This window comes from Myroides sp. 1354 (assembly GCF_030324495.1).
GTDB lineage: Bacteria > Bacteroidota > Bacteroidia > Flavobacteriales > Flavobacteriaceae > Flavobacterium.
This window is the reverse complement of the sequence record NZ_JACAGN010000017.1, coordinates 1-44465: the sequence shown is the minus strand read 5'-3', so window position 1 is coordinate 44465 and position 44465 is coordinate 1. Positions and strand designations below refer to the sequence as shown.

The 44465-nt window shown below is 34.3% G+C and carries 32 protein-coding genes, 2 tRNA genes and 1 other RNA gene; 8 read left to right on the top strand and 27 right to left on the bottom strand.

Annotated features, from left to right (window positions below):
* Position 1: 1 nt before the first annotated feature.
* The 4 genes from HX004_RS14985 to HX004_RS14970 form a co-directional block, all read right to left on the bottom strand.
* A tRNA-Val gene (locus HX004_RS14985) sits at positions 2-76 on the bottom strand.
* A 48-nt stretch (positions 77-124) separates the two neighbouring features.
* Positions 125-202 (bottom strand) — tRNA-Val (locus HX004_RS14980).
* A gap of 87 nt (positions 203-289) precedes the next feature.
* Positions 290-1507, bottom strand: coding sequence for a bifunctional folylpolyglutamate synthase/dihydrofolate synthase (locus HX004_RS14975; RefSeq protein ID WP_286443410.1), 1218 nt, complete (start codon positions 1505-1507; stop codon positions 290-292).
* A 173-nt stretch (positions 1508-1680) separates the two neighbouring features.
* Complete coding sequence (locus HX004_RS14970) at positions 1681-2769, bottom strand: anhydro-N-acetylmuramic acid kinase (RefSeq protein WP_286443409.1); 1089 nt, start codon at positions 2767-2769, stop codon at positions 1681-1683.
* Between the two features lie 98 nt (positions 2770-2867).
* Between HX004_RS14970 and HX004_RS14965 the strand changes: the two genes are divergently transcribed.
* A complete protein-coding gene (locus HX004_RS14965; protein WP_286443408.1) occupies positions 2868-4010 on the top strand; it encodes an acyl-CoA dehydrogenase family protein in 1143 nt (380 codons plus the stop codon).
* 79 nt (positions 4011-4089) lie between these two features.
* Here the strand turns inward: HX004_RS14965 and HX004_RS14960 are convergent, their stop codons facing one another.
* Positions 4090-4965: an energy transducer TonB gene (locus tag HX004_RS14960; RefSeq protein ID WP_286443407.1), complete on the bottom strand. Its 876-nt coding sequence runs from the start codon at positions 4963-4965 to the stop codon at positions 4090-4092.
* A 290-nt stretch (positions 4966-5255) separates the two neighbouring features.
* Between HX004_RS14960 and HX004_RS14955 the strand changes: the two genes are divergently transcribed.
* Complete coding sequence (locus HX004_RS14955) at positions 5256-7697, top strand: ATP-binding protein (RefSeq protein WP_286443406.1); 2442 nt, start codon at positions 5256-5258, stop codon at positions 7695-7697.
* Between the two features lie 173 nt (positions 7698-7870).
* Here the strand turns inward: HX004_RS14955 and fabV are convergent, their stop codons facing one another.
* The 6 genes from fabV to HX004_RS14925 form a co-directional block, all read right to left on the bottom strand.
* Complete coding sequence (fabV, locus tag HX004_RS14950) at positions 7871-9067, bottom strand: enoyl-ACP reductase FabV (protein ID WP_286443405.1); 1197 nt, start codon at positions 9065-9067, stop codon at positions 7871-7873.
* Positions 9068-9361: 294 nt separating this feature from the next.
* Positions 9362-10468 carry a helix-turn-helix transcriptional regulator gene (locus HX004_RS14945; RefSeq protein WP_286443404.1) on the bottom strand — a complete coding sequence of 369 codons (1107 nt, stop codon included), beginning with the start codon at positions 10466-10468 and terminating at the stop codon, positions 9362-9364.
* Positions 10469-10478: 10 nt separating this feature from the next.
* Positions 10479-11429, bottom strand: coding sequence for a helix-turn-helix domain-containing protein (locus HX004_RS14940; protein WP_286443403.1), 951 nt, complete (start codon positions 11427-11429; stop codon positions 10479-10481).
* A gap of 954 nt (positions 11430-12383) precedes the next feature.
* On the bottom strand, positions 12384-13166 hold the full coding sequence (locus HX004_RS14935; protein ID WP_286443402.1) for a hypothetical protein: 783 nt from the start codon (positions 13164-13166) through the stop codon (positions 12384-12386).
* 57 nt (positions 13167-13223) lie between these two features.
* On the bottom strand, positions 13224-15740 hold the full coding sequence (locus tag HX004_RS14930; RefSeq protein ID WP_286443401.1) for a TonB-dependent receptor plug domain-containing protein: 2517 nt from the start codon (positions 15738-15740) through the stop codon (positions 13224-13226).
* A gap of 3 nt (positions 15741-15743) precedes the next feature.
* Positions 15744-17450, bottom strand: coding sequence for a M23 family metallopeptidase (locus HX004_RS14925; protein WP_286443400.1), 1707 nt, complete (start codon positions 17448-17450; stop codon positions 15744-15746).
* Positions 17451-17898: 448 nt separating this feature from the next.
* Here HX004_RS14925 and HX004_RS14920 point away from each other — a divergent pair, with 448 nt between their 5' ends.
* The 4 genes from HX004_RS14920 to rny all read left to right on the top strand — a co-directional run bounded on the left by HX004_RS14920 (position 17899) and on the right by rny (position 20282).
* A complete protein-coding gene (locus tag HX004_RS14920; protein WP_286443399.1) occupies positions 17899-18189 on the top strand; it encodes a coiled-coil domain-containing protein in 291 nt (96 codons plus the stop codon).
* 8 nt (positions 18190-18197) lie between these two features.
* Positions 18198-18497 carry a cell division protein ZapA gene (locus HX004_RS14915; RefSeq protein ID WP_182628602.1) on the top strand — a complete coding sequence of 100 codons (300 nt, stop codon included), beginning with the start codon at positions 18198-18200 and terminating at the stop codon, positions 18495-18497.
* Positions 18498-18561: 64 nt separating this feature from the next.
* A non-coding RNA gene (ssrS, locus tag HX004_RS14910) (6S RNA) lies at positions 18562-18670 on the top strand.
* Between the two features lie 49 nt (positions 18671-18719).
* Complete coding sequence (rny, locus tag HX004_RS14905; protein WP_286443398.1) at positions 18720-20282, top strand: ribonuclease Y; 1563 nt, start codon at positions 18720-18722, stop codon at positions 20280-20282.
* A 54-nt stretch (positions 20283-20336) separates the two neighbouring features.
* Here the strand turns inward: rny and xerD are convergent, their stop codons facing one another.
* Positions 20337-21254: a site-specific tyrosine recombinase XerD gene (gene xerD, locus HX004_RS14900; protein ID WP_286443397.1), complete on the bottom strand. Its 918-nt coding sequence runs from the start codon at positions 21252-21254 to the stop codon at positions 20337-20339.
* Positions 21255-21343: 89 nt separating this feature from the next.
* Entirely contained in the window at positions 21344-21976 is a 633-nt protein-coding gene (locus tag HX004_RS14895; protein ID WP_286443396.1) for an outer membrane beta-barrel protein, read from the bottom strand.
* A gap of 328 nt (positions 21977-22304) precedes the next feature.
* Here HX004_RS14895 and aroQ point away from each other — a divergent pair, with 328 nt between their 5' ends.
* Both aroQ and HX004_RS14885 read left to right on the top strand, forming a co-directional pair.
* The gene (aroQ, locus tag HX004_RS14890; protein ID WP_286443395.1) at positions 22305-22721 is read left to right on the top strand and encodes a type II 3-dehydroquinate dehydratase; all 417 of its coding nucleotides are present in this window, start codon (positions 22305-22307) and stop codon (positions 22719-22721) included.
* Complete coding sequence (locus HX004_RS14885; protein ID WP_286443394.1) at positions 22721-25201, top strand: DUF5686 family protein; 2481 nt, start codon at positions 22721-22723, stop codon at positions 25199-25201. Before aroQ ends, HX004_RS14885 begins: the two co-directional genes overlap by 1 nt.
* A 60-nt stretch (positions 25202-25261) precedes the next feature.
* Here the strand turns inward: HX004_RS14885 and HX004_RS14880 are convergent, their stop codons facing one another.
* The 14 genes from HX004_RS14880 to HX004_RS14815 form a co-directional block, all read right to left on the bottom strand.
* Positions 25262-26224 carry an ABC transporter ATP-binding protein gene (locus HX004_RS14880; protein WP_286443393.1) on the bottom strand — a complete coding sequence of 321 codons (963 nt, stop codon included), beginning with the start codon at positions 26222-26224 and terminating at the stop codon, positions 25262-25264.
* 185 nt (positions 26225-26409) lie between these two features.
* Entirely contained in the window at positions 26410-27354 is a 945-nt protein-coding gene (trxB, locus tag HX004_RS14875; RefSeq protein ID WP_286443392.1) for a thioredoxin-disulfide reductase, read from the bottom strand.
* A 264-nt stretch (positions 27355-27618) separates the two neighbouring features.
* Positions 27619-28896, bottom strand: coding sequence for a T9SS type B sorting domain-containing protein (locus HX004_RS14870; RefSeq protein ID WP_286443391.1), 1278 nt, complete (start codon positions 28894-28896; stop codon positions 27619-27621).
* Between the two features lie 115 nt (positions 28897-29011).
* Entirely contained in the window at positions 29012-29311 is a 300-nt protein-coding gene (locus tag HX004_RS14865; RefSeq protein WP_286443390.1) for a hypothetical protein, read from the bottom strand.
* Positions 29312-29426: 115 nt separating this feature from the next.
* Complete coding sequence (locus HX004_RS14860; protein WP_286443389.1) at positions 29427-30569, bottom strand: hypothetical protein; 1143 nt, start codon at positions 30567-30569, stop codon at positions 29427-29429.
* A 10-nt stretch (positions 30570-30579) separates the two neighbouring features.
* Positions 30580-31701: a helix-turn-helix domain-containing protein gene (locus HX004_RS14855; RefSeq protein ID WP_286443388.1), complete on the bottom strand. Its 1122-nt coding sequence runs from the start codon at positions 31699-31701 to the stop codon at positions 30580-30582.
* Between the two features lie 106 nt (positions 31702-31807).
* The gene (locus HX004_RS14850) at positions 31808-32449 is read right to left on the bottom strand and encodes a helix-turn-helix domain-containing protein (RefSeq protein WP_286443387.1); all 642 of its coding nucleotides are present in this window, start codon (positions 32447-32449) and stop codon (positions 31808-31810) included.
* 105 nt (positions 32450-32554) lie between these two features.
* Positions 32555-33799: a phage tail-like protein gene (locus HX004_RS14845; protein WP_286443386.1), complete on the bottom strand. Its 1245-nt coding sequence runs from the start codon at positions 33797-33799 to the stop codon at positions 32555-32557.
* An 896-nt stretch (positions 33800-34695) separates the two neighbouring features.
* Positions 34696-35337 (bottom strand): helix-turn-helix domain-containing protein, encoded by a 642-nt coding sequence (locus tag HX004_RS14840; protein ID WP_286443385.1) that lies wholly within the window; start codon positions 35335-35337, stop codon positions 34696-34698.
* Positions 35338-35697: 360 nt separating this feature from the next.
* The gene (locus tag HX004_RS14835; RefSeq protein ID WP_286443427.1) at positions 35698-36630 is read right to left on the bottom strand and encodes a PorP/SprF family type IX secretion system membrane protein; all 933 of its coding nucleotides are present in this window, start codon (positions 36628-36630) and stop codon (positions 35698-35700) included.
* 980 nt (positions 36631-37610) lie between these two features.
* Positions 37611-39572, bottom strand: coding sequence for an OmpA family protein (locus tag HX004_RS14830; protein WP_286443384.1), 1962 nt, complete (start codon positions 39570-39572; stop codon positions 37611-37613).
* Positions 39573-39581: 9 nt separating this feature from the next.
* Complete coding sequence (locus HX004_RS14825; RefSeq protein WP_502888484.1) at positions 39582-40484, bottom strand: PorP/SprF family type IX secretion system membrane protein; 903 nt, start codon at positions 40482-40484, stop codon at positions 39582-39584.
* Between the two features lie 39 nt (positions 40485-40523).
* On the bottom strand, positions 40524-41798 hold the full coding sequence (locus tag HX004_RS14820) for a T9SS type B sorting domain-containing protein (RefSeq protein ID WP_286443382.1): 1275 nt from the start codon (positions 41796-41798) through the stop codon (positions 40524-40526).
* A 3-nt stretch (positions 41799-41801) separates the two neighbouring features.
* Positions 41802-44465 (bottom strand): hypothetical protein (locus HX004_RS14815; RefSeq protein ID WP_286443381.1); only part of this gene is annotated, 2664 nt, incomplete at its 5' end.

The following is a 44465-nucleotide window of genomic DNA, read 5'->3' as shown; positions in this document are numbered from 1 at the left end:
GTGGGCGATGAGGGATTCGAACCCCCGACCCTCTCGGTGTAAACGAGATGCTCTGAACCAACTGAGCTAATCGCCCTAATAAATATTTCTATAAATTCGGAATATTTTCAATATGTGTAAGAAATGGTGGGCGATGAGGGATTCGAACCCCCGACCCTCTCGGTGTAAACGAGATGCTCTGAACCAACTGAGCTAATCGCCCTTTCTTAATGAACGTGTAATCGTGTGTTGATTACGGGTGCAAATATACGACGGGATTTTATGTTTGCAAGCTTTTTGCAACTTTTTTTTATAAAATTTCTGCTACTACAAAAGTACTCCCTCCTATATAAATCAAGTCCTCAGCCTTCGCCTCAGCCTTTGCTTTTGCATAAGCTTCTGGTATTGAATTACAAACAATCCCTTCCAATCCAAATTCCTTTGCTTTCTCCGCTAAAATATTTCCATCTAATCCACGAAAAATATCTGGCTTCGCAAAAAAATATTTTGCCTCTTTAGGCAAAAATGGCAATACACTTTCTAGATCTTTGTCATTGACAACCCCAAAAACCAGATATAATTGCTCGTATTTTTCTGTTTTTAACTGTTCCATTACGATAGAAATCCCATGTTCGTTATGTGCAGTATCTGCAATAATCTTTGGATTTTCTTGTAATACCTGCCAACGACCTTGTAATTTTGTATTTTCCACTACACGATTGAGGCCTTTTTTCTCATTTTCTTCGGTAATCACCAAGTCTTTGCGCAACAATTCTACCACCTGACGGACCGTGCGTATATTTTTTTGTTGGTACACTCCCTTTAAATCGGAAGTCCATGTATTTGACGCGTAGGTTTCCGAAGCAAAATAAATCGGGCTCTCCATTTCTTTCGCCTTAGCGATAAAAACAGGTTTTGTTTCGGCTGTATATTCTCCAACAACGACAGGAATATGTCGTTTAATGATACCTGCCTTTTCTCCTGCAATAGCCGCTAGTGTATTTCCAAGAAAGGCAACGTGATCTTTTCCTATATTGGTAATCACAGAGACTAAAGGTGTAATAATATTAGTTGCATCGAGTCTTCCTCCCATACCTACTTCAATCACCGCAATATCAACTTGCTCTTCTTTAAAGTATTGAAAGGCCATTCCCACTGTCATTTCAAAAAAACTCAAGGACTCTTGTTCAAAAAACGGTTTATTCGCTTCAATAAAGTCAACCACAAAAGCTTCTGTTATCTCTTCTCCATTTATTTTAATGCGCTCTCGAAAATCTTTTAAGTGAGGAGAAGTATACAATCCTACCTTATACCCTGCTTCTTGAAGAATGGATGCTAACATAGAGGAAGTGGACCCCTTTCCATTGGTACCAGCAATATGCAACGTTTTAATCTCTTTTTCAGGATGATGTAAATGTGCAGCTAATTTTTCGATATTCGATAAATCTGCTTTATAAGCAATCGCTCCTTGCTGTTGATACATTGGAAGTTGTTCAAACATCCATAAGACAGTTTCTTGATAAGTCATAAGTCAAAATATAGGACTGCTTCCTATAGGATTAATTAATTCGTGTAAATCATTTACGTTCCATTCCTTTTACACAACATCCAATTGGACATTGCCTTGAATAAAAGTAGATCAAAGATAAGTTGTTTTCTAGGTGTTACACAAGCAGATTAACGTTTTAAGCCTTCCCTTCCCTACCAAACAGGATCAAAAATATCGTAGATTACACCAGCGCTATGATCATATTGCGCTCCTGTAACACTAGCTAGCGTATTAACTTCATCTCTCACTTTAAGCACACCTAACAAGGCAAAAATTAACGCTTCCTTATAGTTAACCAATAAGGATGAAGGAATATCAAATTGGTAGGCTATTGCGTGATGTTGAATGCGTTCCATCAGGTAACTATTAAAAGCTCCTCCACCTGTTACTAAGATTTTCGCTTGCTCAGGCAACTGAATTCCTTGTGTTATTTGCTGTGCAATATGTTCAACAAAGGTTGCTAAATAGTCTTGTGGAGACAGTGGATACATCGCCAACAAGGGTTGAATATGGCTTGACACAAACTCCACGCCTAAAGATTTGGGCGGTGTTTTTCCGTAATAGTCCAATCCATTTAAAGCCTCTAATAGCGGGTAGGAAATAGTACCTTGTCGGGCTAACTTTCCTTCGTCATCATATAAAAGACCGCACCTTTGCGCTTGTTCATTGAGTAAGACATTCACTGGACATAAGTCGTAAGCAATGCGGTAATTCAATTTATTTTCATAGGATACATTTGCAAAACCACCGAGGTTTAGACAGGCATCGTATGCACCAAATAGCAAGCGATCTCCAATTGGAACCAGAGGAGCTCCTTGTCCTCCGAGTAAAACATCTTGTACGCGAAAATCACATACTACTTTATGTTGAATCAGATCTGCTAAAATGGATAAGTTGCCAATTTGAACGGTATACCCCAAATCAGGACGATGTAAAACTGTATGTCCATGAGAACAAACGAAATCAACAGATTCTAAGGCGTGTTCTTGAATAAAAGCAGTAATTACCTCAGCCAAATACACCGTATACTGTTCATCTAGTATATCCAATTCCTCTTTATTCAGAGTAATAGCTGTCTTCAGTTTTTTTCTCCATACTTCCGTATAGGGCACGGTCTGTCCTTGTTCAATTTCAAAGGTCCATTTTCCTTGAGTAACAGACAAGGTTACATACACTACATCGACTCCATCGAGAGAAGTCCCTGACATGATTCCGATAACGCGGTATTGACTATTTTTCATAGGTATAAATTTACGTATACTAATTGAATATTTGATATTATTCCGCTATATTTGAACTTCTAAATTTTACAGATTACAAAGCATAAAATAAACAATCAATGGATTTTAAATTAACAGAAGAACAACTAATGATTCAACAAGCTGCGCGTGATTTCGCACAGACTGAATTATTACCAGGTGTTATTGAAAGAGATGAACATCAAATTTTCCCAACAGAGCAAATCAAAAAATTAGGAGAGCTTGGATTTTTAGGGATGATGGTTGATCCAAAGTATGGAGGAAGTGGATTAGATAGCGTATCTTATGTATTGGCAATGGAGGAAATTGCAAAGGTTGACGCATCTACAGCTGTAGTTTTATCTGTTAATAACTCTTTAGTTTGTGCAGGTTTAGAAAAATATGCAAATGAAGAGCAAAAAGAAAAATACTTAACTCAGGTAGCTTCAGGAGAAGGAATCGGAGCTTTTTGTTTATCTGAACCAGAAGCAGGTTCGGATGCTACTTCTCAAAAAACGACTGCTGTTGACATGGGGGATTACTACCTATTAAACGGAACAAAAAACTGGATTACCAACGGTAGTACAGCTTCCTTTTACATTGTAATTGCACAAACAAATCCAGAGAAGAAACACAAAGGGATTAATGCATTTATCGTAGAAAAAGGATTACCTGGATTTGAAATTGGAGCGAAAGAGCAAAAAATGGGAATCCGCGGATCTGATACTCATACTTTATTGTTCACAGATGTTAAAGTACCAAAAGCAAACCGAATTGGAGAAGACGGATTTGGTTTTGCCTTTGCGATGAACGTATTAAACGGAGGACGTATTGGTATTGCTTCTCAAGCCTTAGGAATTGCACAAGGTGCTTATGAATTATCTTTAAAATATGCCAAAGAGCGCAAAGCATTTGGAACTGAGATTATCAATCACCAAGCAATTGCATTTAAATTAGCAGATATGGCAACTCAAATTTCAGCAGCACGTATGCTTTGTTTAAAGGCAGCAGCAGAAAAAGATGCTGGTCAAGATATCTCTGTATCTGGAGCTATGGCTAAATTATTTGCTTCTAAAACAGCAATGGACACCACTGTAGAAGCAGTGCAAATTCACGGTGGAAATGGATATGTAAGAGAATATCATGTTGAGCGTATGATGCGTGATGCGAAAATCACTCAAATTTATGAAGGAACATCTGAAATTCAGAAAATTGTAATTTCAAGAGGAATTTCAAGAGACTAATCTCACTTTATAGCATACAATAAAAGCGATCCAATGGATCGCTTTTATTTTTTAAACCTATCTATCAATTTATCTCTCTTTACTGTACCTGAATCGTTATTGGTAAAGTGAATTGAGATCGAACTGTACGATTATCCTGACGAGCAGGTTTCCATTTCGGCATATTTTTTAATACGCGAACTGCTTCCTTACCTGCACCATAACCTGGGTCGCGAAGCACTTTAATAGCCGTGATACTTCCATCTTTCTCTACAACAAAAGACAAAATAACCTGTACTTTACTTACGTTATTATCTACTTGTAACTCGCGAAATTTAGAAATAAAGGTTTGACTAAAATGGGCCATCCCTCCTATGGGTTCTGCTTTTTCAGTAGTAAAGCGAAAAATTTCATTTCCTTTTTCTTCCTCATCGTCTGTGATAGCCGTTCCTAAACCACCTACTTTTACACCTGGCGTTTCATCAATTAAAATACTTCCGGCTTCATTTCCTTTGATGCTTTCACTTCCAATTAATACATCTACTAAATTTTCTTGTTTCGCTGGCTCCTCTGTTACTTCAGTGGCGGCAGCTACTTCTAGCGTTGTAAATCGCGTCACATCCATACTAGAAGCCGGTGCACTACTTTCTTCTGTTTTAGGCTCTTCTACAAGAGGTTTCACTTCTTCTACTTCTTCCTTTGGAAAATCAAAATCTTCCAATTCAATGGGTTGGTCCAACTCTCCAAAATCACAATAGGTAATTTCACCTTTTGCCAATCCATTTTCCTCTTCAAAGAAAGAAGAAATAGCCGTTGGAGCAACAAATACAAAAGCGAATAAACACAAACCACTGCCCAAAGCAACAAGTGTGGTTCTAGGGCTTTCTAGACGTAATTTGTAGGCACCATATTGCTTGTTTCTACCTGCAAACACAATATCTAACCAATCTTTCTTAAATAAATCATTCTTTGCCATAACATACTGTTTTAATTGATTAAACCTAACACTTCATTCAATGTCTTTCCACCTTTAACACCCATACCATTACATTTTTTCTACTAAAGTTAATCAATTTCAATAAACTTCCAAACAAAATAAACATAAAAACAGAAATTTAACAAATTAAACAACACAAATCAAAACATATCGCAACACTAAAAACTTATCTATTTAACATTTTTACATTCCACAATCATTGCCCCATAAAATCCAAAAATGAGACTCAACATTTTGTACCTTTGTGGTTCAATTCTAACGAAATCAAAATGAAACCCTCAAAATCAATCAAAATAAAAATCATATTCTTGTATGTTATACTACTTGGAGCTGTTTTCTTTTCGGGTTTTTACATATATAAAGAAGCTAAAAAATTCACCTTACCTGAAGAGCAAGTAGTCAAGGAAAACAATAAGATATTTCTTGTCAGCAGTACATTAAACAACCTATATTCATCAGAGATATACAGCAGAAATGCCATTGTAACAGGCAATAAAAAAGACATTCAAAGTTATTATTCGCATTTGGATACTTTAGTCAATCAAATTGATCGCATTAAACTGACGACAACAGACCAAGCTATTCATCAAAAAATCGACTTAGTACAAGATTTACTAAAAAAGAAAAAAGTCAGCTTCAACAATATAATCAAGGCTCGAAAAGAGATTAATGAAGACCGAAATTACAGTGAGGCCATTGACAAGATTTACGATATACGCGATGAGATAGAAAAGAAAATCCAACCTATTGTCATTCAATCCAAAGAAAAAGAAAAGCGCAGTGCTTGGGCTCGATTATTCAAAGGAGATCACACCGATACAATTACCAAAACCATCAACTATCCCAGCGTTACAGATTCGCTAATTAACGCCATGGAAAGCATTATTCTCAAGGCGCAAGAAAAGGTCAATCAACAACAGGCCAATTTATTAAAAGAAGAGCAAAAACTCATCATAGAGAACAAGAACATTACCAACGAATTGCGCAAGATCCTTGAAAGTATTGAGCAAAATTTATTGACACTTTCCTACCAAAACATCAACGAATCAAAGGCTCGTATTAGTACAGCGTCTACAAACATTGCTTATATTGGAGGTTCTGCCCTATTTGTCATTATTATTTTAGGCTGGATTATCATTAAAGACATCAACCAAACACAAGAATATCGTTTAAAATTAGAGCAACTCAACAAAGAGAGAGAGGTTCTATTGCGCAGTAAAACTATGTTATTCGCTACTGTTACTCACGATTTACAAACACCATTAGGCAGTTTAATTGGTTTTTCTAATTTATTAGAATCGACAGAATTAAACACTAAGCAAAGACAATACCTCAACAACATACAGAGCTCAACTCAATACATTGCTAATTTAATTAACGACTTAACGGATTTCTCTAAATTAGAAAACAACAAAATTAGTATTCAAGAAAAAGCTTTCAATCCGAAAGATCTATTAGAAAGTATATGCGCTCCATTGGTTCCCAATGCAGACAACAAGAAGATTAAATTAAAATGGACCGTTGACCAAGCGTTAAACAACACCTTTATTTCAGACCCTTATCGCTTAAAGCAAATTGTCACCAATTTAATTACCAATGCAGTTAAATTCACTCAAAAAGGAGGTGTATTTGTAGAGGCGATAAAACTAGGAGATCAATTGCAAATTAAGGTGATTGATACAGGAATTGGCATTGAGCAAAATCAGATAGAAAACATTTTCAAAGAATTCAGTCAAGCAAATGAAGGCATTGAAAAGCGCTTTGGAGGTACAGGATTAGGACTCAACATATCCAAACGTTTAATTGGTTTATTAGGAGGGGATATAAACGTAGAGAGTATCTTAGGTGAAGGTTCAATTTTCACCCTGACAATTCCATTAGAAGAAGCAGATGTTCAAGTAAACACCCATACATCCGTACATCAATACAAAGAATTATTTACAGTTTTAAATCAGAATAAAATTCTGGTTGTAGATGACGATAAGATTCAACTGCAATTGATGGAAGAACTACTTTCTCCTATCTTTAAGCATATTGAAATTCTAAACGATTCCTCTGAGATTGAGTCTGTATTAGAACAAAATACGTATGATGTCATTTTAAGTGATATTCAAATGCCTAAAATGGATGGTTTTGAAATGATACAACTCTTGCGTACCAATCCAAAGTACAGCGAGATTCCCGTTATTGCTCTATCAGGTAAACGAGATCTTACCCTGGAAGATTTCACCAATGCTGGATTTACTTCAGCCCATCAAAAACCCATTCAGTTACAAGAGCTATTGGTTCTTATCACACAGTTATTACACCCTGAGCACCAAATTGAATTTGAATCAGTACCCAATACTTCTTTATCTAATGAAAAACCAACTACTTTATACGATATCAATCAAATTAAACAATTTATTGGAGAAGACAGCACAGCCCTGCGTAAGTTTGTGGTTATTTTTGTCGATAGTACCCAAGAGAACATTCTAGATTTAAACTACGCCAAGGATGATTTTGATTGGGATACCATTAGCAATATTGCACATAAGATGCTGCCCATGTTTAAACAACTTCAAATAAACCACCTCGTACCAGCTCTGGAAAAATTAGAAGATAAAACCCTTCAATTTCAAACAAAAGAGGATTTAGCTCAATATATTGCAACACTAACACAGCAAATACAAGAAGTTATTACGGACTTACAAGAGAAGTATTTGGATTAAATGTTTTTTTTGCTTTTTTGTTTTTTTGTAAAGTTGCTCTTTGTGAAGTTGCTTTTTTGCTTTTTTGTGAAGTTGTAAATTCCATACAAAGAGCAAACCTCACAAAGTGCAAACCTCACAAAGAGCAAACCTCACAAAAAAAGCACCCTTTCTGAGAGTGCTTTTGTTTTGTTTTATTTTATACTAGCTACATCCACTAGTTCATTTGTTTCAGCATTGTAATCAATTCCGTCGAATTCGAATCCGAATAGATTGAAGAAATCTTTTCTGTATCCTTCTAAATCTGAGATTTCATTGATATTCTCTGAGTTGATTTCTTCCCAAAGCTTAGCTACTTCAGCTTGAACATCCTCTCTCATTTCCCAATCGTCTACTCTGATTCTTCCTTCAGCATCTAAAACCACTGGTTTATCTGCATACAAACGATCATTAAATAAGCGATACATTTGCTCAATACAACCTTCGTGAATATTTTTCTCTTTCATTACTTTGTACAACAAAGAGATATATAATGGCACTACTGGAATTGCAGAACTTGATTGAGTTACTAAAGCTTTATTTACAGAAACATAAGAAATTCCATGTAAATCAGCTAACAAATTATTGATTGTTGGAACCGTTGCTTCTAAATCATTTTTTGCCATACCAATTGTACCATTGCGGTAGATTGGGTACGTTAATTCAGGTCCGATATAAGAATATGCTACCGTTTTAACTCCATCAGCTAAAACACCTGCCGCTTTTAAATCTTCTATCCAGAATTTCCAATCCTCACCTCCCATTACGGCGATTGTATTATCGATATCGCTTTGTTCAGTAACAGGGTCAATGGTGATATTCGATACTACTCCTGTGTGGAAATCAACTGTTTTATTAGAGAAAGGTTCATTGATTGGCTTTAAAACAGAAGCATAAGCCACCCCTGTTTTTGGGTGAGTACGTCTAGGTGAAGCTAAACTATATACAACTAAATCCACTTGACCTAAGTCTTGTTTAATCAATTCAATTGTTTGTTTTTTAATCTCGTCAGAATAAGCGTCTCCATTGATGCTTTTTGCATATAGACCTGCTTTAGCTGCTTCTTGTTCAAAAGCTGCTGAATTATACCAACCTGCAGTTGCTGGACGACCTTCTGTTGCTGACTTTTCAAAGAATACACCAATAGTAGCTGCGTCAGAACCGAAAGCTGCAGAAATACGAGATGCTAATCCGAAACCAGTAGAAGCACCTATTACAAGTACTTTTTTAGGTCCATTTGCTATCTTTCCATTAGATTGAACATAGGCTATTTGTTGTTTAACATGCGCTGCACATCCTTCTGGATGAGAAGTTAAGCAGATAAATCCACGAGTTCTAGGTTGTATAATCATTATTTCTATTTTTTACTTTACTATATGTAAATTATTTTTCTGTTTTTTTATTGAAATCTTCAATGCAAATACAAATATAAACAACTCTTTTTATATGCAAATGAAATAGTGTGGAGAAAATAGAAATGGATGAAATTCGTTTGCGTTTTATGACTTACAGCTTAGTATACATTCCGAAATAAAGTTGTTCGTGTATTAAACAAAAATCTTGAACTTCACAAAAAATCAAATCGCAACAAAGTGGAGATTCATTGGACAGCAAAATCACATTCACCCTCACTCCGTTAACACGATCTATTTTTGAAGAACATTCGCAATATATTCAGAAGGAGATACACCTTCATATTTTTTAAATGCTCTAAAAAAAGAGGTACGAGAATTAAATCCACACTCATCTCCTAGTTCAGAAATAGAAATATCGAAATTTCGTTTTTCAAGAAGTTCTTTGGCATATTCCACGCGTAACTTATTGATATAAGCATTGAAATTCATCCCATAGGTAGTGGAGAAAAACTGGGATAAATGGTGTTTGGCGATTTTGCTTTCGCGTTCCAAATCGTCTAGGGTAAAACTAATTTTAAGGTAAGACTTTTTATCTTGTAAAACCTGTTCTACCTTTACTTTATAAGCAATTAAAACCTCCTCGGCTAATTTTGATTTTTCGTATTTCAGTAGCGCCTGATCATCGATTAAAGGTTCCGTTTGCACTGTAGATTCTGACACGGGCACTACTTTCACATACTTCAATCGCGTCATATAATAATTGAATATCACAACAGAAAAACACAACAAAGCAAGATAAGTAACTGAAAGATCATAATACAGCACATTATTATAAAAAATAACCCCCAGGGAAATGAGTGCCATAAAGATCATGATCCACATCACGCGTAAAATCAAAAGACGAATATTGTTATTCAGCATCAATTTATTAATCTTAAAATACCCCGTAAAAGCGTAGCCAATATATTGCAATACTTCCACCGAATACAGTAGGATTAAATAGCCATAGGCTTCACTTTCATTAATATCAATTTGCTTACTCACAAAAAAACCATAAAAGGCGAGTAAAATAATCGTAGGGATAAAATGTAAAACAAAAAGAGAATGCCTCTGGGTATATGCTGTATTTTTCACTTCTTCCGAAAGCAAAACCAAACAACAATAAAACGTAGGGGCATAAGCTGTATTTAACGGCAATCCAAGGCTCAAAAACTTATAATCCGGCATCATCAACCTCAAACACAGGATAATAAAAATATGCAGAACAAAAAACAGCAAAAAAGCATGTAGCATTTTTTGCGTTTTTGTGGTTGTGGTCAATGTTCGATTAACAATAAATGAAATACTGCCAAAAATAATCGATGCTGTTAATACAATTAAGTTGAAATAAAATTCCATACTAATGATATTAAGCTATTTGACTGCGATATACTGATGGGGTTTTTCCTACAAAAAGTTTGAAGTATTTATTAAAAGTTGACTTTGAACTAAAACCACATTCTTCTACGATGGCTTCAATAGTCAAATTATTGCGTTCTTGCAAAAGTTCCTTTGCATGCAAAATACGATATTGTGCAACCATGTGATAGAACGAAGAATTTAACTGATGATTAATCACAGTAGAAACCTCTTGTTTACTCAATCCAACTGCTTCAGCTAAATCATCCAAAGAGAATGAATTAGTTAAAAACTCATCGCTTGTTTCAAAGAAATCAACAATCGTTCTTTCCTTATCCTCAACCACATAGCTATAAGATTGAATATCCGCTTTATTAACCATAAAGGTAGGTACTTGGTTGAGAATTGCTTTATTTCCTCCATTGATATTTACTAAACTCAATAAGCTAAACAATAAAACCAAAACGGATAAACCAGTTTGAAAGAACACATATTCAACGCCAAAATCAGCATAGATATAAGTGACTAAAAAGAAAATAGTTTTAGCGATTAGACAAGCAATCATATAATTGCAGAAAAAACCGATAAATCCTAAGATACTCTGATTTGCAGAAGAAGGTTTTATCGTTTTCACTTCCTTATAAATCAACATTAAATACGTCAATACATAAGCAAAGATTAGCGATCCAATGTATTTAAATGGAAACAAACTCGGCAATAAAATCACGAGAATAACTACGCTAAAATGCAGTATAAACTCACCAATAGAAGGTTCTACATGACTTGCTGTTTTCCTTGTAAAGAAATACAATAAAGGAATAGCTAAATGAATGAAGTTTAGATTTACACCTAAGCAAATCACTACAAGCTGAATAAGAGATATTGCTAAAATACTTTTAACAATGCTCTCGAAGTTAAAATGGCCTCTTAAAAAACCATCAAATGTTTTAATTAGTTTCATAATGTTAGTGGTGATGATGTATTAATATTAATACCTCTACCCTCACATATTGCGTCGTGACAATACTGCATAGCAATACAGGCACGATTCTCTATTAAGTGGGGACTTAAGATAATAGATGTTCGCCTATTACTACTTTTTTTACTTTCGTTTAAAGCGTGACAAAATTATTATTTATTTTTTAGATTAACATATTATTTAACATTACAAAATGAGAATTACACATTATTCACCTATTCTCATTTTACCTTTTATAATAATTAATTTCTCAAGATAAAACACTCAAAGTCACTAAACAAATTCATCAAATAATTCATATTATCCTATTAATTTATCTCCATTTAATACAATAAACACAACTGATTATCCATTTAACTGTTTATTTTCCTCGAGCTAACTCTTACATCTCAATTTTTTTTTATCCTTCTTTCCTAAAAAAAGACACTTAAAAACAACCTTAACATAAAAATCTCATTTCATCTATTTCTTAGACCACAAACTCCAAATAAAGTCACATCGTTTTTATTTTTCACCCCAAAAAACCAACAAAATCAACAAAAAATTACACAACAAAAAACACAATAAAAACAGAATGCATTAAATTTATTTTTAAAATAAAACCCATAACACAGAAAAAAAGTTAAAAATAATACAGATTAAATAATTTTAGATTTATTGTAATTTTAAATCTATTGAGCGGCTTTAATCCCATGCGTTAGTTCATTGAATCAAAACTTTCACTAAATGCGAATAATTAAAAAGAGGAGTCACGCCTGTCTTCTCCCCTCACTTTCTCTTGGTTCGTTAAAAAAATCCGCGTTTAACACTTTTATCTTTGACTCGACAACTTGGATGCCTTAACAAGATTTCAACAAATTTGCCCCTCCCCCTTTCTTAACAGCAAAAAAAAATGCTCCAAATTAATTGGAGCATTTTTTTTATGGTATTTTATTTTTACACCACTTCTTCTACAGGTGGAGTTTCCGTACTTTCCTCTGTGCTTAATACATTCAATGGGTCGTAGCTTTTAACCTCCCAATTCGGATCAGTCAAGTCAATATAAAAATAGTTGACATTGTCGTTCTTATCAAAAGCGCCATTTTTATTGATATCTTCAATCGTTCTAAAATACAATCGATTTTGTACATCAATCACCGTCCAATCTAGTAATTCTTGTAGATAAGGACTTAATTTTTTAAACTCTTTTCCACTACTTCTACTGATATATAATGTTTTAATATCATTGGAATCGATTTTACCATCTCGGTTGGTATCTGCATCAAAAACACTATAAACTAAGATATTTTTCTTTAATTTTTCTGCTATGGTATTCAAATATACCACAGATTGAATTTGAATTTTTTTAGTTGTCAAAGGTCTAATCTCCAAAGAATCTTTATGTTGAAACATCAGATTTTCTAGATACCCCGTAATTTCAAATGGCACATAGTTGGAAACCGTATAAGAAAACTGACTCACTTTACTTGTTCCATATTTACTTGGACTGTTGTATACTCTTACTTCACCGATAGGGTGAATTAAATAGGATGAACTACCGACAACCAAAGGCAAATCAGCAATTCTGATATCTTCTGTTTTTTCTTTAACGGCTTCTTGTTGTTCTGGTGTTTCTACTTCATCTTTATAGATTACTTTTGGTTTCTCCTCTTGTCCTTTACAAGAGAAAAACAACACAGCGGAAAAAACACTTACGAATAAACCTAATTTTGTTTTCATTCTTTTCACTATTGATGACTCAAAGATACGTTTTTTTACAAATGCTGTACGAAAAAATTAAAACGTTAGTGCGACTTTAATATTGAAGGTTCTTTGGGTCATATAATTTGGTATAGCATACGCTTTATTGCTATTAAGGTCTTTAATCCACGTGTTTGTAATGGCGTTGTCAAAATCAAATACATTATAAATCTCTACCCCTATTTGCAAGTAGTCAATTCCCTGTAACCAGCTGCTATTTTGTCCTACAGTCTCGTCTTTAAATACGTAGTTAAATCCAATATCTGCTCGTTTGTAATCGCGTAATCTTCCTTGATATAAATACGGATCAACATAAGAAGGAGACCCTCCTGGTAATCCTGTATTATACACTGCATTCAAGTACAATTTCAGATTGGGAATAGAAGGAACATAGTCTTGAAACAACAACCCAAATTTCAATCGTTGATCTGTTGGTCTTGCGATATAACCTTTACCTTGGTAATTCTCTTCCGTTTTCATATAACCAAAACTCACCCAAGATTCCGTCCCTGTGATAAATTCACCATACAAACGAACATCTGCACCATATACATACGCTTTTGCGTCATTATTAGCCACGTAACGCATGCGAACATTATCTAGGGTATAAATATTAGCGTCTTGGATGTTTTTATAATAAACTTCCGATTGCATTCGGAAATTCTTTTCCCACATTTTGAATCGATAGTTATGTCCTAAAACAGCCACCCAAGCTTTTTGTGCTTTTAGATTGGGATTTAATTCTCCATCTAACCCTCTATATTCCCGATAAGATGGTGGTTGTTGATAAAGTCCCAAAGCTAAAGTAAACAACATCTCTTTCTCCCAATTACTCGGTTCAAAAGCAAGTTGTGCTCTTGGGCTTACCACTACTTTCCCCTGATTACTTTCAGACATCTTCCACCATTGCATGCGAACACCGGCATTAACCGTAATTTTTGCATTGGTCACATACATCGCTTTACTCCATTCACCATAGGCCATGAATCGATTAATATCTACTGTATGTTGGGTATGAAGCGCGGAATAAGGATGTGTATCAGGTAGTACATATCCTAACGAATCAGTCAACTGCCATTCAGACAAGCGGTCTTTGATATTCTCTTTGGTGTATTTCACTCCCCAATGAAGTGAAGCATCAGCTTCTTGTAAAAAAAACTTCCCTTTTAGTTCTGCGTTCAAAGCTAAAGCATCGTAATTGTTTCGGGCATGTATCAATTGAGAAGCGACTCCTTTTTTTATCGGAGCAGGTCGCTCAATATCCTTTCCAAAAAGCGGATCAGCATCATATTCCGCTTGATCCACTAATAAATACGAAGCTTCTATATCATAATATTCTTTTTCTTGCGTATGATAAGCTGAAAGAATAGCCTCGATTCTATTGTTACTATCCCATTTATATGTTGATGTAAAAGCACCAAATAAGGAACTGTATTTATCTTCTTCTTTTCCGTCGTACAACACGGTTACATTAGACGGCTTATTGTAAGCCCCGAAGCTTACATCTGCACGATTGGGTTCATATTTATAGTGATTTCCAGTAATATTTCCCAAAAAACTAAAATTCCATTGCTCGTCTAATTTATAGTTAACAAGGGTTTGGGCATCCATAAACGAAGGCCTATAATATCCGTCGTCGTCTTTTCGATTCATCAATAAGCGATTGTTTTGATAACGCATGCCTAAAATAGCAGTTAAGGCCTTGTCTTTCGACACCAAATCAACCGTAGCACCAGCGCCTAAAAAACTCGCTTGCAAATACGCCTTATTTTTAGTTGGCTTTCGATAGGTGACATCCAAAACCGATGACATCTTATCGCCATATTGCGCTTTAAATCCTCCTGCAGAAAAAGAAACTTCTTCTACCATTGTTGGATTGATAAAGCTTAAACCTTCTTGTTTACCCGAACGCACTAAAAAAGGACGATACATTTCAACCCCATTTACATAGATGAGATTCTCGTCAAAACTCCCCCCTCTTACTGTAAACTGACTACTTAGCTCATTATTGGAATTTACTCCTGCCAATGTAGTTAATACTGTTTCTAATTTACTACTTTCAGCTATAGCGGGCATAACATCCGATAGATTCACGCTAGAGAGATCTCGTTCAAAACCTCCTTTAGGTGTTACAATCGTAATATTATCCAACACTTGCTCTTGTTTCTTAGATTCTTCTTTCAGTACTTGGCTTGTTTTTTCTTTGTTTTCACTTGGCAGTTGTAAACAATCAAAACGAACGAATTGAAAGGAACCATTTGTAAAATAGATGGCTCCTGGATTCAAACAACGAAGTGAATTTGGCACCGTTACATACACCTTTTCTACTTTTGGAATTTCCAATTGAAAACCGCCTTCCTCATCAGTTACAGTCTTTCCAATTACCTCCTGTTTTGCTTCGAGTGTTCCTTGATAAACCACGATATCTACATTGGGAATTCCCTTTTGATTTTCGCTATTCACAACCTTACCTCTCACTACAGCAAGCTCTTGAGCACATAAACCTATGCTCAATAAAAAAATAAATAAGGTAATTACCAATCGATTTATCATCTGTTATTTTCTAAAAAAATGGGTCGTATACGTTGCTTCGTTATTCATGTTGTCTGTCACTTTAATAATCACGTCATTGCGTCCTGAAACCACTACTCCATCGCGGAATAAATGTACTATTTTTTTTGTTTTATAATCGTAATCCAGCAACATCCATTTTCCATTGATACTGCCTTCTATTTTATCAATTCCCGACTCAGCATCTTGAACTAAAAAAGAGATTTCATTAGCATTGCTCAACCAATCACCTTCTTTAAAACTAGGTTGATATATCTTAGGTGGAGTATTATCGATTCCGTAAGAGTAATTGCCTAATTTTTTGGTGTAAATCGTGAATAATTTTCCTTTTTTATGTGTTTTCACATAAGATTTACTTCCATTAGGCTCAACTTGCGCCAAATAGGCTTTCTCTAATTCGGCATCTGTCAATCCAAATCCACTTACATCCACAGTCAACGTCATATTCTTGAATCCAGCCACAACATCTTTGTGTAGGGTGACTACTTTATCCTTAGCATTAAAGATAAATGTAAAATCCTTGTAAAATGTATTAGCAGGAATCTTTACGCTAGCAAAATCTTTTTCTAAGACAAATTCTCTCGTTGATATCATATCGTATCGATCGCCTTCTGTCACATCCATGCTATCCACACGAGCAACAAAATCATTGGCATACGTAATAGGAATCTCAACTGTGGTTTGGTTGCCGTGATAATCAGAAGCTACAATCCTATAAATATAGCTTTCTCCTGGTTTTACAGTTAAAATTCCTTGGTTGCCTTTATCCACTTTTAATACAGAAAGCGGATAAGGAATCTCTACAAACATTTTTTGAACTTTGGCTTTGGTTCGTTTTACGCGTTCATAGTCCACCAGGGCATTGACAAATCCTGTTTCACTAAAGGAGAAAGTATCAAACTGATAGCTAAAGCTTGGCGAACCATTAATAAACGTTTCAAGCTTATAAACGCCATTTTTATTAGAATTATTATTTGCTGTATCGTACATATCAATACCAAAACTAATTTTCCCTTTGGCTGTAATGGGATCTGCTGCAAGTACGCCATTTCGCATTTTGTAAGCCAATTGAATGGGATTGATATTCGTATTGATTGTTGCATCTGCAGAAATTGGATACGCATAAACAGCAGTAATTGTTGGTGCTTCCGTATCCACCAACATATCTTTCATTCCCTTACTCAATGGATTGATAATGTTTTGGGTATTGGTATCTCGAAATTCATAGTGCAAATGCGGACCACCAGAACCACCGGTATTCCCCGTATAGGCGATAATTTCTCCCTTTTTCACTGGAATTTCATTGCGCTTTGGAAAAATTTCAATTTCAAACACACGTTGTTTATAGTGCGTATCAAAAACGCGTTTTGCGATTTCACCTTCATAGGCATTCAAATGCCCATATACTGTAGTCATGCCATTTGGATGATCAATATACAAGGCTTTTCCGTACCCCCAAGTAGACACTTTAATTCGAGAAACATACCCATCTGCAGGAGCATAAACGGGTAAACCAATGCGTTGTTGTGTTTTGATATCCAATCCAGAATGAAAATGACTTCCTCTCAATTCGCCAAAATTACCTGAGGCATGAATGGGAATATTTAAGGGGTTAGCAAATTCTATCGATGGAGATTGTCCAAAAGCAAACAAGGCAGAGCAAACAAAAAAACCAGTTAAACTCTTTTTCATATTTTATAATTTAGTGCTAAAATAAAGAATAATCCAAAATTTGCACCTTCTTTTCTACAAATCCTTGCCTTTCTTTTGGTGTTTTTCATCACTAATGTACAAGGAAATTAGAGGTCTTATGCGTTGCAGTAGGTTAGAATTAAGCTTAAAAAAGTTTTTTTAAAAAAAAGGACATATAGCGTTGAATCGACATGGAACAAAAGAATCGTAAACTTAGACAACTGCTAAAAAAGAGGGGTAAAGCGATAAAAGTACCCAATGACACATCAGGATACTAAAATAAAACTGTGATTCTTACCTATTTCCATTCAAAAAACAGATAATACATTCATTAGTTAGTTATTAAACAATTTCCTATTCATTCGGGCGAACTTTTCACAGAAAATATTTTAAAATCTAAATACTAATTGTAACTTTGTAAAAGAATAGTGAATATTTATTTTGTGACATGAGTGAACTAACGGACATAATTAATGCATTGGAAGTAAAGTTTGCAAAACTTGTACAGCGATTAGATCAATTGGAAGCGGAGAACAACAAGCTGAAACAACATTTAATCGAAGCACAGCAAGAAATTCAGCAAAATGAGCATCAATTAGACGATATTTATAAAAAATATGAATCGCTCCAATTAGCTAATTCACTATTGGGCAGTGACGAAGGAAGAAAAGATACGAAACTCAAGATAAATTCATTGATAAGAGAGATAGACAATTGCATCGCTCAACTCAGTAAATAAAGCTAGCTATGAGTCAAAATGAACAATTAAAAATCAAGATATCGATAGCTGATCGTGTATATCCATTAACGGTTACATACGCACAAGAAGAGGCATTGCGTTCAGCATCAAAGAAGATAGATATCATGATTACTCAGTTTGAGGAGAGCTATGCGGTACGAGATAAGCAAGATGTTTTGGCGATGTGTGCTTTACAATTGGCCTCACAGACAGAACAGAAGACAATTGACAAATCAGAGAATTACAACAAGGCTGTTGATCGATTAGTTCGATTAGATGAAGCTTTGGATCGTATCCTTTCGAAATAAAACGTTCTTATTTAAAGGAAAAACTAAAAAAGATACTGCTCACATTAGTAAACCGTTTTGATAAACTCAACACTAACAAATTAAAATGGGTGAATCATTGCTACTAAAGCATGCTGCATTTATGCAGATCCTTGAACAGCAAGCTAACCCAAAACTTGTTTAAATCAGAGTTTATGCAACTCTACTGATGTGGGCTTTTTTTTATATAATTATAAAACACATATGGATATACTATTTATTGTTGGAGGAGTTTTGGTAGGTGCAAGCATAGGTTTTGCTATCGCAAAATACCTAGAAAAAAACCATGCTTCATCTGTTTTACAAAACGCTAATAATGAAGCTAAAACAATTATACGCGACGCAAAAACTGAAGGAGAATCGATTAAAAAAGAAAAAATTCTTCAAGCAAAAGAGAAATTTATTGAGCTAAAATCGGAGCATGAGCAAGTTATTTTAGCACGTGACAAGAAGATGGCTGAGGCTGAAAAGCGCACAAGAGATAAGGAATCTCAGATTTCTAATGAGTTATCTAAAGCGAAGAAGGCGGCTGAAGAGAGTGAAAAAATCATCAAGGATTACGATGTTAAACTTGAACATATAGAGAAAAAACAAGAAGAGGTTGAACGCTTACACCGTACACAGGTAGAGCAATTAGAAATCATCTCTGGTTTAACTGCTGAAGAGGCGAAGAATCAAATCATTGAAAGCTTAAAAACAGAAGCGAAAGCGGATGCGATGTCGTACATTCAAGATACGATTGAAGAGGCAAAATTAACAGCTCAACAAGAGGCGAAAAAGATTATCATCAACACGATTCAACGTGTAGGAACGGAAGAAGCAGTAGAAAACTGTGTATCCGTATTCAACATTGAGTCAGATGACGTAAAAGGTAGAATCATTGGTCGTGAAGGGCGAAACATTAGAGCGATTGAAGCCGCTACAGGTGTTGAAATTATTGTAGATGATACACCCGAGGCTATTATTCTTTCTTGTTTTGATCCGGTAAGACGTGAAATTGCGAGATTATCTCTACACCGTTTAGTAACAGACGGACGTATTCACCCTGCTAGAATTGAAGAGGTTGTTGCTAAAACAACGAAGCAAATTGAGGAAGAAATCATTGAAATTGGAAAGAGAACCGTTATCGATTTAGGAATTCACGGGTTACACCCAGAATTGATTAAAATCGTTGGACGTATGAAATACAGATCGTCTTACGGTCAAAACTTATTACAACACTCGCGTGAAGTTGCTAAATTATGTGGTTTAATGGCTGCAGAATTAGGGTTAAACGTAAAATTAGCAAAACGCGCAGGATTACTTCACGATATTGGTAAGGTCCCTGAAACAGAAAGCGAATTGCCACACGCAATTTTAGGTATGCAATGGGCAGAGAAATTTGGGGAGAAACCAGAAGTTTGCAACGCTATTGGAGCTCACCACGACGAAATTGAAATGACGACTTTAATTGCACCAATTATTCAAGTTTGTGATGCTATTTCTGGAGCGAGACCTGGAGCAAGAAGACAAGTATTAGATTCTTACATTCAGCGTTTAAAAGACTTAGAAGGTATTGCGAATGAATTTGGTGGAGTAAAAAACTCGTATGCAATTCAAGCTGGTAGAGAACTACGTGTTATTGTAGAGAGTGAAAAGGTATCAGATGAAATGGCAGCTACGTTATCTTTTGATATTTCACAAAAAATTCAAACGGAGATGACTTATCCAGGTCAAGTAAAAATTACAGTAATCAGAGAAACTAGAGCGATTAATATCGCAAAATAGTACACTGGAAACAACAATACAAAAAAAGCGTTATAGTGAACTATAACGCTTTTTTTATACCTTCTTTATACTTCTTGGGTGGTATTGATCCATCACACCTTTTAATTTCTCTCTACTGATATGGGTATAGATTTCTGTAGTTAAAATGGACTCATGTCCCAGCATCAATTGAATCATGCGAATATCAGCTCCATTCTCCAATAAATAGGTTGCAAAAGAATGTCTAAAACTATGAGGGCTAATATTCTTCTGAATGCTAGCATCCTGAGCGGCTCGTTTGACAATGGTAAAAATCATTGCTCGAGTTAAGCGTCCTCCTCTTCGATTTAGAAATACAATATCTGTATCCTCTTTCTTCACCTGCATATGATTGCGAATGGTCTGTTTGTACATCATAATCAATTGCATCGTATCAGGATCAATGGGCACAAATCGATGTTTGCTTCCCTTCCCTATTACACGAATAAAGCCTTCCTCAAAAAAGAGATCGCTCAAACGCAAATTAACTAATTCACTTACACGTAATCCACAGCTGTACAACAGCTCTAACATCACCTTATTTCGATACCCTTCGTTAGTCGAAAGATCCAAGGTTTCAATCATAGCATCGATCTCTTCCATGGCTAATACCTCAGGGAGTTTGCGTCCTAGTTTGGGAATTTCCAACAAATCCGTAGGTGCTTTTTCAATTTGCCCGTCGACAATTAAAAAAGTAAAAAAACTCTTTAAACCCGAAATAATACGCGCTTGTGAAGTTGGCGCTAATAAAGTAGAAATTTGATAAACAAACTCATTGATGTGTTCTGGCGTAACATTTTGAGGAGTTACTGTTATCTCATTATGACTCAAAAACTGAACGAACTTCATCAAATCCAACTCATAGCTTTCAATGGAATTCTCTGCTAGCCCACGTTCTAATTTCAAATAATGGATATAGGATTGCAAAGTAAGCTGCCAATTTTTAGTACTCATTTTCTCTGGATTCGTTTCCCTTCAAAGATAAAAAAAAGAGCTTCAGTTTTGAAGCTCTTTTCTGTAATCTATTATTTACCGTATTGTGATTAGAATTTGTACACTAATCCGAATGTAGCGTTGTCAAAGAAGTTATTGAAAACGTTTAAGTTTGCTTCTGTTTCAGAAATAGTTCCTTGTTTGTTACCATCAATTTTGTGATCGTGGTTTCCATAAGAAAATACATTACCTAATGTGAAAGCAACTGCTAATTTTTCAGTCAAGAAATAGTTAAACCCTAAATCAATACCTGCTTGAATACCTGTCATTTTGTTTTTAGCTGCAGATATTTCTTTTTGATCGTATCCAACACCAACTTCAGCGAAAGTTTTGAAACGGTTACCTAATTCTAAGAAGTAGTAACGTGCGTATACTCCAGCGTATAAATTTGTAGCTACTCTATCACCGAAAACTTCTTGCTCTCCTTTACCAAAAGCTAAAGACGCTCCAACAGCAACCTTATCAGATAAGAAGTATCCTACTTTCGGGTTGAATTTATACGTAGTGATTTTGTCTTTGTTTCCTGAGTCAGAATCTTTATTCACTTTGTCAGAAATTTGAAAACTTCCTTCAATCATGATGTTTCCTTCTTGGAATCCAAATGTTGGTTTTTCTTTTTCTTGAGCGTTAGCTGTAAATCCAAACGCAGCAACAGCTGCTAACGATAGTACTAATTTTTTCATATTCATTAATTTTTTTCTATTAACTAAGTACGAAATTAGGGCATCTTCACCCAACAAGGCGTTTATTTAATAAAAATATAACATTAAAGAAACATTGTAAATTTAAAATTTTAACATGACATTGTAAATCAATTAGTTATTATAGTATTACGAATAGTTAATATTTAGTTAATTCCAAGGAATAATGTATTTTATTTATGCTATTAAAACTAAAAGGCTGAAAATGAATGGAAACTAATTATTGTATGAGGGGAAATATTACATCCGCTTTGTTTAATCAACCCGAATATTAAATATCTTTGTTCTACTGTTCCACTAAATTGAAAGCATGAAAATTCTAATACTCAACGGCCCCAATCTTAATTTATTAGGTAAAAGAGAGCCTACTATTTATGGAAACACGAGTTTTGAAGCTTATTTTGAGCAATTACAGCTTGAGTTTCCGACTATTGAACTGGAATATTTTCAATCAAATACAGAGGGGGTTTTGATTGACAAATTACACGAAGTTGGTTTCAGCTATTCAGGTATTATTTTCAATGCGGGAGCTTATACTCATACCTCAATTGCTTTAGGTGATGCTATTGCCGCTATTCAAACCCCTGTTATTGAAGTACATATTTCCAATACACATGCGCGCGAAGATTTCCGCAAAACATCTAAATTAGCAGCTCATTGCCAGGGTGTTATCTTGGGATTTGGTTTAAAGAGTTATGCGCTAGCGCTTCATGCTTTTGAGAATTAATGTATAAAAACGCACCCTCACTTACTTTATCTCTTGCTGTCCTTTTAGTTTTACTATTGGGCAATTGGTGCTATGGACAACCGATTACTGGAAGAATAATCAACGACAAACAACTGCCCGTTGCACATTGTTTGGTTTTTATACCAGGAACGGTTCAACATACCCGTACGGATGAAATGGGTAATTTTACTTTAAACTGGGATTCTAAGCTTCCCATTTTCATTCAAAGGGAGGGTTATGAAAACGAACGAATTAAATACAAATCTCCTGTAGACTCCTTATCTATAACGTTAACTCCTTTAGATAAACGCCATATTCTATATACAGATCAACAGGATTTATATGCCTCTTATTTACTGTCTTTGGTTTATGAGCATTTTAAACAGCGAACCAATAACTACCAAGTTGCTTATTATGCCAAGGGAGATTTACAACTCAATACGCAACGAGCATCTTATTTAGGTCAAAAGCGCAAGGATTTAGATCCTGCCTTGGATATCAATAGTGAAGAATCGGGTAGTTTTATTTATCTCAGTGAAATTAGTTCGGATTTAGATTACCGCAATAAAGCAATTAGTAAAGAAACGGTTCACGTACTTCAAGAGAGAGGAAATGCCAAGGATCTTTTATTTTTAACGGGAACCGATAATGATTTCAACATTTTTAGTGCGGAGGTTTCCAAGCAAATCAATGTTGTTTCTCCCCTTTTACCTTATGCGACTACCTATTATATCTTTGATATTATTATGGAAGAACGAGTTGGTGATGATACCATATATCGCGTATACTTCACGCCTAAACGCGACAGAGAACCGATTATGGAGGGTTATATTGAATTTACAAGTAAGAATTGGCAAGTTTTGTCTTTTTACGCCAAAATGCAGGGTAATAACGTCAATGCAAAAAATATCAATAATTTACAGATCAAGCAAACTTATACGTATGATCCTACCATAAATGCCCATGTTAAAGCGGCACAAACCTTGGTTTTTGATGGGCGATTCATTGTTTTTGACTTCATTGGCAAATTTGAAAGTAGTTTTTCTAATTATACAGAAAAGCCTGCATATCAAATGGAAAATAACACGAATGAGTACTTGACCTTTACCAAAAATTACAACGTTAATGAAGAAGAAAAACTAGCTGTTATACGCCCATTTCACTTGTTAGAAAGTGAAAAGCGTTACTTTGATCAAAAGTCGATTTTCTTAACGGACAACACCAAAGTCATCTTGGATTCTATTGATAAACGCACCAACAACTTCACTATTTTTAAGTTAATCAAAGGATATAAATACGTAAACTCGTATAAAAACAGCACCTATAGCTATCATGGATTGCTTTCTACTTTTGCATTTAACGCCGTTCAGGGATTCAATATTACTTCGGGTATTGATTATACAAAATTTCGGGAGAATAATGCGGCCACTTCCTATGGGGTCAATGTCAGTTATGGTTTTAGTGAAAATAAGTTTCGCTTTTCAGGTTATGCATCCCATGTTTTCAATCAGCAAGATTATCTTACCCTCCGATTAGAGGCGGGTGAGTCTATTGAACAGTTTAATCAAGATGATCCGATAAAAAAACCAATCAACTCCTTTGCTTCTGCGTGGTTTGGAAAAAACTATGCCAAATATTTTCAAAAGAAGTTTATTGCATTGAATTACAGTCAGTATATATGGACCAATTTTAAATTTGATGGAAGATTAGAATATGCGTATCGAGATAATTTGTACAACAACATTCAAAATCCTCCATTTGTCCCTACCTTAGACTTCACCTCCAATAATCCATTGGATCCTTCAGACTTTGAAAGTCCTACTTTTAAACCCAATGGCGTTGCTAAATTTCAGCTTAATGTACAAGTGGTATTTGATCAAAAGACTATCAGTTACCCCAATAAAAAACAGTATATACAACAGTCTAAATACCCCATTTTAGAAATTCACTTAGAGAAAGCTCTGAATACAACAGATCGAAATTTTAGTTATACGTTTGGCTCCCTTGCAACAAAATATCAAAATAATATTGGCAATATTGGAGAATTGTATACAGGGATTTCTATTGGTCAATTCTTTGAGCAAAACAAGATTCCGTTTACTGATTACAAGCACTTTAATGGCAATCAGACCTTTATTGGGTCAACGCCTATATACAACAAGCAATTTAACTTACTTCCTTACTATCAATATAGTACAAATAAGTCCTATGTAGAATTCCATTTAGAACACGATTTCCGTGGTTATATTCTCAACAAAGTACCACTTTTGAATAAAACGAGATATTCGTTGATTGTTGGCTTTCACCTTTTACAAACACCAGACCAACCGACCTACAAAGAGTTTAGTGTTGGTTTAAACAACTTTGGTTTTAAAAAATTTAGACCTTTTCGGATTGACTATATTACTTCTTTCTCCAATCGTAAAACCAGTCATGGGGTTGTATTGGGTGTGAAAATTTTAGATCTAATTCAGAAATAAACGCAACATTGCTTTTGTTGAATTTGTGCATGTAATGGGAGTACTTCTTCCAACTGCAACCTATTGGTATTTCTTCAATGCTAATTTGACCTTTGTTCCTACTTGTACGTCTACGGGGTGGTTAAAATAAATGGCTCTATTATTTTTAAAATTAGCACAAACGAGGTAACCATCTCCATTAAAATACGATTGTACTACTTCGACATCTAGCATTCCTTTTTGTTTGGAAATCATCAATTGATGTGGATAGATAAGCAAGACTTCATCTTCTTTTGTATCTGGGGTAAAATCAGAGATATACAATTCATTTACTTCACCGAATAGTGTAGCGACATATTTATCCGAAGGATATTCATATAAATCTTGTGTATCGCCATAATCGACAACACGTCCTTCTTTGAGTACGATAGTTTCATCTGCAAAGCTCAATACATCCATACTATCATGGGTAGCGACAATACAAGTGATGTTATTTTCTTTTAGATAGGCAAAAATTTTGCGGCGCAATACACTTCGTCTAGCATAATCAATATGGCTAAAAGGTTCGTCTAGCAACAATACTTCTGGAGCGACAGCTAAGGCTCTAGCAATTGCTACGCGTTGTTGTTGTCCACCACTCAAGAGCTTAACTTTGACGTCAGCAAAGGCTGTCATTTCAATTAGTTCTAGCAATTCAGCTATTTTTGCTTTCTTTTTTTCCAAGTTAAAATTTGAAAGATACTTCCCAATATTTTCAGCCACACTAGTATGGGGCATTAAGTCAAAATCTTGGGCTAAATAACGCATATTATCCATACCTGGGACTAGATTATAAGCAGGTCCTAGTACTTGGTTGTCCTTCCAAAATATTTCCCCTTGATCTAAATCGTGTAAACCGTATATTAGTTTTAATAGTGTACTTTTTCCACATCCACTTTCTCCAAGTAGAGCTACGTGTTTTCCTTTTTCAATCACTAAATCAATGGCGTCAATAACGGTATAATTGGCAGTATAACTAAACGATATATTTTTTAATAAAAGCATGTCGAAATTTTAAAGTACAAAGATAAAAATATCTTAGGATGGACTCTATAAAATTCTAATAAAGGAACAAAAATAATAAACTAAAAAAAGGGATAAAACGCAACTGTCTTATCCCTAATTTATTAAGTAAGTTTCCTATTGAGTCGAAGAATCAAAAAGTGCTCTTTTTCTATTCGACTTTATTGTTATTCTTGAGAAGCTAAATAACGCTCAGCGTCTAATGCTGCAATACATCCAGATCCTGCAGCAGTAATTGCTTGTCTATAATCTTTATCTTGTACATCACCGCAAGCAAAAACACCTTCTATATTAGTTTTACTTGTTTTTCCGGTTGTGATGAGATATCCTGTTTCATCCATGGTCAATTGACCTTTGAAAATATCTGTATTGGGTTTATGTCCAATAGCCACGAAGAATCCAGTTGCAGGCACATCTGTTTCTACACCTGTTTCATTGTTTTTCACTTTGATTCCCGTTACTACATTTCCATCTCCAAGTACCTCAACGGTACTCGTATTCATCAAGATTTCAATATTTTCAGTGTTGCGCACGCGATCTTCCATAATTTTAGAAGCTCTAAATTTTTCACTGCGCACTAACATGGTTACTTTCTTACAAAGTTTAGATAAGTAATGAGCTTCTTCACAAGCTGAATCTCCAGCCCCTACAATGACAACCTCTTGATTTCTGTAGAAAAATCCATCACAAACTGCACAAGCAGAAACTCCACCCCCTAGATTTAGATAGTGTTGTTCTGATGGTAATCCTAAATATTTTGCTGTTGCACCAGTCGAAATAATTACAGTATCAGCGTGTACTTCTGTTGTTTCGTTTACCCAAACTTTTTTTACGGTACCACTTAAATCAACCTTTGTTACCCATCCATCTCGTACATCTGTTCCAAAGCGTTTAGCTTGAGCTTCTAATTGCAACATCATTTCAGGTCCTGTTACACCTTCAGGATATCCAGGGAAGTTTTCTACATCATTTGTTGTTGTTAATTGTCCTCCTGGTTGTAATCCTTGGTATAGAACAGGTGCCATATTCGCTCTTGCCGCGTAAATTGCAGCAGTATATCCTGCCGGTCCTGATCCAATAATTAAACACTTTGTTCTTTCTATCGTTGACATAATACTCTTTTTAATAATTGTAGAAACAAAAATACCCTTTTTCCGTGCTTTTCAAAGTACTTTTCCAAAGAAATAACTTATTCCAACATAAAGAAATTTTATTCTATTGCAAATAACTCCTGATTCAATATTTAAATTTTCCCTGCTCTCTCCCCTTGATTTATCTTATCTTTTTCCATAAATATTTACAAAAATAGGCGCCCCATAAGGGCGCCTTAGCAATTTTTTTTTTCATAGCAAAGTTCCAACATCTCCAACACGAAACTATTTGGCATCTATGTGCAAATACCCCGTTTTCTTTACAGTATAACTGTTATTTTTTGTTTCTTTTTTATAAGTGATAAGGTAATAGTATGTCCCCGCAGGTAACTTACCTCCTTTGGTCTGATAGCCTCTAAACACGTTTCCTTGACTATCATAGTTTTTTGTCTCATATACTTTAGCTCCCCATCGGTTGTATATTTGAACTGAATTTTGTGGATATTTATTGATGTTTTTAATAACAAAATAATCGTTATTATCTCCACCATTTGCATTGACATAATTGTAAATAACTACCTCATCATCCATTGGATCTACTTCTTGTACGCGCCCTAGAGTAAAGTAACCAAAGTTCGACACCTGTGCTGGAGTAGTTATTGTTTTATTTTCCATATCAACAATACCACCGAGATCCTCCCATTGTTTATTTGTTTCATTCCAATATATAATGTGTAAATCATTTGCTGGATCTTGCAATAAATCAGGTGGAGTTGTTTCTTCGTCCCAACTCAACGTCAATATTAAACTTGTTTGTTTGTTTTTCGATTTTTCAATCTTCCAATATTCTTTGGTATTTACTTGCCTGATTTCACGTACATGCTCCTGATGTGCTTCAAAAAAGGTTGAATCATTCCTCCTATAATTACACAATACAATATCTTTATCATCCTTTAGTGTGCTGATAGAAGCTGGTCGATAATATTGTTGGTTTCCCACGGGGAACACAAAAGGTTCTCCTCCTACTTTTTCCACTGTCCCATCAACAAAACTAATTGCACTACTGTTAGTAGATTTAGCTTTGGGCATAAAGCTGACCAATCCTGTAACTGCTTTAGAGGTGGTATTGATAACTGAATCTACCTTGACAATCCCCTTTTTAAAATAAGCTTCTCCCCAAATATCGAGATTTGCTTTGAGGTCAAAGTAATACTGCTCTTTATTAAGATCAAAAGTAACCTTATTGAGGTCGACTGTTTTGTTACCTGAAATCACCGTATTTTGTTGTTTCATGCTTACAAATTTTACTTCGCCTGTAGTTAAGGTTTTTGTATAAGTAAAGTCTCCATCATTAGAGAAATCTCCAAAATAATACGTTAATCCATCGTTGATTAAACGTCCTTGTGTATGATTGGCAAAGTCAGAATAAGAACTTAAAATAGTTTTACTCTTCACCTGGAGTATTCCTTTATTATAAAAAACATTATTTTGAGCGATTATCATACTAGTACTAAGGAATAAAGCACCAACAGTCATATGAAGTAAACGTATTTTTTTTATCATATTGCTATAGATTAATCTTGCTACTGATTTGATTATAAATCAATAACAAGGAATAAGAAAAATTATCTTTTGTATTTCCATGGATTAAATCCACAGTTAAGTATCCACTAATTTTTTATTGGGTTACCGTATTTTGTTGTTTCATGCTTACAAATTTTACTTCGCCTGTAGTTAAGGTTTTTGTATAAGTAAAGTCTCCATCATTAGAGAAATCTCCAAAATAATACGTTAATCCATCGTTGATTAAACGTCCTTGTGTATGATTGGCAAAGTCAGAATAAGAACTTAAAATAGTTTTACTCTTCACCTGGAGTATTCCTTTATTATAAAAAACATTATTTTGAGCGATTATCATACTAGTACTAAGGAATAAAGCACCAACAGTCATATGAAGTAAACGTATTTTTTTTATCATATTGCTATAGATTAATCTTGCTACTGATTTGATTATAAATCAATAACAAGGAATAAGAAAAATTATCTTTTGTATTTCCATGGATTAAATCCACAGTTAAGTATCCACTAATTTTTTATTGGGTTACCGTATTTTGAGGTTTGTTTTTCGTTCTATAAACTGCATCTTCCGTCCGTTTAAAACTTTCGTAACTTCTAAATCCACTAATTAATATCAGGTCTTCTTCTGCATTTTGTTCGAGATTTGAATTTTCTTTCAATTTGAGATACTCATTATATCTACAATGATTAATGTATTGACAGAAATTCATTTTATATGTCGTATTAATAAACTGAGATAAATAACTTCTATTGGTTATTAAATCACTCAATAAATCTGTAATCTTAAGTTGTGGATTTAAATAAGGTTTTTTTTCTACAATGTATTTTTCAAATTTTTGTTTATCGATCGTTAATTCTTTGACCTTTTTATCAGTCTCTTGATTCACCAACTGTTCCTCTTCTAGAATATCTTCTGTGACTTGAGCAAAATTTTCACAGAACAAATTATAACAGAGATTAATATTAAAAAACATAAATAAAAAGTTCGGAATTAGCTGTCCAATAATTAGATTACTTTGAATCTGAGGGAAAAGATACAGTACAATTGAACCTGGGAAAAGTAAAAAACCAATAACAAAAATTGGATAAAGCCAAACTAAAGAATCTCGTTCTTCGTCCGAAGAGTAATTTGCTATATTTTTTCGATAGATCAATAAACGATATAAGGACAGTAGTAGATAACTTAGATTAAAAACTGTTGCCATTACACTATCTTCATTCAACAACAAAAAAGAAAGCATACTTTTCTTTGCATAATGACCTTCAACGATTATTTCAAGTCCTGTCTGATGATAGAGATAAAAAGTAAAGCTGAGCATCAAGCTAATTCCATAATGGAAATACCTAAATTTCTCTTCTTTTTTCAATCTAGTTAGCCTAAAAATCAAATGATAAAACAAAGTTGGTATCAACAAAGTAGTCAAGAAATTAACCCCTTTCAAGCAAGGAAAATATAGCACTTGAAAAATATCAAAAAAGGTCGTCGTATAGAAAAAAATACAAACGATATAGAATAATATTAATACAATAGTTGCTTTTTTCACCATAAGTTCAGTTTGATCTTCAACCAGCTTAAGTCCTAATAGAGCTAAACAGAAAAGAGCAGAAAAGATTGATGAAGAGAAAGAAACACCTAAAAAAAGATATTCGTAATCCATAGTATTTAAATTAATGTTTTAGTCGTTTTTCTGCACTATGCACAGCACGCAAATAATGTCGATAATCTGAGAACCCAGCCTGAATGACTAAATCATCCATATTCATTTCCTTACGTGTAGCTTGTAACTGTTCTACTTCCTTCAATCTCCAGCAATTGATAAACTGACTCACATTGCAATTATAGGTTACATTAATAAATTTGGAGATATACGTTCTATTTACTCCAAAGTGAGTAACAAGTGTATCTAGGCGAAAGTCATTTTTTGTATAGGGTTTATCCTTAGTAAAATAATTTACAATATCGTTTTGGGTTAAGAGATTTTCTGTTCGAATATTGGGATTAACAAAAGTTGTTTCTAACACATCGTTAGTCAAGGTACCTGTTTGATCTACAGAGACAATCTGTCCAGATGACAATAAGACATTCGTCTTGTAAGCAATTGGAATTTTCACTCTATTCTTCTCCAATAACATATTAAACGTCAATATAATATGTTGAAAAGAAAGAATAAAAACGGTTATACCTTGTACAAAAACGCTATAGTTATTAAAACTAAAAAATAGAGTAAAGGCTAATTTCAGGGTCAACAACAAATGAATCCAATTCAATCGTTTAATTTTAATCTTTCGCTTGTTTTTTTCTTGATGATATTGATAGACTCTTTTCCAGCATAATAAAGTATAAACACCCGTATTTAAGATGATGTAAATACGCAAATACTGATTGCAAAACGCTTGCACATCCAGCTGTCGAATTCCATCCGTTTTTGCTAATACATAAATAAAAATGTACGACAAGGAAAAGACAACTAAAATTATTTGATATTGCAAATTATTGCGTTTTCTTTTTGCTGGAACGATATAGCTGATAAACTGATAAAAACACACTTGGGACAAGGTAATAAACAGCGATAATACAGGCAGCAAAAAAATACGGCTCCCCAATAGTTTTTGCGTTAAATTATCTGTAATCCACAAGGCGATTAGTGCAAAATAATAGCCACCTAACGTCCTTAAAATTGGTATTTCTGTTACAGAAAGGTTTTTGTAAAAAACAACCATTAGAATAATTCCACATGTCATTGATGAAATCATAGGAATGGAAATTAAAATGTACTTCAATAGTTCCATTGCTTTTTCTTTTTCTTTTCTTCTTTTTAATAAGGTTCTTTTACTTGTTGAACCTAGTATTACTACGTGTCAAACACCTGAGATCTCTTTCTATATCATTATCCTCTTAACAAGGCAAGTACTTGATCCATCGAAAAATTTCGAGAATCTCTTTCATTGGTACCTCTACAATTTCTGCTGTATCTTTTTGCAGGTAAAGCCTTTCTTTTTGTTGATTCACTTCTATTATTTTATAACATTGAAAACCTTTATTAACGAATAAAAGCACATAATTCTTCCCAATTTCAATAGTAGTAAAATCAACTTTTTTACAAAACGCATAAACCAAATGTGATCCTTTATGTTCTTCTATTGTTGCATACAATTGAATAACCATATCAAAAAAAACGGGTTTTGGATAATAAATTTGTTTGAGTTTTAGATGTTTTTCTTCTATACTCAAATAGTATTCCAAATAATCATCGATGTAAATAATTGGTACATTGATATAGCTTTTTTCTATGGTTTTCTTCGTATAATTAGAAAAAAACAATTCGTTTAAATCAATATTATGTTCACAACACACTTGAATTAACTTACTATAACACAATGTATTTCTCTTCTTCCAAGAAGAAATGGTATTGGGTTTTAAATCAAAAATAACGGCTAACTCCTTTGCAGACTTTACCCCCAATAAAATTTTTAATTTTGTTAAAATTTTTTTTGAGGAATTAATTGAGAAAGAAGTTTGTAAATAATTACTATTCATAATTCTGTATAATTGTCTATTTGTCGTGTTTACATTTTTTGAAAAACTACTTCAAAAATTATAAAGTATTCAGGTGAATAAATTCACCTGAATACCTTTTACAAACTATTTAGCCGTAAACTCAATAATTACTTCATAATCTCCTTCTGCTACTGGTACATACATTTTTCCAGTTCCTAGATTAAAATCTATTTTTTTCTTGGTGCTATCAATAACTACATCTGTTACTGCATTCGTTATTAATTTATTTCCTTGGAACACTTGAATGGCAAGAATACGATCGATATTACTTCCTTCTTGAGAAAGTTTTCCGTCAAGTTCTACTCTTTTTGCTTTTGCTCCTGTGATTTTAGTGACTCCTTTATAAATAAACACAGCATCAGTATCAACTGTATTGGCTGTTTTAATCACTTCATTATTCGTAATTTTGTTCCCTACTTCGTTTTTAATAATTTCTATATTTTCCGTTATTTCATTGATAATGGTAGAAGATAAATCCACGACCACTTTTTCATTTGTATCAGTATCGATGTAGTAAATACTATTTGCAGGAATATCTCCGATAGCTTCTGTAGTGAAATAAACATTTCCTCCTTGGTTGAGTATGTTGGTGATTTCGTTCTTGATGTTTTCATTATTTTCAATAATATTCGTCACATCAGCAGTAAGATTTAAGTAATCAATTCGGTTGTCCTCACCTAAATACTGGTAGAATACTTCTCCTTTTTTAGCAGTTGTAAAATCGGGAGCTTCGTTTGTATCAACAAAATTAGGGGTTTGACCATCGGTCTCTACGACAGCCTTTTTAAAGAAAGTACGCGTTTCAAACTCCTTTATGTTGTCTTGCATCGAAACTTCTGTTCTAATGTAAGCATCTGTTGTTACATCATAACTCACACTGTATATTTTACCCGTTTCTGGATCAATAATTAAAGCCGCTTGACTCAATGATTTATCCCCACTTTTAGGATTTGTAGGCACTAAAAAGTCGATGACTCTTTTTAATTCTCCAAGATCACTTCCACTTCCACCATTGATGATGTTATTAATTGAAAGTTCTAAGTTTTCCTGGTCAATAATTTGATTCCATCTATCATTACTCCAGAAGTAAAACCCCTTAGGTAGCGTTGTACCAATATTGTAAACCAATAAACTTTCCGTAGCTGTTCCTTCAATAGGTGAGAAATTAGCTATTGTTGTCAGCTTAACTCTTGGAATTAAAATCCCTTTATCCGCAGCATCAACATCTAACATCGTCGAGTTAACTGGTGTTGGAGTACCAATACCTACCTGTGCTTTTGCTACAAAACCTGCGCCTAACAAAAAGGCAAAAATTACAATTTTCTTCATATATTAAAATTTCTGTTTTTTTCTACTCTTTATTTTAGTTTACTCTTTCTAACACCAAACTCGCCTTCTTTAGAGTACCTTGTTCAGTGTATTTCGATTATTTAGGTTTGCAATCGATGCCCATCCAAAACTTCCCTGACAAGCTTCCCTGCATAAAAAAATGGATCATCTTTTATCACCTAAGTAGCAACATTGAGTTCATTATACTTTCTAGAATATGATTCATTAGCGAATCGGGTGCTTACAGGAGTCGATGTATAAATTTCTAGTTGTGCCCATGAAGTAGACACGATTAAACCTTATATCATCAATACAACTTTTCTTATTCTATTTTGCTATAATTTTTCTTCAGCAAAGAAATCATCACTATTCAAAAAATATTAACAAAAGTGTAAAAACATAGAAGAAAATTTAATTATACCTTTTTACTTTTTGTAAAACATTGTTTCAATTCATTATAAAAAAGCCAAATAAATGTTTCATTTTCAAAACAATAAGTCTACGTTCCATTAGTGGATTTATTGATCATTTTTCTTGTTTTAGCAGCGAAAAAAAAGTGTTTTTTTTAAAAAAATATGGAGTAAAAAAAAGAAAAAACAATGCTAATTATATCAAATGAAACATTAGCTTGCTCCTAAAAAGAAAAAAACACCTTCAGCTTCCTCCTTTTGAACAAAGTCTACCAATATGCTACGAAAAGAAGCGTTTATATCTAGATTTTGTCTGTGTAATAAATGGAAATCCGTTACCTTTTCCACAGAAAGAATAGGCCTATACATTCCCAATTTCTAATTGCTATAAAATAACGAAACACTTCCTTCTGCTTGGAAGAAATAAACGTTGACATACCTCCAAAAAAAAAGAAGAACCGCTTTTATAGGTTCTTCTTTTTTAATTCAACAAGGCATATAATTGATGCATTGAAAAAATTCTGATATTTCTTTGAGATTGATCCAACTTACTTCATCAAAATTCTTACACATCTGCAGTCGTTGATGGGTTACATCATATGCAATTACATTATATTTTTGAAATCCTTTGTTTTTTACTAAGAAAATATAATCTTCTCCAACTAGAATCTTCTCAGGTCCGATTTTTTTACAAAACACATACATCAGTTCAGACTGATCTTGGGTTAATGTAGTACTATACAGTTGAATAACGATATCAAAATTGACACTCTTAGGCAGATATATCTGTTTAATTTTTCTTCGTTTAGTTTGTAGAGTTAGATAATATTCTAAGTAATCGTCAATATAAACAATTGGTACATTAACATAGCTTTTGTTTATTGCAATATTCTGATAATCTGAATAGAACAATTCATTTAAATCAATTTCATATCGATTGCATATTTCAATAATCTTAGCATAACACAAGGTATTTCTTTTTTTCCAAGAGGAAATCGTATTAGGTTTTAGATTAAAGATATGGGCTAATTCTTTAGCTGATCGCACACCCAATAAAATTTTCAATCTAGTTAAAACTTCTGCAGAAGAGATTATTCCTTCTTTTTCTTGTATAGCATCTTCTTTCATAGTATTCTGTAGATAAAGTTTAAGGACAAGTCCTATAATACTAGTTGCTAATTGGACTTTACAGTACTTACAACTTAACAACACCAATGTTTTATGTTTTACACACAATATTTTTCTATTCTCCTGATTGCGAATAAACAAAAACGCTTTGCTTGTTCTTCAATGCTGTTCTAACGTTGCTTCAATATTCTATTTCCTTCATCATTCATTCTATGCATTCTGGAGTAGTACTAAACTATTTCCATCTACTATTTAACCCCTATTAACCTCTTTTTACTAGCACTTTTCTCTCTACATTCTTACTTTGCCTATACAAGTATCTCTTTCTCTTTCTTCTCTAATTCCCTTTGTTTTACCGAATTAGAAAAATCTACTTTTACTTTTAGATCCCAAACTTCCCATCCAATCAAAACGCATAAAAATTTCATGAGATCCAGCATTATATCGGTTCAGTTTCGTCGTATCAAAATCATAGGAATAACCAATAAACCAATTGGTATCAATTTGAACGCCAAACAATGCACTTATGCCAGCATTCCAACGATAAGCTGTACCTATAGTGAATTTTTCTTGAAATTGAACATTCGCAGTCACGTCTAATGACGGTTTACCACTGCCAATTTTAGACAAAAAAGAAGGTTTTAATAACCAATCCGACCCTAGATCAAAGACATAACCTCCCATCATATAAAAAAGAGGTTTTTGACGCATGGTGATTCTTTTAATGTCATCGTAATAATCCACTTTAAAGATTTTTGGTACAGATAGCCCTAAATAAGCCACATCTGAAAAAAAGTAGGCCCCAGCTCCAATATTAGGACTAAACTTATTTTTTACATCTTCATAAGCAAAAGGTCCCGTTTGATCGTAAATATTCAATTTAGAATACGACATACTCCACAAATTCATTGTTCCTTTTAATCCAACTGCTAATTTGTATTGTGCATTTAAATCTAATGTATAAGCAAGGTCAATAGCCAAGCTATTTTCATCTAATGCTCCGATATGATCATTGACAAAGTTTACACCTAATCCCAACTTGGGATTATTCAATGGTGTGGTAAAGCCTATATTAGCTGTTTTGGGAGCTCCATCAATCCCTATCCATTGATTGCGATATAGTCCAAAAAAACACATTGATTCTTTACTAGCTGCATAAGCAGGATTGATTACGGTGGGATTATACATATATTGTGTATACATAGGGTTTTGTTGCGCAGAAAGAGGCGAACCAACACCTAAAATCCAAAGGCTCACGCCTACACTAATTAGTTGTTTTCTCACAGATTTTATATTAATTTATTTTGATATACAATAGGTTACTATCAAAGCAATCGCTGCGGTTTACTATTGATTCAAACAAAAGAAGTTTGCCCATAAATGGGCAATACTTCTTGGAAACAACAGATTAACTTTTCACTATAATTCTCCGTCTTATTTATCCTCTTGATTATAACAACATAAACAACAAGCTTTGGTCTTTTCAAGTAGTTACAATCACTACAGCTATAGACTTTTCACTTTTTCTATCAAGAATTAGAATAAACACAAAGTATAACTCTCGAATACGCTAGTTAATAAGTAGTATTTTCATTTTTTTTGCTGAACAAAAGTCAATAAACAGCAAAAAAAAACGATTATAAAGTGTAAATAAAAAAAGATAGGCTCTGCAAATTGACCAAACAACTAAACAAATTGATCAATTTTAAAAAAATAAAAAAACAGTAGTGTTTGGTTTATAGACGGATTTTATTCACTCCGTCCAAACAAACTACTCATCTTTAAAATAAGTGTACCTCTTACATCCTCTGCTATCTATTTACCCGTATTCTTGTTATAAGATGCACAAATACTTATAAAAACAATAAAATTATTTTTTCGTTTTAAACGGCACACTACTGTCTTCTTTTTTACCTTTTATCTATTTCTTTTATGAATACATTCCTTCTAAAAGGGCATGTATTTTTATATACAAATCAATACATCATCTCATGATGAATTACAACGCTATACAGTCATTCAAAGAACAATAAACTATAAACCAAATATTTCTTTATTTTGTTGATTACATTTGGATTATTTCCCAAGAAAAGAGGTCTAAACGGTAGTTTTTACTTCAATTTTCGCGCCTATTTCTTGTCGTTTTTTTAGAAATTTAATCTAACTTCAATTTTAAAAAAAGAAAGCTCCTTATTTCGGAGCTTTCAGTACTCCTGCTGTTTGTTTTACATCTTTCAGCAAGATGATCTAAAAGTAGTTTACCTATTCCCTTTTTATTTTTCAATAACAATAAACTCGCTACGTCTATTTTCTTGGTGTTCTGCATCACTACAACGTATGCCATTGCTACATTTATTCAGTAAACGCGTTTCGCCATAGCCTCGACCACTTAAGCGACTTGGTGCAATGCCTTGCTCAATCATCCAAAGCATTGTAGATTGGGCACGACGTTCTGATAAACTCAAATTATAAGCATCTTTTCCTTTGCTATCTGTATGAGCGCGAATGTCAACCTTTAGACTTGGATATTTCTTCATCAACTCTACCACTTTCATCAATTCTATCGAGGCATCATATCGAATGTCTGAACGATCAAAATCAAAGTAAATGGGAGCCAAATTCAATGTTTTAAACAAGTCGTCATTTACTTCCACTGGAATTACTTCTCCTTCCAAACCTATATCCATCGTTTTCACTCCAGGTGTATGATCCGAATTAAATACAACTTCTACAGTATTATACGATGGATGTTCTGCCTTAATGCGGTATTTATGTCCACAACTCAATATAGAACTCTTGTAATACCCTGTATCATTTGTTTGAATTGTATCTGAGTTTTGATATAATCCATCAGAGATGATGACTGTAGCATTCGAAAGCACTTCTTTTGTGCGTTTATCGTACACTTTTCCTTCTATAATCTGTGTACATGATTTTTCTGTAATCAAATAAATATCATCTGCACCTACTCCTCCCGTACGATTTGAACTGACTAATCCCTTTTTTTGTTTAGGGTCGAAGCTAAATCCAAAATCGTCCATAGGACTGTTAATTGGTTTTCCCATATTGATGATGGAGCTCAGGTGTCCATCGGGATGAATTTTGGCTTCAAACACATCTAATCCTCCCAATCCAGGGTGTCCATTAGAGGAAAAATACAACTGATAATCGGAGGAAATAAATGGAAAACTCTCGCGTCCTGAGGTATTAATATCAAGACCTAAGTTTTCTACCTGACCATATCCTCCATCCGCATGCAAAGCCACGCGATACAAATCTGATTCCCCTACACTCTCTGGGCGATCAGAAACAAAATACAACCATTTATTATCAGGCGTTAAAGCCGGATGGGCGGTATTGAAATTATCCGAATTGATCGGTAACTCCTCCACCTGTCCCCACTGCCCATCCTGTTGCTTTACTGCCTTATAGATTTTTAACATTGAGGTGTGTTGCTTATTTTGTTTACTCTTTCCATTGTTTTTGGAATTGTTTCGAGTAAAATAGATTGTTTTTCCATCCTGAGTAAAAACGGCCGTTGCATCATTGACTTGAGAGTCTAAAGTGAGTGAAAAACGCTCTGGTTCGCTATATCCTTGTGGACTTGCGATTGTGCGATACAAGCTAGTATAGCTCTCATTCGTCCAATTGTGTATGTTACTTTCGCCCGGAATAGCAGTAGCTCTAGCAGAGGTAAATACTAAATCATTCCCCAACATTGTACCGCCATAATCTGAATATTCTGAATTGAAGCTCAAAGGTTTCAATTCATACAAATCGGGGTGATTTTCAATGTGAGACAAATAATCGCGGTCCTTATTATACAAAGTCGTACGAGAATCGCTTTGCTCTAAAGTGGTAAAGTTATCCATATAAACCTGAGATTTCTTATAATCTTCAACACTTCTCAGCGTTTGTGCAAAGCGGTAGTAATACTCAGAAGGCAAGTCTGCTATATTTTTGTCTTTGTAATCTCCTTCAAAAAGTGTGGTATACCACTGATTAGCCAGAGGAAGTTTACCATTAAAATAATAAGAATCACCTACTTTTTGCAGTATTGTGGTATTAATATATCCTTTACTGACTAGGTTTTCATAGAGCTCTATTGCATTAGCGTAGGCCATACGATCAAAACTCTCATCAGCTTGTTTCTCCTTCTTTACTTGGCTATATCCTACGGTGCCAAAGCTTACCATCAAGCTCAGCAATCCTATCTGTAATTTTCTTACCATCATTACTTTCTTTTAAAAGAACCTTGGCGCTGTAATACGCTTAAAGCCGTTAAACAAATTAAAACGCATAAAAACTTCATGAGATCCTGAGTTATAATGTGCCAGCTTTGTCGTATCTGCATCATAACTATAGCCAATCATGATATCCTTGGTTACTTGGAATCCAACCATGCCACTCACTGCTGCATCCCAGCGGTAAGCCGCTCCTAAGGTAAATTTCTCCATAAACATAAAATTCGCACTCACATCTACCTGAAGCGGCGCTCCTTCAACCATCTTAACCATAGCCGCTGGTTTAAACTTTAAATTTGAATTCAAATCAAATACATATCCTCCTGTTAGGTACAAATGCATCTTCTGACGAAGCGTTTGCAGTTCATTATCATCATAACGCAATTGTGTGAATAAATTAGGAACCGATAAACCTACATAGGCTTTGTCAGAATAAAGAAACAACCCCGCACCTAAATTAGGCGTAAATGAATTGCTGATATCTGTACTCGCTATTGGATCTGTTGCGTCATAAATATGTAAATCACTATACGTAACATCTAGTAAATTACCTGTACCTTTTAATCCAAAAGCCAATTTGTAATCGTAATTCAGGTCAATTGCATACGATAAATCAATAGACAAACGATTTTCACTCATTACCCCTAAACGATCATTGGTAAAATTCACACCTAATCCCAACCCACTAGTTCCCAAGGGCGTACTCAATGCCAAAGTCGATGTTTTAGGAGCTCCTTCTAATCCAACCCATTGGGCGCGATACAATCCAAATATTTCCAACCCTTCACGACTACCCGCATAAGCTGGATTAATTGCTGAATGATTATACATATAATGTGTATACTGCGGATCTTGTTGTCCATACATCAAACAAGATAGACAACTTAGTAGCACTAAGTTGATTCCATAATATAGTGTTCTCTTTTTCACTGCTTTTTCTTTTTACTCTGTTTCTAAATGGAGATACCCCGATTTCTTAACAACCACTGATTCCTTTGCACCAAGGTTCTCATAAGTCAGAATATAGAAGTATGTTCCTGTAGGTAGTTTTTCTCCTTTTTTGAACGTAACTCGTCCGTTAGAATATCCTCTAAAAGCATTATCCGAGTTATTGTATTGTTCCGTTTCAAACACTTTAACTCCCCAACGGTTGTATATTTCCACTTTATTTTTGGGATAGTTTTCAATATTCTTAATCAAAAAGTGATCATTTTTACTATCAGCATTCACCGTTACAAAATTGAATATCTCTATCTCAACATCCTGAGACAAAGGCGTTAAAATTCTGGCTAAAGTAAAATAGCCATAATTCTTAATAGAAATCGCTGTGGTAACCTCTTTCAACTCAGAGGAAACTATTCCTCCTTGATCTTCCCAAATTTTTCTATTCTCATCCCAACGTACAATATGCAAATTAGACGTGGAATCCCCTAAAACATCAGGACTTGTTGTACGATTATCCCAACTCAACGTCAAGAGTATATCCCCTTTAACATTATTTGATTTCTCTACTTTCCAATATTCTTTTGTATTAAGGATTTTAATGGTGTTATCCGTTTCATTATGTTGTCTAAAAAACTCGTGGTCATTTAAAATATACTTACTTTGATACGCATTTTTTTCATTTGGAACGGATGATATCTTTGCATAACGATAGACTCCTTTATCTCCAATGGGATAGGTAAAATTGTCTTTGCCTATTTTATCCACATAACCTTCTGCGTGGCTCTTATCCACAGGATTTAACGCCTTTGTTCCAGGATAAAAAGTCAACATTCCTTTCAGGGAATCAACTTGCATAATTCCGTCTTGAAAATCCAAACTTCCTTTAATATTCATCTCATTTTGAAGATCAAACCCCATAATTGACGTTGGATTATTTAGTATAACGTCGTAAAAATCTGAAGGACTAGCACCGGAAATTTGCTGATACCCTTGATTCACTTCCAACGGAGTAAAAATAGCTTGAGCTGTAGGAGATTGTTCATTGTGATAATACAAATTATCGTTATTGAAATCACTGTAATAATAGGTTGTCCCATCATTTTTGACAATCCCACTCGCTGTATTGTCAAAATCATAACTGGTACTAACTACAGCTTCTGGGCTAATCGTTAGTGTACCTTGATTGACCATTGTCTTTTGGAACGGAGTCTGCCCAAATATGGGCAAGACTCCTACCAAAAAACACACAAATACTTGAACGTACTTTTTCATAGCTTACATTTTTTCAAATACATGGAATACAGGTTGTGATATTTTAACTTCCATTACATTAGCATCCATAAGAAAGGCATCAAAATATCCTGCTTGACCATCTGTATTAGACAATGTTGAAAAATTATTTCTTGTAGGAGAAACCCTTATTTCTAATACATTACCTGTAGAATATAACGGTAGTTCATCCTCATATGTCAAGATTCCTCCATAATGCTTAACATCTTTCTTTTCATATCCTTCTGGAATTCCAAATTCAAATCGCAGAGGGAAAAATTCTTTTATCAATGTATTATTGATATAAACCTCAACCTTTAACATAGAAAAAATGGTTTTCTCGGGTATTTTATCGCCCATAGTTAGAACCTCACATTCCACAAAAAAGTCAAAATTCATAAACTTTGAAGCATCAGATTCTATATTTAAGTCGAAGGTATTTTTGAAAATTTTCACTGGTGTTAAACCTGTATCATAAATAAAAATACCACCTGCTCCAGAATAAATAGGAATTGCTTTAAATTGTCTCAACGTCCATAAACTTGCTGTATTTTCGGCATTTTTCCCTGTTATAGCACTCGTCAACTCATAAGATTCTGCAATCGGTATTTTAAAGGTTGTTCCTGTATTAGCTATAGGCAAACCTGCATCATCAATCTCATTTTCACTATAATAAGTTAATGTTCCATCTTGGTTATCTACTAACTTAGTAACCGTTTCATTGGCTTTGATTGCAGTTTTTAAATCTACAGTTGTTGTATTCGAATTTTCATCTTGATAGGTCAATACTCCTGTTGTTGAATTATAGGCTAATACCGTCAAGGTTTCATGACTTTGAACAGCTCCTTTGATATCAACCGTAACGGTATCTCCATTTTCATCTTGATAGGTCAACGCTCCTGTAGTTGTATTATACGCTAATACTGTTAAAGTTTCTGTCAATGTAATCAACTGATTGATATCCAATACCGTATCAATTCCCTTTTCATTTTTAAAGGTAATCGTACCCGCTGTTGCATCACTGGTAACGCTGGTAACAGTTTCAAAGGATTTTACTGCTCCTTTGACATCTACGGTAACAGTATTGCCTTTTTCATCTTGATAGGTCAACGCTCCAGTTCCTTGATCATAAGCTAATACCGTCAAGGTTTCATGACTTTGAACAGCTCCTTTGATATCAACCGTTACAGTATCTCCATTTTCATCTTGATAGGTCAACGCTCCTGTAGTTGTATTATACGCTAATACCGTCAAGGTTTCATGACTTTGAACAGCTCCTTTGATATCAACCGTAACGGTATCTCCATTTTCATCTTGATAGGTCAACGCTCCTGTAGTTGTATTATACGCTAATACTGTTAAAGTTTCTGTCAATGTAATCAACTGATTGATATCCAATACCGTATCAATTCCCTTTTCATTTTTAAAGGTAATCGTACCCGCTGTTGCATCACTGGTAACGCTAGTAACGGTTTCAAAGGATTTTACTGCGTCTTTGACATCTACGGTAACGGTATTGCCTTTTTCATCTTGATAGGTCAATGCTCCAGTTATTTTATCATAAGCTAATACCGTCAAGGTTTCATGACTTTGAACAGCTCCTTTGATATCAACCGTAACGGTATCTCCATTTTCATCTTGATAGGTCAATGCTCCAGTTCCTTGATCATAAGCTAATACCGTCAAAGTTTCAAAGGATTTTACTGTATCTTTGACATCAATCGTTACAGTATCTCCATTTTCATCTTGATACATTAATACTCCAATTGCTGAGTCATAGGCTAATACCGTCAAGGTTTCATTTAACGTAATCAACTGATTAATATCCAATACCGTATCAATTCCCTTTTCATCTTTAAAGGTAATCGTACCCGCAGTTGCATCACTGGTAACGCTAGTAACGGTTTCAAAGGACTTTACTGCGTCTTTGACATCTACGGTAACGGTATTGCCTTTTTCGTCTTGATAGGTCAATGCTCCAGTTCCTTGATCATAAGCTAATACCGTCAAGGTTTCATGACTTTGAACAGCTCCTTTGATATCAACCGTAACGGTATCTCCATTTTCATCTTGATAGGTCAATGCTCCAGTTCCTTGATCATAAGCTAATACCGTCAAAGTTTCAAAGGATTTTACTGTATCTTTGACATCAATCGTTACAGTATCTCCATTTTCATCTTGATACATTAATACTCCAATTGCTGAGTCATAGGCTAATACCGTCAAGGTTTCATTTAACGTAATCAACTGCTTGATATCCAAAACCGTATCAATTCCCTTTTCATCTTTAAAGGTAATCGTACCCGCTGTTGCATCACTGGTAACGCTGGTAACGGTTTCAAAAGATTTTACTGCGTCTTTGACATCTACGGTAACGGTATTGCCTTTTTCATCTTGATAAGTCAAGACTCCCGTAGTTGCGTTATAACCTAAAACAGTTAGGGTTTCATTTAATTCAATCAACTGCTTGATATCCATTACTGTATCAATTCCCTTTTCATCTTTAAAGGTAATCGTACCCGCTGTTGCATCACTGGTAACACTGGTAACGGTTTCAAAAGATTTTACTGCGTCTTTGACATCTACGGTAACAGTATTGCCTTTTTCATCTTGATAAGTCAAGACTCCTGTAGTTGCGTTATAACCTAAAACAGTTAGGGTTTCATTTAA

What these genes read in the sequence shown, in the direction of transcription:
- HX004_RS14960 (WP_286443407.1), bottom strand. Translation starts at nt 4,965, where the DNA reads ATGGCAAAGAATGATTTATTTAAGAAAGATTGGTTAGATATTGTGTTT.
- HX004_RS14850 (WP_286443387.1), bottom strand. Translation starts at nt 32,449, where the DNA reads ATGAATAGTAATTATTTACAAACTTCTTTCTCAATTAATTCCTCAAAA.
- HX004_RS14860 (WP_286443389.1), bottom strand. Translation starts at nt 30,569, where the DNA reads ATGGATTACGAATATCTTTTTTTAGGTGTTTCTTTCTCTTCATCAATC.
- HX004_RS14820 (WP_286443382.1), bottom strand. Translation starts at nt 41,798, where the DNA reads ATGAAAAAGTACGTTCAAGTATTTGTGTGTTTTTTGGTAGGAGTCTTG.
- HX004_RS14880 (WP_286443393.1), bottom strand. Translation starts at nt 26,224, where the DNA reads ATGCTTTTATTAAAAAATATATCGTTTAGTTATACTGCCAATTATACC.
- HX004_RS14870 (WP_286443391.1), bottom strand. Translation starts at nt 28,896, where the DNA reads ATGATAAAAAAAATACGTTTACTTCATATGACTGTTGGTGCTTTATTC.
- trxB (WP_286443392.1), bottom strand. Translation starts at nt 27,354, where the DNA reads ATGTCAACGATAGAAAGAACAAAGTGTTTAATTATTGGATCAGGACCG.
- HX004_RS14885 (WP_286443394.1), top strand. Translation starts at nt 22,721, where the DNA reads ATGTATAAAAACGCACCCTCACTTACTTTATCTCTTGCTGTCCTTTTA.
- HX004_RS14945 (WP_286443404.1), bottom strand. Translation starts at nt 10,468, where the DNA reads ATGGAATTTTATTTCAACTTAATTGTATTAACAGCATCGATTATTTTT.
- HX004_RS14855 (WP_286443388.1), bottom strand. Translation starts at nt 31,701, where the DNA reads ATGGAACTATTGAAGTACATTTTAATTTCCATTCCTATGATTTCATCA.
- HX004_RS14830 (WP_286443384.1), bottom strand. Translation starts at nt 39,572, where the DNA reads ATGATGGTAAGAAAATTACAGATAGGATTGCTGAGCTTGATGGTAAGC.
- aroQ (WP_286443395.1), top strand. Translation starts at nt 22,305, where the DNA reads ATGAAAATTCTAATACTCAACGGCCCCAATCTTAATTTATTAGGTAAA.
- rny (WP_286443398.1), top strand. Translation starts at nt 18,720, where the DNA reads ATGGATATACTATTTATTGTTGGAGGAGTTTTGGTAGGTGCAAGCATA.
- fabV (WP_286443405.1), bottom strand. Translation starts at nt 9,067, where the DNA reads ATGATTATACAACCTAGAACTCGTGGATTTATCTGCTTAACTTCTCAT.
- HX004_RS14865 (WP_286443390.1), bottom strand. Translation starts at nt 29,311, where the DNA reads ATGATAAAAAAAATACGTTTACTTCATATGACTGTTGGTGCTTTATTC.
- HX004_RS14925 (WP_286443400.1), bottom strand. Translation starts at nt 17,450, where the DNA reads ATGAAAAAGAGTTTAACTGGTTTTTTTGTTTGCTCTGCCTTGTTTGCT.
- HX004_RS14970 (WP_286443409.1), bottom strand. Translation starts at nt 2,769, where the DNA reads ATGAAAAATAGTCAATACCGCGTTATCGGAATCATGTCAGGGACTTCT.
- HX004_RS14845 (WP_286443386.1), bottom strand. Translation starts at nt 33,799, where the DNA reads ATGAAGAAAATTGTAATTTTTGCCTTTTTGTTAGGCGCAGGTTTTGTA.
- HX004_RS14920 (WP_286443399.1), top strand. Translation starts at nt 17,899, where the DNA reads ATGAGTGAACTAACGGACATAATTAATGCATTGGAAGTAAAGTTTGCA.
- HX004_RS14895 (WP_286443396.1), bottom strand. Translation starts at nt 21,976, where the DNA reads ATGAAAAAATTAGTACTATCGTTAGCAGCTGTTGCTGCGTTTGGATTT.
- HX004_RS14940 (WP_286443403.1), bottom strand. Translation starts at nt 11,429, where the DNA reads ATGAAACTAATTAAAACATTTGATGGTTTTTTAAGAGGCCATTTTAAC.
- HX004_RS14955 (WP_286443406.1), top strand. Translation starts at nt 5,256, where the DNA reads ATGAAACCCTCAAAATCAATCAAAATAAAAATCATATTCTTGTATGTT.
- xerD (WP_286443397.1), bottom strand. Translation starts at nt 21,254, where the DNA reads ATGAGTACTAAAAATTGGCAGCTTACTTTGCAATCCTATATCCATTAT.
- HX004_RS14975 (WP_286443410.1), bottom strand. Translation starts at nt 1,507, where the DNA reads ATGACTTATCAAGAAACTGTCTTATGGATGTTTGAACAACTTCCAATG.
- HX004_RS14915 (WP_182628602.1), top strand. Translation starts at nt 18,198, where the DNA reads ATGAGTCAAAATGAACAATTAAAAATCAAGATATCGATAGCTGATCGT.
- HX004_RS14935 (WP_286443402.1), bottom strand. Translation starts at nt 13,166, where the DNA reads ATGAAAACAAAATTAGGTTTATTCGTAAGTGTTTTTTCCGCTGTGTTG.
- HX004_RS14965 (WP_286443408.1), top strand. Translation starts at nt 2,868, where the DNA reads ATGGATTTTAAATTAACAGAAGAACAACTAATGATTCAACAAGCTGCG.
- HX004_RS14840 (WP_286443385.1), bottom strand. Translation starts at nt 35,337, where the DNA reads ATGAAAGAAGATGCTATACAAGAAAAAGAAGGAATAATCTCTTCTGCA.
- HX004_RS14930 (WP_286443401.1), bottom strand. Translation starts at nt 15,740, where the DNA reads ATGATAAATCGATTGGTAATTACCTTATTTATTTTTTTATTGAGCATA.